55 protein-coding genes and 1 pseudogene (1 of these 56 running past the window's edge) are annotated in these 57,671 nt (G+C 33.2%); 31 read left to right on the top strand and 25 right to left on the bottom strand.

Going from position 1 to position 57,671, the window contains the following annotated elements; translation table 11 throughout:
• The 4 genes from QL232_RS23230 to QL232_RS23215 form a co-directional block, all read right to left on the bottom strand.
• Window positions 1-1,243: the 5' portion of a M1 family metallopeptidase gene (locus QL232_RS23230; protein WP_281615959.1), read on the bottom strand. The gene continues 407 nt to the left of window position 1, outside the view; only the first 1,243 of its 1,650 coding nucleotides appear in the window; its start codon is at window positions 1,241-1,243; its stop codon lies off the left edge, out of view.
• 227 nt (window positions 1,244-1,470) lie between these two features.
• The gene (locus QL232_RS23225; RefSeq protein WP_281615958.1) at window positions 1,471-2,523 is read right to left on the bottom strand and encodes a hypothetical protein; all 1,053 of its coding nucleotides are present in this window, start codon (window positions 2,521-2,523) and stop codon (window positions 1,471-1,473) included.
• A gap of 125 nt (window positions 2,524-2,648) precedes the next feature.
• On the bottom strand, window positions 2,649-3,032 hold the full coding sequence (locus QL232_RS23220; protein ID WP_281615957.1) for a hypothetical protein: 384 nt from the start codon (window positions 3,030-3,032) through the stop codon (window positions 2,649-2,651).
• A gap of 10 nt (window positions 3,033-3,042) precedes the next feature.
• Window positions 3,043-4,029, bottom strand: coding sequence for a hypothetical protein (locus tag QL232_RS23215; protein WP_168884732.1), 987 nt, complete (start codon window positions 4,027-4,029; stop codon window positions 3,043-3,045).
• 318 nt (window positions 4,030-4,347) lie between these two features.
• Here QL232_RS23215 and QL232_RS23210 point away from each other — a divergent pair, with 318 nt between their 5' ends.
• Window positions 4,348-5,541 (top strand): glutamate-5-semialdehyde dehydrogenase, encoded by a 1,194-nt coding sequence (locus QL232_RS23210; protein WP_281615956.1) that lies wholly within the window; start codon window positions 4,348-4,350, stop codon window positions 5,539-5,541.
• A 1-nt stretch (window position 5,542) separates the two neighbouring features.
• Window positions 5,543-6,319, top strand: coding sequence for a glutamate 5-kinase (proB, locus tag QL232_RS23205; RefSeq protein ID WP_281615955.1), 777 nt, complete (start codon window positions 5,543-5,545; stop codon window positions 6,317-6,319).
• A gap of 57 nt (window positions 6,320-6,376) precedes the next feature.
• On the opposite strand, the gene QL232_RS23200 is transcribed toward proB, so the two are convergent.
• The 3 genes from QL232_RS23200 to QL232_RS23190 form a co-directional block, all read right to left on the bottom strand.
• Window positions 6,377-8,212: a hypothetical protein gene (locus QL232_RS23200; RefSeq protein ID WP_281615954.1), complete on the bottom strand. Its 1,836-nt coding sequence runs from the start codon at window positions 8,210-8,212 to the stop codon at window positions 6,377-6,379.
• A 219-nt stretch (window positions 8,213-8,431) separates the two neighbouring features.
• Window positions 8,432-9,538: a lipid A-modifier LpxR family protein gene (locus tag QL232_RS23195; protein WP_281615953.1), complete on the bottom strand. Its 1,107-nt coding sequence runs from the start codon at window positions 9,536-9,538 to the stop codon at window positions 8,432-8,434.
• Between the two features lie 69 nt (window positions 9,539-9,607).
• Entirely contained in the window at window positions 9,608-10,597 is a 990-nt protein-coding gene (locus QL232_RS23190; RefSeq protein ID WP_281615952.1) for an AraC family transcriptional regulator, read from the bottom strand.
• Window positions 10,598-10,912: 315 nt separating this feature from the next.
• Here QL232_RS23190 and QL232_RS23185 point away from each other — a divergent pair, with 315 nt between their 5' ends.
• Window positions 10,913-11,836, top strand: coding sequence for a 2-dehydropantoate 2-reductase (locus QL232_RS23185; RefSeq protein WP_281615951.1), 924 nt, complete (start codon window positions 10,913-10,915; stop codon window positions 11,834-11,836).
• 43 nt (window positions 11,837-11,879) lie between these two features.
• Here QL232_RS23185 and QL232_RS23180 read toward each other — a convergent pair whose 3' ends face one another.
• The 4 genes from QL232_RS23180 to QL232_RS23165 all read right to left on the bottom strand — a co-directional run bounded on the left by QL232_RS23180 (window position 11,880) and on the right by QL232_RS23165 (window position 16,177).
• A complete protein-coding gene (locus QL232_RS23180) occupies window positions 11,880-12,857 on the bottom strand; it encodes an AraC family transcriptional regulator (protein WP_281615950.1) in 978 nt (325 codons plus the stop codon).
• 33 nt (window positions 12,858-12,890) lie between these two features.
• A complete protein-coding gene (locus QL232_RS23175; protein ID WP_281615949.1) occupies window positions 12,891-13,877 on the bottom strand; it encodes an AraC family transcriptional regulator in 987 nt (328 codons plus the stop codon).
• Window positions 13,878-13,928: 51 nt separating this feature from the next.
• Entirely contained in the window at window positions 13,929-14,906 is a 978-nt protein-coding gene (locus tag QL232_RS23170) for an AraC family transcriptional regulator (protein WP_281615948.1), read from the bottom strand.
• Between the two features lie 227 nt (window positions 14,907-15,133).
• Entirely contained in the window at window positions 15,134-16,177 is a 1,044-nt protein-coding gene (locus tag QL232_RS23165) for a LacI family DNA-binding transcriptional regulator (RefSeq protein ID WP_168884722.1), read from the bottom strand.
• 176 nt (window positions 16,178-16,353) lie between these two features.
• Between QL232_RS23165 and galK the strand changes: the two genes are divergently transcribed.
• From galK to QL232_RS23145, 4 genes are all read left to right on the top strand, one after another.
• Entirely contained in the window at window positions 16,354-17,514 is a 1,161-nt protein-coding gene (galK, locus tag QL232_RS23160) for a galactokinase (RefSeq protein ID WP_281615947.1), read from the top strand.
• Window positions 17,515-17,611: 97 nt separating this feature from the next.
• Window positions 17,612-18,682 carry a UDP-glucose--hexose-1-phosphate uridylyltransferase gene (locus QL232_RS23155; protein WP_168884720.1) on the top strand — a complete coding sequence of 357 codons (1,071 nt, stop codon included), beginning with the start codon at window positions 17,612-17,614 and terminating at the stop codon, window positions 18,680-18,682.
• Window positions 18,683-18,940: 258 nt separating this feature from the next.
• The gene (gene galE, locus QL232_RS23150; protein ID WP_281615946.1) at window positions 18,941-19,978 is read left to right on the top strand and encodes a UDP-glucose 4-epimerase GalE; all 1,038 of its coding nucleotides are present in this window, start codon (window positions 18,941-18,943) and stop codon (window positions 19,976-19,978) included.
• Window positions 19,979-20,063: 85 nt separating this feature from the next.
• Window positions 20,064-21,113, top strand: coding sequence for an aldose epimerase family protein (locus QL232_RS23145; RefSeq protein WP_281615945.1), 1,050 nt, complete (start codon window positions 20,064-20,066; stop codon window positions 21,111-21,113).
• 409 nt (window positions 21,114-21,522) lie between these two features.
• Here QL232_RS23145 and QL232_RS23140 read toward each other — a convergent pair whose 3' ends face one another.
• Window positions 21,523-21,975, bottom strand: a complete 453-nt coding sequence (locus QL232_RS23140; protein WP_281615944.1) for a hypothetical protein — start codon at window positions 21,973-21,975, stop codon at window positions 21,523-21,525.
• Between the two features lie 557 nt (window positions 21,976-22,532).
• Between QL232_RS23140 and QL232_RS23135 the strand changes: the two genes are divergently transcribed.
• Window positions 22,533-23,870 carry a hypothetical protein gene (locus tag QL232_RS23135; protein ID WP_281615943.1) on the top strand — a complete coding sequence of 446 codons (1,338 nt, stop codon included), beginning with the start codon at window positions 22,533-22,535 and terminating at the stop codon, window positions 23,868-23,870.
• 245 nt (window positions 23,871-24,115) lie between these two features.
• Here the strand turns inward: QL232_RS23135 and QL232_RS23130 are convergent, their stop codons facing one another.
• Entirely contained in the window at window positions 24,116-25,627 is a 1,512-nt protein-coding gene (locus QL232_RS23130; protein WP_281615942.1) for a membrane dipeptidase, read from the bottom strand.
• A gap of 235 nt (window positions 25,628-25,862) precedes the next feature.
• Here QL232_RS23130 and QL232_RS23125 point away from each other — a divergent pair, with 235 nt between their 5' ends.
• Both QL232_RS23125 and QL232_RS23120 read left to right on the top strand, forming a co-directional pair.
• Window positions 25,863-26,321 carry an NfeD family protein gene (locus QL232_RS23125; RefSeq protein ID WP_168884713.1) on the top strand — a complete coding sequence of 153 codons (459 nt, stop codon included), beginning with the start codon at window positions 25,863-25,865 and terminating at the stop codon, window positions 26,319-26,321.
• Between the two features lies 1 nt (window position 26,322).
• Window positions 26,323-27,261, top strand: a complete 939-nt coding sequence (locus tag QL232_RS23120; RefSeq protein ID WP_281615941.1) for a stomatin-like protein — start codon at window positions 26,323-26,325, stop codon at window positions 27,259-27,261.
• 66 nt (window positions 27,262-27,327) lie between these two features.
• On the opposite strand, the gene QL232_RS23115 is transcribed toward QL232_RS23120, so the two are convergent.
• Both QL232_RS23115 and QL232_RS23110 read right to left on the bottom strand, forming a co-directional pair.
• Window positions 27,328-28,536 (bottom strand): hypothetical protein, encoded by a 1,209-nt coding sequence (locus QL232_RS23115; RefSeq protein WP_281615940.1) that lies wholly within the window; start codon window positions 28,534-28,536, stop codon window positions 27,328-27,330.
• 213 nt (window positions 28,537-28,749) lie between these two features.
• Entirely contained in the window at window positions 28,750-29,313 is a 564-nt protein-coding gene (locus QL232_RS23110; RefSeq protein WP_168884710.1) for a dihydrofolate reductase family protein, read from the bottom strand.
• Between the two features lie 186 nt (window positions 29,314-29,499).
• On the opposite strand from QL232_RS23110, the gene QL232_RS23105 reads away from it, so the two are divergent.
• The 13 genes and pseudogenes from QL232_RS23105 (at window position 29,500) to QL232_RS23045 (ending at window position 42,958) form a co-directional block, all read left to right on the top strand.
• Window positions 29,500-29,943, top strand: a complete 444-nt coding sequence (locus QL232_RS23105; protein WP_281615939.1) for a hypothetical protein — start codon at window positions 29,500-29,502, stop codon at window positions 29,941-29,943.
• 161 nt (window positions 29,944-30,104) lie between these two features.
• Window positions 30,105-31,424: an amidohydrolase family protein gene (locus QL232_RS23100; RefSeq protein WP_281615938.1), complete on the top strand. Its 1,320-nt coding sequence runs from the start codon at window positions 30,105-30,107 to the stop codon at window positions 31,422-31,424.
• A gap of 33 nt (window positions 31,425-31,457) precedes the next feature.
• A complete protein-coding gene (locus tag QL232_RS23095) occupies window positions 31,458-32,744 on the top strand; it encodes a carbohydrate porin (RefSeq protein WP_281615937.1) in 1,287 nt (428 codons plus the stop codon).
• A gap of 91 nt (window positions 32,745-32,835) precedes the next feature.
• On the top strand, window positions 32,836-33,045 hold the full coding sequence (locus QL232_RS23090; protein ID WP_281615936.1) for a hypothetical protein: 210 nt from the start codon (window positions 32,836-32,838) through the stop codon (window positions 33,043-33,045).
• 207 nt (window positions 33,046-33,252) lie between these two features.
• Entirely contained in the window at window positions 33,253-33,807 is a 555-nt protein-coding gene (locus QL232_RS23085) for an AraC family transcriptional regulator (protein ID WP_281615935.1), read from the top strand.
• Window positions 33,808-34,152: 345 nt separating this feature from the next.
• On the top strand, window positions 34,153-35,217 hold the full coding sequence (locus QL232_RS23080; RefSeq protein ID WP_281615934.1) for a hypothetical protein: 1,065 nt from the start codon (window positions 34,153-34,155) through the stop codon (window positions 35,215-35,217).
• 180 nt (window positions 35,218-35,397) lie between these two features.
• Window positions 35,398-36,675, top strand: coding sequence for a BamA/TamA family outer membrane protein (locus QL232_RS23075; RefSeq protein WP_281615933.1), 1,278 nt, complete (start codon window positions 35,398-35,400; stop codon window positions 36,673-36,675).
• Window positions 36,676-36,835: 160 nt separating this feature from the next.
• Window positions 36,836-37,471 carry a TRIC cation channel family protein gene (locus QL232_RS23070; RefSeq protein ID WP_281615932.1) on the top strand — a complete coding sequence of 212 codons (636 nt, stop codon included), beginning with the start codon at window positions 36,836-36,838 and terminating at the stop codon, window positions 37,469-37,471.
• Between the two features lie 134 nt (window positions 37,472-37,605).
• Complete coding sequence (locus tag QL232_RS23065) at window positions 37,606-38,409, top strand: hypothetical protein (RefSeq protein WP_281615931.1); 804 nt, start codon at window positions 37,606-37,608, stop codon at window positions 38,407-38,409.
• A gap of 89 nt (window positions 38,410-38,498) precedes the next feature.
• Window positions 38,499-39,659 (top strand): C45 family autoproteolytic acyltransferase/hydolase, encoded by a 1,161-nt coding sequence (locus QL232_RS23060; protein ID WP_281615930.1) that lies wholly within the window; start codon window positions 38,499-38,501, stop codon window positions 39,657-39,659.
• Window positions 39,660-39,785: 126 nt separating this feature from the next.
• Complete coding sequence (locus QL232_RS23055) at window positions 39,786-40,136, top strand: hypothetical protein (protein ID WP_281615929.1); 351 nt, start codon at window positions 39,786-39,788, stop codon at window positions 40,134-40,136.
• Between the two features lie 24 nt (window positions 40,137-40,160).
• Window positions 40,161-40,946 (top strand): annotated as a pseudogene (locus tag QL232_RS23050) (carcinine hydrolase/isopenicillin-N N-acyltransferase family protein); the annotation flags it as partial.
• 53 nt (window positions 40,947-40,999) lie between these two features.
• Window positions 41,000-42,958, top strand: coding sequence for a hypothetical protein (locus QL232_RS23045; RefSeq protein ID WP_281615928.1), 1,959 nt, complete (start codon window positions 41,000-41,002; stop codon window positions 42,956-42,958).
• A 45-nt stretch (window positions 42,959-43,003) separates the two neighbouring features.
• Here QL232_RS23045 and QL232_RS23040 read toward each other — a convergent pair whose 3' ends face one another.
• The 4 genes from QL232_RS23040 to QL232_RS23025 all read right to left on the bottom strand — a co-directional run bounded on the left by QL232_RS23040 (window position 43,004) and on the right by QL232_RS23025 (window position 46,750).
• The gene (locus tag QL232_RS23040; protein ID WP_281615927.1) at window positions 43,004-43,381 is read right to left on the bottom strand and encodes a MarR family transcriptional regulator; all 378 of its coding nucleotides are present in this window, start codon (window positions 43,379-43,381) and stop codon (window positions 43,004-43,006) included.
• Between the two features lie 61 nt (window positions 43,382-43,442).
• On the bottom strand, window positions 43,443-43,877 hold the full coding sequence (locus tag QL232_RS23035; RefSeq protein ID WP_281615926.1) for a hypothetical protein: 435 nt from the start codon (window positions 43,875-43,877) through the stop codon (window positions 43,443-43,445).
• Window positions 43,878-44,013: 136 nt separating this feature from the next.
• Window positions 44,014-45,372, bottom strand: a complete 1,359-nt coding sequence (locus QL232_RS23030; RefSeq protein WP_281615925.1) for a HAMP domain-containing sensor histidine kinase — start codon at window positions 45,370-45,372, stop codon at window positions 44,014-44,016.
• Complete coding sequence (locus QL232_RS23025; protein ID WP_168884694.1) at window positions 45,362-46,750, bottom strand: sigma-54 dependent transcriptional regulator; 1,389 nt, start codon at window positions 46,748-46,750, stop codon at window positions 45,362-45,364. Before QL232_RS23025 ends, QL232_RS23030 begins: the two co-directional genes overlap by 11 nt.
• Window positions 46,751-47,051: 301 nt before the next feature.
• Here QL232_RS23025 and QL232_RS23020 point away from each other — a divergent pair, with 301 nt between their 5' ends.
• Window positions 47,052-47,357 (top strand): hypothetical protein, encoded by a 306-nt coding sequence (locus tag QL232_RS23020; RefSeq protein ID WP_168884693.1) that lies wholly within the window; start codon window positions 47,052-47,054, stop codon window positions 47,355-47,357.
• 74 nt (window positions 47,358-47,431) lie between these two features.
• On the opposite strand, the gene QL232_RS23015 is transcribed toward QL232_RS23020, so the two are convergent.
• The 3 genes from QL232_RS23015 to QL232_RS23005 all read right to left on the bottom strand — a co-directional run bounded on the left by QL232_RS23015 (window position 47,432) and on the right by QL232_RS23005 (window position 48,308).
• A complete protein-coding gene (locus tag QL232_RS23015; RefSeq protein WP_168884692.1) occupies window positions 47,432-47,653 on the bottom strand; it encodes a hypothetical protein in 222 nt (73 codons plus the stop codon).
• Between the two features lie 168 nt (window positions 47,654-47,821).
• On the bottom strand, window positions 47,822-48,025 hold the full coding sequence (locus tag QL232_RS23010) for a hypothetical protein (protein WP_168884691.1): 204 nt from the start codon (window positions 48,023-48,025) through the stop codon (window positions 47,822-47,824).
• A gap of 100 nt (window positions 48,026-48,125) precedes the next feature.
• Window positions 48,126-48,308 (bottom strand): hypothetical protein, encoded by a 183-nt coding sequence (locus QL232_RS23005; RefSeq protein WP_281615924.1) that lies wholly within the window; start codon window positions 48,306-48,308, stop codon window positions 48,126-48,128.
• A gap of 270 nt (window positions 48,309-48,578) precedes the next feature.
• Between QL232_RS23005 and QL232_RS23000 the strand changes: the two genes are divergently transcribed.
• The 4 genes from QL232_RS23000 (at window position 48,579) to QL232_RS22985 (ending at window position 51,513) form a co-directional block, all read left to right on the top strand.
• Window positions 48,579-49,109: a TlpA family protein disulfide reductase gene (locus QL232_RS23000; protein ID WP_281615923.1), complete on the top strand. Its 531-nt coding sequence runs from the start codon at window positions 48,579-48,581 to the stop codon at window positions 49,107-49,109.
• A 5-nt stretch (window positions 49,110-49,114) separates the two neighbouring features.
• A complete protein-coding gene (locus tag QL232_RS22995) occupies window positions 49,115-49,771 on the top strand; it encodes a thioredoxin family protein (RefSeq protein ID WP_281615922.1) in 657 nt (218 codons plus the stop codon).
• 102 nt (window positions 49,772-49,873) lie between these two features.
• Window positions 49,874-50,713 carry a GH25 family lysozyme gene (locus tag QL232_RS22990; RefSeq protein ID WP_281615921.1) on the top strand — a complete coding sequence of 280 codons (840 nt, stop codon included), beginning with the start codon at window positions 49,874-49,876 and terminating at the stop codon, window positions 50,711-50,713.
• 92 nt (window positions 50,714-50,805) lie between these two features.
• Window positions 50,806-51,513 carry a hypothetical protein gene (locus QL232_RS22985; protein WP_281615920.1) on the top strand — a complete coding sequence of 236 codons (708 nt, stop codon included), beginning with the start codon at window positions 50,806-50,808 and terminating at the stop codon, window positions 51,511-51,513.
• A gap of 43 nt (window positions 51,514-51,556) precedes the next feature.
• Here the strand turns inward: QL232_RS22985 and QL232_RS22980 are convergent, their stop codons facing one another.
• Window positions 51,557-52,063 carry a YMGG-like glycine zipper-containing protein gene (locus tag QL232_RS22980; protein ID WP_281615919.1) on the bottom strand — a complete coding sequence of 169 codons (507 nt, stop codon included), beginning with the start codon at window positions 52,061-52,063 and terminating at the stop codon, window positions 51,557-51,559.
• Between the two features lie 309 nt (window positions 52,064-52,372).
• Complete coding sequence (locus QL232_RS22975; protein WP_281615918.1) at window positions 52,373-52,831, bottom strand: DUF1569 domain-containing protein; 459 nt, start codon at window positions 52,829-52,831, stop codon at window positions 52,373-52,375.
• 412 nt (window positions 52,832-53,243) lie between these two features.
• Here QL232_RS22975 and QL232_RS22970 point away from each other — a divergent pair, with 412 nt between their 5' ends.
• Window positions 53,244-53,597 (top strand): hypothetical protein, encoded by a 354-nt coding sequence (locus QL232_RS22970; RefSeq protein WP_168884684.1) that lies wholly within the window; start codon window positions 53,244-53,246, stop codon window positions 53,595-53,597.
• An 86-nt stretch (window positions 53,598-53,683) separates the two neighbouring features.
• Here the strand turns inward: QL232_RS22970 and QL232_RS22965 are convergent, their stop codons facing one another.
• Entirely contained in the window at window positions 53,684-56,137 is a 2,454-nt protein-coding gene (locus tag QL232_RS22965; protein WP_281615917.1) for a zinc-dependent metalloprotease, read from the bottom strand.
• A gap of 224 nt (window positions 56,138-56,361) precedes the next feature.
• Between QL232_RS22965 and QL232_RS22960 the strand changes: the two genes are divergently transcribed.
• On the top strand, window positions 56,362-57,063 hold the full coding sequence (locus tag QL232_RS22960) for a DUF2490 domain-containing protein (protein WP_281615916.1): 702 nt from the start codon (window positions 56,362-56,364) through the stop codon (window positions 57,061-57,063).
• Between the two features lie 154 nt (window positions 57,064-57,217).
• Window positions 57,218-57,370, top strand: a complete 153-nt coding sequence (locus tag QL232_RS22955; RefSeq protein ID WP_281615915.1) for a hypothetical protein — start codon at window positions 57,218-57,220, stop codon at window positions 57,368-57,370.
• The last annotated feature ends 301 nt before the right edge of the window (window positions 57,371-57,671 follow it).

Raw genomic sequence — 57,671 nt, 5'->3', positions numbered from 1 at the left:
TATAATACATATCTCCAGATCCTTCAGCATTAACATCATAATCACCAATAACTGGTATGTCGTTACTAATATTCATTCTAGTGCCTCTAACATATTCAGTACCGGCATCTTTTCCGTAATGGTATTCTACAAATAAACTTTCAGAATAAGCAGTAAAACTTTCATGGATCCACATATCAGCGATATCCACATTTGTAATATTGTTGGCAAACCATTCATGCCCTGCCTCGTGAATAATGATAAAATCAAATTTTAAACCCCACCCTGTGTGGCTTAGGTCTCTACCTAAATAGCCATTCTGATACTTATTCCCGTATGTCACTGAACTTTGATGTTCCATTCCTAAATAAGGAACCTCCACTAGTTTAAAACCATCTTCATAAAATGGGTAGGGACCAAACCAATGTTCAAAAGCTTCCATCATTTCTTTCGTCTGGACGAATTGAGCTTTAGCTTTCTTTAAATTCTGTTTTAATACATAATAGTCTAATGATAACTCCCCTTTCTCTCCCTCGTATTTTTCACCAAAATGGGTATAGTTACCAATATTTACATTTACCCCATAATTATTAATTGGGTTCACCACTTCCCAATGGTATGTTTTTGTTTTCTTCTTTTTGTTCTTATCTACACCAATCAATCTTCCATTCGATACGTCCATTAAATCTTGTGGTACTTCTACAGAAATTCGAATACCATGATCAGGTTCATCGTACATATGATCTTTATTAGGCCACCAAACCGATGCTCCTAAACCTTGGCAAGAAGTAGCGATAAAATCTTTTCCTTCACTATCTTTTCCCCAAGTAAATCCGCCATCCCAAGGAGCTCTCACAGCCTCTCTCGGATGCCCTTCATAATACACAGTTACACTATCTAACGTCCCTTTCTTCTGTTCTTTTTCTAGCGTAATGAAAAAAGCATTGCCATTTCGCTTAAAGACCAATTCCTTTTCCGCTTGAACCACTTTGGTAATGTTCATTGGCTCTTGTAGATCTATTTGCATGATCTGATTTTGCTCCAATACCTTGTAGGCAACAGTATTTGAGCCCTTAATAAATTTCTTAGAAGGTATAACTTCTACGGCAAGTGTATAATGTTGTAGATCCCACCACACTCTTTCTTTTGTGATGGATCCTCTTAGTGTATCCTGTTCTGTATAATGCTTGTGATGATGTTGAGCAGAAACAGCTCCTAAACTCATCATTTGGATAATAAATAAGGTGATTATTTTTCTAATCATAAATGAAATAAAGCTTGCTGATAATTGTATTGATTCTATTTCGATGTAAATGTATTTCAGTAATTCTGAAAGAAACGATATCATCGATCCAAACAACCTAAATACATTTCGGTGAAGATAATAAATAAGAAATAGTATTAAATATTTTAGTAAAGGATTCAACAGAATTAATAAAAAAAGCCAGTAACTCAATTTAGAATTACTGGCTCTATCTATTTCTTTATGACTTACCAATCTGAATCATCAGAACCAAAGTCGAAATCGACTCCGCTGTCATCATCGTTGTAATCTACTCCAGAGAAATCAAACCAACTACTAGCATTTCTATTATCTGGATCATCTAATGTTGATTCTATACCAGACGATTGAAACTCTTCAAAATCACTTTCCACTTCGTCGTTAAAAATTTCATCGTTGGCGATAATCTCATCCCTAAAGCCTAAGTCCTCTCCTATTTCTGTTTCGAAATGCGTATCATACAATGTAATATCATTGTTATATGACATATTAGACCACAGCATGTTATAGAATAAGAAATCACCAAAACCGAAATAACCATAATGTACACCATATTCACCATAGGTCTTATGGTATTTTAATTCACTTTCTTCTTGAATTTTATCGTTAGGTAAGATGATTTTCGATTTGATATCTACTTTCACATCATCTACATGCATAAGTTTTATAATACTCAGTTTTAGGTTATTTAAAAACTGTTCAAAATTATGCTGTTGTGTAGACTTAAAAATATTGTATGATTCCTGGTCTTTGAAGATGGATTTCATTTCCTCTTCAATTTCACTTCTAGATTTATTCTCTTTCTTGAACTGTTTTAAGAGCCCAGTTACTTTAATTTCGATAGGGTATTCTCCAACATCATGTGTTCTATTGATATCTATTTCTAAGAGGTATTTGAAGTTATGGTCTTCATGTTCCATCACCATTACCAACTTATTAAATTGTGATGACATGGAATGATCGATTTCTAGATCATATTGATCAAATGCCTCTTTGAGGTCTCCTTCTTTACCTTCTACATCTAGGTAAAAATCTATACCATCATGAGATAGCCTCACAATGTTATCTATTCCATTATGGATTAATACATTGTTGATTTGCTGTAAAATGGATACAGCCGTGAATGTTTCTTTTTCAACCTGATCAGATACATTCCCTAATGTCATATAGTAGAATATTCTTTTGAATGCCTTGGTCGGTTTTACCCTTTCAATCTGAGTTAGTTGTGATGGATCGATAGTAATTATTCCTTCGAAATACATGATTCTATTGTGTTTTCTTAATTTATAACGTTGAGAAAAGAGTTATATTTTCACTCCCTTTGTTGTTAGATAGAATTATTATAGGATACGTATTACGAATAGAAATTGTTGTGCAAGGAGAATGTTTAGTCCACTTCAAAACTTCGACCATGCCAAGCAAAATAGATTTGTCCGTCTCTTTCATAAACTCTAACGAAGATACTTTTATCTTTCTTCACCCTCCAAACTATCTCAGGTTCACCTTCTACCAAATAAGCTTCTAGGTTCTCAAGACTTTCATTGTACTCTTTCAGATCATCATCTATAAAATCTAATTTCATAGTAGATTGCTCTTTAATATAAGTGAGCACACACTCAGGAGTGTGTATATTGACATCCCCTAATAAATCATAGACCATGTCATCACCATTCGAAAGACGGCCACCATCGTAGTAAAAATCAATCACTTTTTTCTGAGCAACTGTAGATAGTGAAATAAGAAGGAATAATAATAAGCTAGAATATTTCATGATGTTTGTTTTATAATCCAAATCGATAATTGAATCCCGTCAACATAAATTTACTGTATGCAGAAACTCCGTATTCGCCACGGACCATCCATCGAGGAGAAATTTGAAATTGTCCACCAAACTGAAAAGTATATTTTTGGATAAGGTCTTTCTTGATATAATATTGGATACTGATGTCGGCTAAGGCGTTTCCAGAACCAATATCAATACCTATTTGATCACCAACGGCATCCATTATTCTTTTTTGAGCATCTGTCAACCCCTCGTACCAACGATTTACATCTTCTTCGAGGTTTGGAGCAATCTCACGGACAGAAATATCTCCTTGATTACCGTTAGCATTTGTGAAGTTTCTATACATAAACCCAACATAAAAGGCCAAGAACCTTTCTTTCTTAAAGAAAAAACGTCGACCTATTCTTCCTGATCCTGTAATTACACCAACATTCCCTTTAAGTAATTCGGTCCTTGTTGCTGAATAATTTAAATCGCCTGAAATAAAGTAATTCCCAATACCATACATTAATGTACAACCACCACCAAAAGCTATGGCTGTAAACTCAACACTAGAGCTAAATTCTGGAAACTTCTCATTACCAAAATTGGGTTGTAACGATACTTCAGTTCCCCCTGCCACTTGTGAAAACAAACCATATACATCTAAAAAGGGTAAGGCAAAAAGGTCTACCCTTGCATTATAACCATGAGCAGTTGCTCTTGTCTTTTTAAAACCTAGTGTATTTTTATTGAAAATTGGGTTGTACCCATTGTGATTAAAACCGAGTTGAAAATCGGTAATATCCAAAAACATTTCGTTGTATACATAATGTAGAGAAATACCACCGGGTAAAGGAAAATTGATTCCTCTGTCTTTTACCTCCTGCCCCCAGATTGGGAAGCGATAAGGCCAAATACTATCATTTTCAGCTAATTTGGTCTGTTGTGCAAAAGCAGTTATTTCCAATAGTAATAAAGTAATGAGGAATAGTTTTTTCATGAAGAGTTAATATAAAGAATAATAGTACTATTAAAATAATAGCATATTCCCCTAAAACCAACTATATCTTAGATGCTTATCATATAATTATTAGTAATGTTCAAGTAGACTAATTTCAACATAATCATTTTACTTTCAGTAATTTAGACAATCTACAGCTAGACGCTTAAATAAATATGAAATTCATAAAAAAATTACATGCTTATTACTTTTTTAGTAAAATTCACTAGTAATATTTAAAAATGACGTCGTATATTGCATGATTAATATCCAAACCACAGGGCGATTGTGGATTTACTAACATAAACTTTAGGACAGATGATACTTTCCACAGAAAAAAAGAACAATGTATTAAAAGATTTAGCATCATTAATTCAAGATTATTCTGCAGATATAATTGCAGCAAATAAGAAAGATTTAGAATTAGCTAATGACCTAGACCCCACTCTAGTTGACCGTTTAAAGGTTGATGAGAAGAAAGTGAAAGGTATGGTTGCATCTGTAGCTGAAGTTTTAGAGTTAGAAGACCCCGAGGGCAAGATATTAAGTGCATACAATCATCCTAACGGCATGTTAGTAGAAAATAAGGTAGTTCCTTTTGGAAAGATCTTAATCATCTATGAATCTCGTCCGGATGTAACTATTGAAGCTGCAGTGAGTGCATTTAAATCTGGAAATAAAATTTTACTTAAAGGTGGAAAAGAAGCGCGCTTCTCTAACCTTGCATTAGTAGAATTATGGAAAAAAGCTTTAGAAATGAATAACGTTTCTACCGATTATGTAGAATACCTTGATATTGATAGAGCAACAACTCAAAAATTATTAGCAGAAAATACACATAACCTTGATCTAATTATTCCAAGAGGAGGAGAAGGGTTAATTAATTATATTAAACAAACCACTAATGTACCTTTAATGATTAGTGGTAGAGGTAATAACTTTATTTATATCCATGAAAATGCAGATTTTGATATGGCTGTAGATATTGTATTAAATGGTAAGAGCCGTCTAAGTGTTTGTAATGCATTAGATAAGGTTTTACTGAGCAAAGATTTACCAAATCTTGAAGAGAAAGTGCAACAACTTGCAGCTAAAGCTGTTGAGTTTGGTTTAGAAGTGGTTGGTGATGATAAAATTGCCAAGTTCTCGAATCAAATTACTGCAGTAGATAGCGAATCGTTGATGCCAGAAGAGTTTTTATCTGAAAGAATTTTGTTCAGTGTTGCTGAAAATCTTGAAGAGGCGATTTCAACAATCAATAAATACTCTGGTGGACACTCAGCGGTGATCGTGTCAACTGATAAGGAATCTGCTACAGCATTCCAATACAACGTTGATTGTGCCGCGGTATACCATAATGCATCTTCTAGATTTACTGACGGTGGACAATTTGGTTTTGGTGCGGAGATCGCTATCAGTACACAGAAATTACACTTTAGAGGTCCAGTAGGTTTAGCACAATTGGTAACGAATAAATGGTTTATCTCTGGAAACGGACAAACTAGAAACTAATATGAAACCAAGAATAGTGGTTAAAATAGGTACCTCTACACTAACAGCAGGTACCAATATGATATCAAGGGGCAAAATTGAGAACATTGGTCGACAAATTTTAGCCTTAAGGGATCAATATGATATCATTCTCGTTTCTTCGGGGGCAGTTGCTACTGCTAAACAATTTATCAATATCAGTGGACTAAAAAATAATATGGTCCACTCAAAGCAAGCATTATCTGCTATTGGGCAACCTAAATTACTTCAGATTTATGCTGAGGTTTTTGGTGACTTTGACTTAAAAGTGGCTCAGTGTCTTATGACTTATAAAGATTTTGATAACGAAGAATCAAGAAAAAATACGCGTAACACTGTAGACGAATTATTGAACCATGGGTTTATTCCTATCTTCAATGAAAATGATACTGTTGCAGTAGAAGAACTAATTCTTGGTGATAATGATAAATTATCTGCATTAGTTGCCTCACTTCTAGAAGCAAACCTATTGATTATTGCTTCTGATATTGAAGGATTATTTACTAAAAATCCAAACTTACATGAGGATGCTGAGTTAATTCCAGAGGTAACAGATCTAGATAGTATTAGTCAGTTTATCGAAGAAAGAGAAAACGGATTGGGAACAGGTGGTATGACTTCCAAGATAAGTGCGGCTAGTATCTGTTTCGACAAAGGTATTGAAGTGTACCTTGTCAATGGAGCAAGAACCAACTTTATTGAAAGAAGTATAAAAGGTGAGATCAATTTTACTAAGTTCACACCTTGTCCAGTCAAATAAGATATATCGTTTAAGAACAAAAAAGGATTGAATGCACAATACATTCAATCCTTTTTTTTAATGTTGACCTACATAAAACTCAAATGATTTGGTTGACTCATTTCCTAAGTTGTCAATGGCCACTACTTTGATCTTATAATGCTGATCTCTTTTTAAATGTTCTTTTTCAGATATATCTAAATTACTACCACTAGAATAAAGGGTTAGTGGACCACCATTTATAGAATATTTAATTTCCTCTGTACCCACATGCTTATCGGTTGCCCCTAAATAGACTTTTGTAAATGCTGGATAAACGTCAAATTCTCCATGCTTACCGATAGGCTCAATACTCATATTGTGATAAATCTCAGGCCCTTCATTATCTACAAAAAATGAGACTTCGTTACTTCCCTCTTCATTATTGACATGATCAATTGCATGGTATGAAAGCGTTTGAAAGCCATCTTCATTTACATTAAAGGCTCCACTATATGTTTTGTCACTTTCACCATTCAAAGCAAAAAACGTTTCTCTCACTTTTGAATGTGTATCCGATGAAGTTAATTTTATCTGCGTTTTCGAAGTAATAAACAGTGTATCTCTATGTTCAAATTCTTCACCAATATATTCTAATGAAGTAGATGGGGATATATTGTCCATAAATAGAATATCAGAACCTTCAATGGTTTTATTCCCGGTTTTATTATTTACATTATCTGAAGCATTATAACTAATATGGTGTTCTCCCAATTCATTCTTCAGAGTAAATTCATTAGAATATGGTGTGAAGTTATGCCCTCCATTAGTACTATAGAATACTTGTTTTACACCTGCTTTATTATCACTTGATGTAATAGAAAAAGTAGTTCTTGGTGAAACATAAATCGTATTTCCATCTATATATTGATCTCCATTAATGGCATGGTTGATCTCTGGTGCAATTTTATCAACATAAAAAGAGATAGTCTTTTCTACTTCTTCATTTTCCACCAAATCAATTCCTTTGTAATGAATAACATGTTCTCCATCCTTCAAATCTTTAACGGAAATAGGTTGATATTGAAAGACATCAAAGGCACTATTATCATACGCAAATTCTATATGATCCAACCCTGACATTGCATCTTCAGAATATAAACGTAATGTAGTGTTAGGTGAAATTATATTTTCATTGTAAACTAAGCCTTTCCATTCTGCCCCAGACTCTGGTGAGGTAAGGTCAATTTTAAATGTAGAAGTTCTTACCTCTTCAGGATTTCCTACATTATCTGCAGAATAATAATATACAATATGTTGCCCCTCCTGACTTAAAGGAACAGAATAGGTATATGGATGAAATGTCTCACCATCTAAAGAGTAATAGATATTATTAACGCCAGAATAAGTATCGTTGGCTACTAAATGCATCATCAAGTTCTTACCATAAAATGCCTCTACTCCATTATCATGTAACTTAGTTCCATCAAAAGATATCTTCGATATAGGAGCTTTACTGTCAGCGATTACTTCGTATTTTACTTCTCTTTTTGGAGATAGGTATTCCTTGGTCTCAGGGTCCACCATCCATTTCGATCGGATATAATTCGGGCCTTCTGTATCTAAAAACAAAGGATCTTCTTCATGTACTTCTTCTTCATTATTGAGTGAATACACTGCTGCACCTTCTTCTTTAGATGTTGTAAAATTTAAATATAAGGGTAATGATTTATTGACGTATGTACCTGAGTTATCTACATAAACACTTTTCTCATGATCTAACGGTGTGGGTATATGGGCATTACTAGCCATCAGATTTTCTATCGATGATGGTTCTTCTAATATTATTTCTGTATTTAGTGTCTGAGGGGATTGCCCATATAGAAATAGGGAACAAAGTCCCAATAAGGTAAGAGTAAATAGTATTTTTTTCATTTTCGGGTAAAATTAGGATTTACAAACATTAGCTAATTTTACTCTTAAAACTCTCAAAAGGTTACAAGAAATGATTAGTTGATTTTCAGCACATTACATGATTATTAGTCATTTTGAAGGGATCATCATTGAAAAATACAATCAATCGATGATTTTAGTCTTGAAAACTTTAAAACCTTACATGTAAAAAAGTGAATAGAAAAACGAATTTTAAAACCTTTATATATTAAAATGTAAATCTACGGTACCCCATTTAGGGTAATACGGTGGGAAATTATCTTCTGGCTGATAAGTGATTCTTTGCCAAGTATATTCTAATGACCCAAAATGATAATTAAAGACCACTCCTACCATTAATCTATGTTGCCACTTCGGGATTAAATCATAATCTATCGTATAAGGTGAATACTCAAAGGAGATCAGACTACCTTGCATTTCGCCGTCATATACATTTAAGATCCCTCCGGATATAAACTTCATATATACTTGATAAGGTCTAAAATTGCGTGATAACCATGATCGTACTGCTTTTTCTCTTAATGTAGGATCTTCGGACCACATCACATCTTCGAATTTCATCTTAGCAAAACCTTTCCCTTTGAGTCTATTCATATAAGAAGTATCTGATTTTTTGGAATAAGGGCGATCAGCATTAATAAAGTAATCATTAAACAGTCCTAATCTTAAATAGACGAAGCCTTCAAACGAAATATCCATGGTACCCATAGTCCCTCTAGCCCCCAAAAAAGCATCGGCAAATCTTATATTCGAGACAAAGCTTCTTAATATTGTGGCGGTGTAGTTAAGGTAAAGCCCATTGCCTATCTGATTTTTCCAACCATCAATACTACCATTCCCTATTGCCGAGTGAAAACCATTTTGGAATTTCTCTGCACCCGAAATTTGTCCAACCACCCCAACATCTAATTGTGTCATTAATGCTGTACCTGAAGATGGACTTAATGAATTATGGCGAATAGATAGATAGGTCTCTCCACAATAAGGAATATCTGAGGAATCTACTTCAGCCATAGAAACATTTCTAGGAGTATACATTTTGTGGACAATACCAATATCAAACAATTGGTGACTTTCAGATAACTTTGGTAAGAAACTGTTGGTGAAATTATTATCTAATCCATCAAACCCGACCCTGATGTTTGCTCCAAAACTATAAAATTGATCTGTACTCTTGAGTAAAAATAAATCTTCATCAACATTAATACTTAAATACACAGGACCTTTTGTTTTTTCTTTGTCTTGGGCATAAGTTAATGTGATTGTTGAGAGTAGAAGTACAACAAGAAAATAATAATTTTTGAGCATTCGAGCATAAGGGTTATTGATATAATTAAGTTAGTGATTTTTTGTCTAAAATTAAACAGTCGAAAATAGTCATTCGTTTCCCTTTAACTGATTTCTATATTCTTTGGGTGTAATATTAAAATGTTTCTTGAAAACCATCGAGAAATGACTGGCACTAGAAAAACCCAAATCCATTGCAATAGCCGTATTTGTCTTTTCTTTTTCTTTTAACATTCTCTTGGCTTCATCTAGTCGTAATTGGATATGATAATTATGAATAGTAGAATCAAATACTTTTTTAAATAAAAACCTTAATCGACTCTCACTCATTCCTATTTGCTTAGTGATCGATGCTATATTTAATTGTTCATGAAGTGAGTTGCGGATGATTTCTTGTGCTTTAAATATTGGTTCTATATTAAATGGATATTTCCTTTTTTCTGTTGTATCACTTCTTCCAGAAAGTTGCTGAAAAAATGTGACTACTAAGTATTGCGACAATGCCTCTAGTTGGTCAATAAAAAATATATTCTCTGGGTTTAACTTATTAATCTTATCATAAGTCTCCTTCATATTTAGATCAAATTCTTCAAATACATAAAAGTCTTCTTTCCCATTAAACAATTGTTGTAAGACGGTTGATCTGTCAATCAAAGATTGATAGTAACCTTCTGCAATTCTTATGATGACAATCTTATACTCTACATTAGCAGGGTAACTCCAAATTAGATTTTGTGTGAGATTTGTTGAAAAAGCACCAAGCTCGAGCAATGGGAGTTTCTTTTCTACTTTATATTTATTCTCTCCTACTTTTGTCACCACATTTATATCTGTATCAATGTGTCTTCCAAAATAAATTGCTTTTTTTTCCGGTATAGGATGGATCGTTTCAGTTAATACTTCTACCCTTTCTTTTAAAAGAAACTGAACACTTAGTACTTCGATGTCGCTATTCACTTCATATCCAATAACACAACCCACACCAATTGCATCAGGCATAATAATTTTGTTATCGACAATCTTTCCCTGAAAAATATTATTCCAATTTTCTAAGGATAATGTTAAGGTACTTTTGCTCATTTAATTTTTCTTTTCAAAGTATTTATATTCATCTAAAACATCAGAATATGGTTAGTTAAAGATTATCATTTTTTAGAATACAGGTTATAATTAATTAAAGATAAAATTATCATTTTTAAATAATCGAATCTTGAAGATCTATTATTCACGCTCATTAACAGTGATAATTCTCTATTCATAAATCACTTAAGTAAATTAATAATAAGTAACGACTCAAATTTTAAGACAACCAATAAAAAGTATAGTAAAAAAGTTAAGCTATTACAAGTCAAAAGATTACTTACGTTAGGAACAGTATCATTCAATACATTACTCATGAAAATTGGAATTCTCGGTATAGGCGGTATCGGCGGATTTATAGCATCAAAAATGCTTCAATCTAAAGATAAAGACGAAATAATTTTAATAACAAAAGAAAGACAAAAAAGGGCTATTATCAGTGAAGGGCTTACATTACTTGATGGTGACAAATCGGAAAAAGTACATGTAATTGATGTGGTTAGCACTAATGATAAAATTGAAAAATTAGACATTCTTTTCATAGCTATTAAGTCTTATGATTTAAAAGAAAGCCTCAAAAATATAAGGAGTAGTATCTCTGATAAAACACTAATTATCCCACTATTGAATGGCATTAGTATTAAAAATATAATTTGTGATACTTTAAACTTATCAGAGAAACAAGTAATTGATGGATGTATTTACATTATCTCCAATAAAATCAATGATTCTACCATTAGGCATGTCGGTGGTCCTGGGAGAATTATTATTGGGGGGGAAAATCAAACGGCGTTAAATACACTTCAAACGGTATTAGAAAAGTATGATTTAGATATCGAGTATCATAAAGATATCAAGGAAATATTATGGAAAAAGTTCCTTTTTGTTTCTCCAATATCTGCAATATCAACAGCAAATGGAGTTACTTTTGGAGCTTTACAAGACGATGCTTACCTGATGATTCAATGTCAGAGTTTAATGGAAGAGGTTGTTCTAATAGCAAAAAAGCTTGGCATAAATTTGAGCCATGAAGATATAAAGAATACTATCGAAATGTTGAAAAAATTCCCTTATGAAGCAAAGTCCTCCTTCCAATTGGATATAGAGAAAAACCAAAAAAATGAGAAGAACATATTAATTGATGACGTTATCTCCCTTGGAGAAAAACTTGACCTCGATGTGATCAATTACATATCCATTAATCAACAGATTATGGATCGTTACCTTTGTGTTCAGTAAATATGATCGTAAGCTTTGATGTCCCCGTCAAAGCTTACATTTTTTATCGGGCAGTAGATTTAATAAATTCTTTAGGGCTCATCTTAAACCTCTTTTTAAAGGCTGTAGAGAAATGACTGGCACTTGAAAAACCATAGTCCATTGCAATCATTAAACTTGTCTTTTTACCTGCTAACAATTCTTCTTTGGTCTTTTGCAGACGAACATCTTGATGAAACGTTGAGATAGTAGTTCCAAAAACCTGCTTAAATAAAAATCTTAACCTACTTTCACTTAATCCCACTTCTCTTGAAAGTTCATCTAATGAAATAGCTCTATTCAATGTATTTTTCAACATATTATAGGCTTGAAAAACAGGTTCTACATTAAATGAGTATTTATTTCCTTCAGTTAGCACTTCTCTTTCTGAAACATTGGTAAAAAATCTATGAATTAAGGCAATGCTTAGGTTTTCTATTTTTTCGTTGTAGAATATCTCATCTTCTTTTAGTTCGTACAACCTGCTAAATACTAGTTTCATTAAAGGGTCAAACTCTTCAAATACCCAAAATATTTGGTCTAAACTCATCAACTTCATTAGTCCTTCTGATTGTTGGACATATTTATTGTACAAGTCAATGGATACCCTAACGACAAGAAGTTTTACTTTACTATTCTTTTTATACTCCCATTCTATATTTTCATCTGAATTGGTGCAAAACGACCCGATGGAGTTGTAAACGAATTCATTTTGTATCACTTCCCCTTTTTCTTCCTTTTCTTCAAGGATATACTCAGCTGTATTCTCTCCAAAAGATATAGTAACAAAATTGCTTTCCTCAACTTGTTTTGGGCGATTAAATTTCAATTTATCGTATACAACAACATCGAATTTAACTACTTCTAAATCATCACTACAAGTCACTCCATTGATTGTTCCTTTACATGCAGAACTATCAAGATGAACGGTATTCTCTACTCGTTTTCCATTTAACAGAGTAGTCCATTTATTTAATATTTCATTAACTTTTCTAATTGCCATATCTTCATTAAGTATACAGTCTACAAAACTAAATTACGCACTTTTACCTTCTTGTTGTTGGATAAAATCTCTTGGAGAATAACCAAACTTCTTTTTAAAGGCTGTAGAAAAATGACTCGAACTTGAAAAACCATAATCCATAGCAATCATTGATACTGATTTTTCATTATTCAGAAGATCTTCTTTTGCTTTTAATAAGCGAATATCTTGATGATAAACGTTCAGAGTTGTTCCAAAAATCTCTTTAAATAACACCCTAAGTCTACTTTCACTAAGTCCTACACTTTTTGTTAACTCATCAATGCTTACAATCCGGTTTAGATTTTCATTGAGCAGTTGTTTGGCCTTAAATACTGGCTCGTAATTATAACTGTACTTATTGTTATCCTTTACCTCTTTTCGATTTGTGATGTTCGTAAAGAAGTTATACAATAAAGCTTCAATTAAATTCTTAATTCTGTTGGGGTAAAATAATTGATGACGATCTAAAGAAAATATACGATCAAAAATTATTTTCATCATTGGATTGAGATCTTCAAGCAAATAAAAGCTCTTAGAGAGATCCATCATTTTTTTAAGATTCTCGGTTTCATTGGTAAAAGATTCAAAATACGATTTACTCATTCTTAAGTGGAGTAATGTATTCTCATTTTTCTTAGACAAATGCCAATTTAAATCTTCATTATAGTTGGTACAGTAAATTGCAAACAAACCTTTTTCAAGTTTATGCTCTCTATCCACTAAACTTTCTGGAATTCTATTTTCCACAAAAACCGCGACGGGAGTACCCACTGTAATTTGGATATACTTTTGGTTTTCAGGCATTTTTTTGCTGATAAGAACAATATCTTTGTTCAGCTCTAAGTCTAACTTTATAACATCTAAATCTTCATCGCAATTTATAGCCTCGAGTGTACCTGTAGCATTGGCCTCATTAAATTCTTCATAAAAGTTATTCTTACTGTTTGATAGGGATAACTCCCATTTTCTTAATTGGTCATATAGTCTTGCATATTTCATAAAAGAATGGGTTAATAAAAAAGGTTTTGGGGATAGTTAATATTCTAATGATCAATTTTTTGAATTATTCTGAAACTCTTTAGGACTGATTTTAAATTTCCTTTTAAAAGCAGTTGAGAAATGACTAGCACTGGAGAATCCTAAGTCCATCGCAATCATCAACATGGTTTTCTTGCCTTCTAACAGAAATTCCTTTGATCTTAATAAACGAACATCTTGATGGTAATTATGAATTGTTGTACCAAATATCTGCTTAAAAAGGTATCTCAGTCGACTTTCACTTAATCCAACTTCTCTCGTTAATTCATCGATAGTTACTGGTCGATCTAAAGTACTTTTTAAAATGGTTTGTGCTTTAAATACTGGCTCAACATTAAAAGGATATTTATTGGTTTCTGTGATATTTTCTCGTTTTGCGACATTTGAAAAGAAGATATTAAGAAGCATTAGACCAAGACTCTTAATCTTATCCTTATAAAATAATTCTTCAGATTTAATGTCGAAAATTCTCTGAAAAACCAACTGCATTGCTGGATCCAGTTCTTCATATACAAAGAAGCTACCCTCTAAGTTCATTAAATTAGACAGCACTTCATCTTGCTGTATGTAATAATTAAAGAAGTCTTCGGTAACTCGTACATTGACTAATCGTATAGGTAGATCTGCACCATAACCATAACTGAGGTTTTCATTCGAATTAGTGCAGAATACGCCCAGGTTTTCATATGCATACTCATATTCCACTTCTTTACCATCTTCAATTCTCTTTTCGACAACAGTATCGGTAGATGGACTACCAAATAAAACACTAATGAAAGGTGATTTGATATCCTGCTTTGGGCGTTCCAGTTCTAATTTTTTTTTGAAATGAAGATCAAACTTCATCACATCCATATCAGCCCCACACTGAATACCTTCAATATTACCATCACAAATTTCTCCATTAAATCTTAATTTTTCTCCATTGCGTTTGGTTTTGAAAAGCATTCCCCACTTATCTAATGTAGCATGAATGATACCTATATCCATTAATTTCTGTCTTTGGTTTTCTGAGTTATCTGTTATGTACTTCAATCATTTATTGCAATACATATAATATTGAAAATCAAGTTAAGTAAGTGTTGTAGATTACTTAAATCAATTTACCATTATTGAAAATACATAATTTATTTCAATCAAGTAGTTTGGAGGTGGGAATACTTATATATTTTCTTGAATAGAATATGATTTTTATCCAAATATAGATCACATCTAAATCAAGTACTTTCTCTTTCAATTAATTCGATAGGTAAGGTTTTTAAGATAGACATTGGGATAAATAGTTTCCCTTCATCTTTTGCTTTTTTCATGGCTGTTACTCTATCAATAAGTAGATTTGCAGCAACAAAACCCATTTCCTTTGCAGGTTGGTTAATTGTAGTAAGAGAAGGGTAAAAAAGTTCACCCATGGCATCTCCAGATATTCCCATCACAGCAATTTGTGTCGGTATTTTCACTCCTCTTTTATGTAATAAACTAATTACTTTAAAGGCAATTGGGTCGTTAAAAGCAATAATGGCATCAGGCTTATCTTTTAAAACCATTAGTTTATCGAGCGCTGTACCAACACTACGTCTTAAATCAGTTGCTGGAACTATATACTCCGCACTTGTTGGCCTGCCGTTTCTTTCCATCGCTCTTACATATCCTTCTTGTCTCTTTTGAGAGATGTACATATCTACAGGCCCTGTTATAAAAGCAACTCTCTTGTATCCTTTATTGATAAGGTGTTGGGTCGCTTGAAAACCGGCATCAAAATCATCGACAATCACTCTTGGTATAGGTAGTTCGGAGTTCGGTAATATTCTATCGAAAACAACTAACGGAATTTCTTCTTCCATTGCTCGACGGAGGTGATCATCATTTGTTGTATTCATAGATAATGAAATGAGAATACCATCTACCTGTCTGTCTATTAGTAAATCGATACAATCACTTTCATTTTGTGCGTTTTCATCAGAATGAAGAATGATTAAGTCGTACCCAAGAGGTTTCAGAAATTCTTCTATTCCTAAAATCGCCGTTCCAAAGAAAGGAACCGTTAATTCTGGTATAATAACACCGATAAGAAATGATTTCTTACTCGCCAACCCTGCCGCTAGCACACTCTTTTTATAACCAATTTTTTCTGCTAACTCTAATACCTTTCTTTTGGTAACAGGGTTAATATCTTCTGCTCCTCTTATTGCTCTTGATACTGTAGACACCGAAATATCTAGTTTTCTAGCAATATCCTTAATGGTTGGCTTTCTCTTCTTCATAATCACAAAATGAATAAAAACTTCGTGAATATACAAGATAAAAAATTACCGAGAACGTTACCGGTAACGTTATTTTAAAAATATCGGAAGTGTATCTTTGGCATTTAAAAAAAATCCCTTCAGATTTGAATCATCGAAATGAAAAAAAGGAATTAAACTTAAAAACTTTTTATACCATGCAAACAACAGCAATTGTAGCAAAATTCGAAGAGCTTTTTAACAAAGAGCCATTAATTTCAAGAGCTCCAGGTCGTGTAAACATCATTGGAGAGCACACTGATTACAATGACGGTTTTGTATTACCGGCATCTGTAGATAAGGAAATGGTTTTCGCTATTGCTTTAAACGATACGAATACTGTAAATGCTTTCGCACTTGATTTAAATGAGCAAGACTCTTTCGAATTAGACAATATTGTTCCTACTGAAGGTTGGATCAACTACATCAAAGGTGTTGTTGCTGAAACACAAAAGAAAGGTTTAGAGCCTAAAGGTTTTGATGTTGTATTTGCAGGTGATGTACCTCTAGGAGCTGGTATGTCTTCATCGGCAGCATTAGAATGTGGTCTTGCTACTGGTTTGAATAAATTATTCAACGGTGAGTTATCTAAACTTGACATCGTATTAGCTTCTCAGATGTCTGAGCATAACTATGCAGGTGTGAAGTGTGGTATCATGGACCAGTTTGCTTCTACTTATGGTCAAACAAACAAAGTAATCAAATTAGATTGCCGTACTAAAGAATATGAGTATCACACGCTTGATATTACAGGTCACAAACTTGTATTATGTAACACGAATGTAACTCACTCTTTAGCATCTTCAGAATACAATACTCGTAGAGAGCAATGTGAAGCTGGTGTTGAGGTAATCAAAGAAAAATATCCTGAAATCATCAACTTACGTGATGTATCAGTAGAGCAAATCAAAGAGTTCGAAGGTACAATGGATCCTGTTATTTACAACAGATGTTCTTATGTAGTTGAAGAAAACGATCGTTTAGAAAAAGCATGTGCATACATGGACAAAGGTGACTTAGTAAACCTTGGTAAAATGATCTACGGTTCTCATGAGGGTCTTTCTAAGAAATATGAAGTTTCTTGTCCTGAATTAGACTTCTTAGTAGAACAAACTTTAGAAGATGACAACGTATTAGGCGCTCGTATGATGGGTGGCGGTTTCGGTGGTTGTACTATCAACCTAGTAAAAGAAGAGGCTGTTGATACATTCATTGAGCGTATGACAAAAGCATACAAAGAAGGAATGGGTAAAGATATGCTAGCTTATGTAGTAGTAATCGGACCTGGTGCTAGAACTGAAGAAGCAGTTGAAGCTTAATCCCTTCTACTTAAACTAAATTAGACAAATAGTTAGTTCGGTGAGGCTACAACCTCGCTGAACTAACCTACTAAAAGACTTAAAAGACCTTACAAAAATGGAATTCAATTTCGAAGATCATCCACATAGAAGATACAACCCTTTAACAGGTGAATGGATTCAGGTTTCTCCGCATAGAGCGAAAAGACCTTGGCAAGGACAAGTTGAGAAGATTGAGGAAGAGCAGCGTCCTGAACATGATCCTGATTGTTATTTATGTGCGGGTAACACCAGAATTGGTGGCGAAGTGAACCCTAATTATACTGATACTTATTCATTCCAAAATGACTTTGCTGCTTTATTAGAAGATATTCCTTCTGGTGAAGTAAATGAGCACAATGGATTGTTTAGAGCTAAAAGTGAAAGAGGTCTTTGCAAAGTAATCTGTTTTTCTCCACGTCACGATTTAACTATTCCTGAAATGGAAGTAGGTGGAATTCGTAAAGTGGTAGACTTATGGTGTAAAGAATATGCTGAACTTGGAACGAAATCATATATCAACCACGTTCAGATTTTTGAAAATAAAGGTTCAGTAATGGGCTGTTCTAACCCTCACCCTCATGGTCAGATTTGGGCACAAGAATCAGTTCCATTAGAGCCAGCTAAAAAAGCTGAAAACCAAAAAACATATTTTGATACATATGGTAAAACATTATTGTCAGATTATGTAACTGAAGAAATTAAGCAAGGTACTCGTGTCGTATATGAAAACGAACACTTTGTAGCCCTTGTACCTTATTGGGCAGTATGGCCATTCGAAACAATGATTGTTCCTAAGAGAGCTGTAGCTAGAATTACAGATCTTACAGAAGAGGAAAAAGATGCTTTCGCAGATGCTTATAAAGCACTGACAGTAAAGTATGACAACATCTTTGAAGTTTCATTCCCATACTCAGCAGGTATCCACCAAGCTCCAACTGATGGAGAAGACCACCCAGAGTGGCACATGCATATGTGCTTCTACCCTCCTTTACTACGTTCAGCAACAGTAAAGAAGTTTATGGTAGGTTACGAGATGCTTGCTAACGCTCAAAGAGACATTACTGCAGAAACTGCTGCTGCTAGAATTAGAGAGCAATCTCTAGAACACTACAAGCAGCGTTCTCTGGTTGAAGATAACAATCGTTAGTTAGTAGTTTAATTGAAGCAAATCATAGTTTATTTCTATGATTTGCTTTCTGTTCAAAAAGACATTTTTAGTGTATAAGTAAGCATCCTTGGTGTTTTGGATGTTTGCAGTGTGGCGATCTTATGAAGGGAAAAAGGAAAACATCACTTTATCATTTTTTAATGGTTTAACAATGCATTAAACTGTATTGTATAGTGATGTTTTCGTTTCCCAACATTAATTTTAGATTTCAAACGAAAACAACAACTAATAAAGACCATGAAAAAGAAGATTTTAGTAACTGGAGGATTAGGCTATATTGGCTCTCATACTTCAGTTGAATTAATTAATAAAGGATTTGAAGTTGTCATTGTAGATAACTTATCCAACTCTGAAAAAGGTGCATTAGACGGAATTGAGAAAATTACAGGTGTAAGACCTTCTTTCTACGAATTCGATTTATTGGATAGCGTTCAACTGAACGACCTTTTTGCAAAAGAAAACCTTGATGGTATTATTCACTTTGCTGCCTCAAAAGCAGTTGGTGAATCTGTAGATAAGCCTCGTTTATATTATAGAAATAACCTTCAAACGTTATTAAACCTATTAGACATGATGGTAGAGCATGGTGTAGATAACATCGTATTCTCTTCTTCATGTACTGTATATGGTCAGCCAGATGTATTGCCTGTGACAGAGCAAACACCTGTTCAACCTGCTTTATCTCCTTATGGAAATACAAAACAAATCTGTGAAGAAATTCTTCGCGATACAGTAAAAGCTGATGCCAATGTTAAAGCGGTTGCTTTACGTTACTTCAACCCAGTAGGTGCTCATGCTTCTGCTGAAATTGGAGAGTTACCATTAGGTGTACCTCAAAACTTAATGCCTTTCATTACTCAAACAGGTGTAGGTAAAAGAGAGCAATTGAGTGTATTTGGTAGCGATTATGATACTAAAGATGGTACTTGTATCAGAGACTACATCCATGTAGTCGACTTAGCACAAGCTCACATCGTAGCCTTGAACCGTATGATTGAAAATACTCAAAAGTCTGAGTACGAATTCTTCAACGTGGGTACAGGTACAGGATCTACTGTATTAGAAGTGATTCAATCTTTTGAAAAAACTTCTGGTCAAAAATTAAACTATAAAATTGTAGACCGTCGTGAGGGTGATATTGAAAAAATCTACGCTGACACTACATTTAGTAATAAAGAACTTGGCTGGAGCTCTGAGAAGACTCTAGACGACATGACTTCTTCAGCTTGGAAGTGGCAATTGCACTTAAAAGAAAAAGAAGCAGCAACTGTATAACTCAAAAAGGGAGGCTTTGACCTCCCTGTATATATTCTTCTATGAGACAACATTGGCTTGTCTCTTTTTTGTATGAAATGACATTATGGAAACTGTAGCATTAAAAAAAGAAAACTGGGGTACACACGAAGGCCAAGAAGTCTTCTTGTACACACTGACTAACGCTCTAGGATCAGAGTTACAAATTACTAACTATGGTGGTATCATGGTTAGCTTTAAAACTGCTGATAGAGAAGGAAACTTTGCCGATGTTCTTCTTGGTAAAGACTCTTTAGCTGATTACTTAAAAGACAATGGCTGTTACTTAAGTGTAATTGCAGGTCGTTATGCCAACCGTATTTGTAAAGGACAATTATCGGTAGAAGGTAAAGATTACCAATTGGCTATCAATAATGGTGAAAACTTCCTACATGGTGGTGCTAAAGGTTTTGATCAAAAAGTTTGGGATGTTACCGAGGAAGCTGATCAATCGATTACTATTTCTAGAGTAAGCCCTGATGGTGAAGAGAATTTCCCTGGTGCTGTAACGGTTTCAGTTAAATTTACTCTAACTAACGAAAATGAAATCGTATTAGAGTATAAAGCTACTACTGATAAGACGACAGTAATTAACTTTACATCTCACCCTTACTTTAACCTAAAAGGTGAAGGTAATATTGAAGATCATGAGTTAACATTAAACTGTAAGTACTTTACTCCTATTGATGAGACTTGTATTCCTACAGGTGAAATCATTTCTGTAAAAGGAACTCCGTTTGATTTTACTTCACCAAAACTAATTGGTAAAGAGATCGATGCCGATTATGAGCAAAATAGAATTGGTGTAGGTTATGATCATAACTTAGTTATTGATAAGCCACTAGGAGAGTATGGACTAATTGGTGAAGCATATGAGCCTGCTTCTGGTAGATTCTTACAAGCTTACACCACTGAGCCAGGTGTACAATTATATACTGGCAACTGGCTAGAAGGTGATATGGGTAAGAACCAAACACCTCATATCAAACGTCAGGGTTTCTGTATGGAAGCACAACATTACCCTGATTCTCCAAATAACCCTCACTTCCCTTCAACTGAATTGAAGCCGGGTGAGACTTATACTCAGAAAACGGTCTACAAATTTTCCGCAAAGTAGTTTGTAGTTTGTTATATAGCTAAAGAAGAAGAGGCCGTCTCATAACTCGTTTATGAGTCAGCCTCTTTTTTCATATCTCAACTTTTTTCACTTCTGAAGCCTAAAGTAAGATTTCAAGTAATACTCTTTGTAATTGAAGTGAAAATGTAAAGAATATCAGTTGATTTAATTCTTTTTTGAGGTTCCTAGTATATTTCAAGATATTCATAGACAAGAAGACCAACCCAAGTTTTACTTCGATTTTATCTAGACCTTTCATGAAGAACACCTTGAACCCTTTATTTCCTTTTAACTGACCGAACATTTGTTCTACTTCAGTACATCGTTGTTTTCTCTGTTATTTTACCTTTAAAAGAAATGTGCTGTCCCATCGGACAGACTAAATAATTTTATCATTCAATTATCATGATTACTTGATGATGACTCCATCCCAATCAACGTAACCATTTTCATCACTGAAAATTACGGTTCCATTGTAAGAGAAACTTGAAACGTAACTATATGTCATTTCATCAACTATTTCTACAGAGATTTCATCAATCACTTCATCAGAAAGTTTTAGATAACAGCTCCCATATTTTTTTGAGTCGTCGAGATTTTTTTCACCTTGAGCCAGGATTGAAATTTTATACACCTCTTTACCGTTTTCTTCCCACTTATAGATTTCCATTTTTCCATCAATGTCCGAAGACCATTCCCTTGTAACTTCTTTTGTAAGTTGAATATCTTCATACAACCCAATATCCCCATGTTTAAAACTTAATGGATTGTCAGGGTTCAACAGATCAACACCTTCTTTAGATTGAATTGAAAAAGAAATGATGACGTCCGGACCCGGAATACTTTCATGTTGTACTTCCATTTCGGTGTCTTTATGACAAGCTGTACAAAAAAGAATTGCTAAAAGTAAAAAGTTTAGTTTGAGCAAATGTTTAAAATTGAAGTTCATCTTCTATTTAATATTTATAAACCTACTTCCATTTATAGTCTGGCTTAGTATATTCTGACTATGAGCTATTAATTATTTAAAAGTTATGAATAGATAAACAGCTGTTTTGCTTTCAAAGGAATTAATAGTTATTTGAATTATAATGCAATTATATATTGCATAATTTTAATTTTAAAGAATTTATTATTGTTGTTTGAATTATTAATAATTAATTAATGTATAGCTGTTTTTTAAAAATCACTCAACTAAATCCCATGTTTACCCCACCCTCTTCTGGAAAACCATCGATTTACTTTTATGAATAAGATAGGCAAATTTTGAATTTAAACAACCCGACGGTTCCTTCGTACAAGTGCGTCTTTTTGGAGACGATTACTACTTAAGGGCAGAGAGTTTGGATGGGTACACCCTCTTTTTTATTCTATACACTCTTCTTATCTTTACTTATTACTTGAGCAAACATTACTAAGATGACTATTGTACGACTAATTCTAATTCCACTTCTTCTATTTATCACAATACCCTCCTTCTCACAGGCTGTATTTACAAAAGGTAAATTGATTACTAAAGACTCAACAATTGAGGGATATATAAAAATAAAAACGGTAAAAAAGCCTACAAGTACGCATGCAACAAATAGAGAAATTAAAAAAACAGGGAGGTATAAAACAGTAAGCTATACTATTGGTGGGGCCAATCCGAATACATATTCTTACTTGATTCCTTTGGGTGTAATTGAACAAAACATTCTATATAAGAAAAGAATTACAGACCCATCAAAAAAGTATCCAATAAAAGTAGTAAAAGCAATAGACTATGATAGCTTAGGTTATTTTCAAACTATCCATCTCAATGAATTACACAGTGGAATGACATTTACTGATTTTTATGAGGTTCCTTCTCGAGATGATTACTACAAAGTATACAAGGGAAAGAAGAATGTCTTTGTACATGAAGAAGATAAATTTGATCCCAACCAATTTAAATACATGGCAAGAAGGATTGTCAAAGGAAATATAACTGCCTACAAAACAAGATATGATTACGAAGAATACCTTATTCTTGAAAAAGATGGAGAAGAGAAATCTGCAAAATTTGAAGTGGATCAGTTAAAAAAGTTACTTCTCCATTATTGCACTGGTGACTCCTTGTTAAGAGGGCAAATTCATTTTGTAAAAGAATATCATGATAGCACAATCATACAATTACTTACTGAATACAATCTAAAATTTCCTAAGGCAGAAGAGAAGAAGCCACAATACATCAAAGGGACATTAATAGGTGAAAACTACACCAAGAAAGGGTTTATTACCTCTCCAAAACATATTTTTTTTGATGATACCGCCACTTACGGTTTAAGTAAAGCAGGCTTTGAACATCAGTTATTCTTTACAGATAGTATTCACCTTCCTAGTGCCAGTATTTACGCATACGATAAAATCTCTTTTCAGGCAGATAATGGTAATTATTATGGATGGGTAAGAGTACCTATTCAAGGGAAAAATATTGATCATATTCAAAAGGAGAAAAAAGAAAAGATAGCTATTTTCCTACCTAGGATAATCGATGGAGAGGTTGAAGTTTTTATGACTGAGGTTAATGGTAAACATCGATTTGTCATTAAAAGAGGTAGCAGAGATGAGTTTTTAACTACATATAAATCCACCTATAAACGGATTCTAAAGATGTTTTTGTATGATGATCAAGAAATACTCACAGAAATTCATAAGAAAAAAGGCACCTACAAAATGGAAGAAATTTTATCATTGATTCAACGATTCAATGCTAGAAAAGAATCCATTAATTAGTAATACAAAAACAGCCTCAGAACAAATTTCCGAGGCTGTCAAATTCTTTACATCTTTAAACTATCATCATCTCAACAAAGCATTATCGATATGGGCAAAAAATCATCGATATAAAAAAATCGTTTTTGGGTTATCTTAAATCACTATTAATTGAACTACACTATAGTATACTATGGTGACGTAGATCAACTTTTTATAAACCGATTATTCTATTTCATATTCCGGTTTTCTTCACTTTTAATACTTTAGTTGAGATAATTAATATTTAGAAAATCTCGAACATTAGTATAAAAAACTCCCCGCATTAAAGAGGCTATTGTTTCTCCTTTCGGAATAAAAATCTCTTCATCGGTGTGGATTCTAAGTTGCTCGAAATGCTGAACAAGATAATTCTCAAAATATTCAAAGTAAGCGACAGTCGGACAAACTACAATTGGGCGAATAATACCATCATAATCCGAACCGATACATACACATTTCCATGCATTTTCATGGCCCATCTTATGAATGATATATAAAAGATTATCCAGAAATATAGCTGAATGAATCGCCTCTTTTCTTTCTATCGGCTTCAATGATTTCCAATATTCATACCCAAAGTTGTTTATCAATATCGCTTTTATTTCTTCAACATATTGATCGTTCCTTACTCCCAAAATCCTCTGGTCCAAAGAAATACCAATCATGCCTTTAGATTCCATGATTATTTGTAATTCTTCATCACAAAGATTGATTTCCCAAGGATTAAACCTTCTGTACTTAGATTTTTTTATTTCATTAAATGCATTGCCTACAGTTAATGCGTGCTCCTTATTTTCCATTCCACTTACACCAACATGAGAAGCGATGATAGGTGCATAAATTGTAGATGGGGTATCGGAATGGTCTAAAGGGTTGGGCCCCTTCTCTTTAAGCATCTTATAGTATTCATATCTGGCTTCAATATGTAGATGCTTAACATCAATCAATATGCGTTTATGCCTTGAGTGATCTATACATTGATTGATAATTCTTTTACCATAAATGCTTATTGGCTTCGATGGTTTTTCCAATAAGTCCATTAATGGTATTCTGATATAATTAAAAATTCCAGGCATAGGCAATGCCCAACTTTGTTTGAAAAAAGAATTATTAGTAAGATGACAAAGGGTTAATGAGAATATGGGTAGATTTCTCTCGAATTGTATATGATGGAGATTTTTTAATACTTCTTCTGCCAATTCTTCTTCAGTACATCCCATGGGTAAATCACTTAAAGCATGTATGCCTTCTATACTCAGAAAAAGTTTTGTGATTTGTTCATCTTCTACTTCTTCTTTTGTCACAGGTATTAGTGCTTTCCTCGATCCATTTACCAAACATGTTGGATATTCTTTTCGATAATTGTTTCCTTTCTTTAAAGACAGGATCGTTTCGATTTCTCTATTTAATAATGAAAATGCATATACACCTTCTTGTACCCAATTTCTAAGTGTTTTCATCTGAAAACCACAAATCAATTTACTCATCAACCTATTAATAAACGTCCCTGAAGCAAACCGTTCTACTGGGTGCAATGCAATCACAGCAATTTTTACGTTTGTATCGATCAATAAAGATAGACTAGATTGGTCATAGCGGTCTCCTGAAGCTCTTTTTTGGCTATGTTTTGTAGGGTTATAATCTAAGGTGTCCCAGATGCTCTGTCTCCCTTTTTGGCCCTTATTTACTAGATGTTTTAGAGATAGATGAAGATGAAAGTCTGCAAATTTTTCCATTCAATAAACTTCAGAAGGTAAATAATCATGTTTTCTGAGTTTGTTTATTGGATTAGACTTTTTGATCTTATTTAAGCTTAAAATGAAAACTACATTCTTAGCACTTTGTTTTTATTACATTAGAAATATCCCTATTTTCGATGTTTACATTTTTTCAACAATACAAACCCAATAATTAAACAACTCGTATATATACAATATAATAATTCTAAACCTGACTATATCAAAAACTAAAATGGAACTTGAAACTCTACTAAGTAATCCTACATTAATATGGTTTTTAATTGGGCTACTACTGTTACTCATCGAATTCATCGGACCAAATCTAGTCTTTATTTTCTTTGGAATAGGTGCATGGATTACATCATTGGCTTCTGTGATTTATACACCATCAACAGATTTTCAAATAATCCTTTTTATCCTTTCGTCAATAGTGCTTCTTATCACATTAAGAGGACAATTGAAAACACGATTTTTTAAATCAAAAGTAAAGGAAGAGCACTTCTTAATGGAAGAATTTATTGGTCACCAAGCCAAAGTTATTGAAGATATTAAAGACAAAAAACCTGGGCAAGTTGAATTCAAAGGTACTGTTTGGACTGCAGAGTCTGACCAGCATATCAGAAAAGGTCAAATCGTCGAAATTAAAGGAAAAGCAAGCATAATACTCAAAGTTGAATTAATTCAAAACTAAAATGGAAATAAGCACAATTATCTATTCCGGAATTGGAGTTTTTATACTCTTAGTCTTACTAAGGTATATCAAAGTAGTTCCACAAAGATCTGCATATATCATCGAAAGGTTGGGAAAATACCGAGGTACTATTCAAGCAGGTTTTCACATCCTCATCCCATTTTTTGATAGAGTTGCCTACAAACATTCTCTTAAAGAACAAGCTATTGATGTTGATTCGCAAAGCTGTATTACTCGAGATAATATCACCGTAGAGGTAGATGGGATCTTATACATTCAGATTTTCGATCCTAAAAAGGCTTCTTATGGTATTGAAGATTATAAATTTGCCGCTATACAACTTGCTCAGACAACCATGAGAAGTGTAATTGGTAAAATGGAACTTGATAAAACCTTTGAAGAAAGAGATAACATTAATACCACTATTGTTACAGCCGTTGATAAAGCCAGTGACCCTTGGGGAGTAAAAGTGAGTAGGTATGAGGTAAAAAACATAACACCTCCACAGAGCATAAAAGATGCGATGGAAAAGCAGATGCGAGCTGAAAGAGAAAAAAGAGCAATGATTGCTGAATCTGAAGGCGAAAAGCAAGCAAAAATCAATGTGGCTGACGGTGACAAACAAGAATTGATCAAAAGATCTGAGGGTGAAAAACAAAAAAGAATCAATGAAGCAAAAGGTAAAGCTTCTGAGATTGAAGAAGTAGCTAATGCAACCGCAAACGGTATTAGAGCAATTTCTGATGCGATCAGTTCTCAAAACGGTCTTGATGCGGTTAATTTAAGAATTGCCGAACAATACCTTAATGAATTCGGTAAACTCGCAAAAGAAAATAATTCAATGATTATTCCTTCTGACTTGGCTAATATTTCGGGCATGATTGCTACTGCAAGCTCAGTATTTAAAAACTCCCAGAATAAGAGTGAAGACAAAAAATAAATTTTAAAACAAAACAAAGGGCAATCCAATAGATGAGTTGCCCTTTGTTTTATACAGCTACTACCTTTAAAAAGGAATGTGCGAAGATATAGTATTGTATTCCGTCACGCCATAAGTAAATGATAGATTGTCCAAATACGATGGTATTTCTGGGTGTTCCATACCATCGCTATCTACGAAAGTATCATTATAGAAACTCACCTGACCCAAATACGTTTCATCTCCATCATATACATTAAATTCAACATCACTGTTCTGCACATATTGATCAGCAATAGTTCTTCGTAAAATTAAATATAATTCATCGTCACCATCCTCTACTCTATTATAGAATAGGTGCTCTTTTCCAAAAATGTATAATTCGGCAGTATCAAGAGCAAAATTAGTGTCGACATAATAGTCATCTTGGTGAAATCTACTCTTCAAAAGTTTCTTCTTCTCCCCATAATAGATATCATAATCTCCCTTTTCAGTAGATGTTGTATCTGAACTAACATTGACAACAAAATGATCCTCAAAGTACTCAAACCTTTTGATGTAACTTTTTCTTCTAAAATCCTGAGATACATATTTAATCTCACTAAACCTTTCTTGATTATCATAAGTATAGTCATATCTGTAACCATACTCTCCTGGGATTTCAACTACAGAGACATTGTTTTGCCCATTATATGAAACATAACCATCATACGGAATGGGATAATTTTGCTCAAATCTGTCAATACCTAATGCCACTGACTGACCGCTTTCATTGTAAAATATCAATGAAAATTTTCCTCCATGTGTTTCATATAAAATACGGTTGTATGGATCATCACTATATCTTGAAGTTTGAGTGATGTCCGTAGATGAATTAATGAAAGTAATCTTGTGGGATAAATCACTAAACTCATAAGTTAATGCTAAACTATACCCTGTTTCATTAAAAGTCACATTTGTAGATAAAACAGAATCATACTCATCCGTTAAATGTTCAAATGAGATAATGTCTTCGCCGAACTTTCCGAGATGAGGCATCGAAGCAGAAGTCGTCAACAGTTTATTACTATCCATTTCAGAAGTAAGCACATAATTTCCTCCAAAGCATCCTCGCATTATTTTATTGAAGGACAGTGAAAAAGTTTGTGTGTTAAAAAGAGGCTTCTGAGGTTCCTCCTCTTCTTCTTCAATTTCTTCTTCGATCTCAATTTGTGGTATTACCTTCTCTTCTTCACATGCAAATAGTAGTGCAGATAAGGCAAAGACCAATAATAGTTTGTTTAAAAGTAATTTCATTAGAATAAAAAAAGAGTTCGCTAAATAATAGTTTACCAAATAAATATAATATGTTTCTGATAGTTAGAAAAGTAACAACAAATACATGGGTAAAATAGAATCATAATCAGAATAAATTCGATAATTACTTATTCTGTATTACTAATTAAAAAACCTTAGATCTCATTTAAATTAGAAATCTAAGGTTAGATATTTATTTATCTTGTCAGTTTATTAATCGTAAACTACATCATACTTTACTTGTATAAAATCGTTGGCAAATGCTTTTGCTTCCGCATTTCGTAACTGAATATGTTGATTGGTCTTTCCAAACAAAGGGATCCCCTCACCTAATAAAATAGGTGCTCTAGAAATCGTCATTTCATTAATTAAGCCTAAATTTAGAAAAGATTGGATTGTTGACCCTCCATCAATATATGCATGCTTATAACCTTCTGATGCTAATAAGTTGATGAGATCGAGTATATCACCTGAATACATCTCCACCTTACCTTTAAGATTTTCGGGAGCCTCTTTCAAGGTATTGCTCAGTGCAAAAATTCTTGTACTGCCATATGGCCATTGTTCCTCAGTAAGATTAAAACTGGAGATGACTTCCATACATTTTCTGCCCATGATCATACAATCGACTGATGAAATATATTTCTGGAAACCCATATCTGCATCCTCTTTTAAATCTGCATCTGGATTACCAGCAGTATGTAACCAATCTACGCCACCTTCTAGTGTTGCAATAAAACCATCAGCACTTGTGGCTATATATACAGAACATTTCATTTTCCTTGAACTTTTAAATGGATTAATAGTTATGTAATTGACAATTTAATGAATTAAATAAAAGTTCTCTTACAAATCTAGTAGGTATAAATATTCAGTTTTGACGAAAGAATATTACTATTTATGAATTAAGAAACTACCCAAAAATTATTAATGTATCTTCGAAGTAATCAATTCAACAACACTATGGCAACTAGAAGTGAAATCATTAACTATGTAATCACTGAATTTAGAAAGTCTATTAATGAATTTTATAAAGACAGTGAAGAATCAATTAAGAATACAATTGATACCAATGACACCAAGCTCTACGAGAATAATACAGAGGATGATATAACCAATATCACAATTGCAAGTGATAGTATTGATATCCTCACAAACAATATAAAAACCCTCGAAAAGGCCTTGGATATGGAAAATACCAACGTAGAGGTAAGAGGAGGATCTGTAGGAGATACAGGCCAAATGTTCTTAATTTTTGGTACTAACTTTCCTCCTATTAAATATGAAGGAAAACAAGTGGTCGGTGTCGCTTCTGATGCCCCTATTTATAAATCACTCCTTGGTAAAAAAGATGGAGATGAAGTAAAAATTGGAACCACAGTAAGCAATCTAAAATTATTAAAATAATATCCAGAGGTTATAGTCTTCAAATACTATAACCTTTTTTGTGTGCTATACTTTTTCAACTTTAACGATAATCTATAACACCTTGATCATTTTCTCTATATGATTTGAGAGGTCAACCATGACATTTGTAGTGTAATCAATTAGAAATCAAACTATAAATCATGAAAAACCTTTTAATATTCATGTGCTTAGTATTCAGCACTCAACTTTTCGCACAAAAAAATATCATCATCAGAAATGTGAATGTTTTTGATGGTAAAAATGAACAATTAAAAATAGGTGTAGATGTATTGATTCAAGAGAATATTATACAAAAAATTGCAAAAGATATCGCAATTGATTCTTGTGAAGTGATAGATGGTCAAGGGAAAACTTTAATTCCTGGTCTGACAGATTCACATACCCATATCATGTGGAATGACAATATTGAATATTTAGTTTATGGTGCGCCTGAGGGATATTCAGGAGTGTTAGCTGCAGTAAATGCGAGAGAAATGTTGATGAGAGGATTTACTACTATTCGAGATGTTGGAGGTCCATCTTTTGGATTAAAACAACTCATTGATGATGGTGTTACTCCAGGACCTAGAATCTTACCATCAGGAGCATTTTTATCTCAAACATCTGGTCATGGTGATTATGATCCCAAAGAATGGTATTTATCGCCTCATTTTACAGGACAAATAGACAAAGCCTACTTGAGAGGATGGACGATTATTGCTGATGGAGTTGCAGAAACTCAAAAAGCTACTAGGGATATTCTTAGAGGTGGAGCGGCTCAAATTAAAGCTTTTGGAAGTGGATCGATCACTGGTGCTCATGATCCTATTGATGTTACTGAATATACTATTGAAGAATTAGAGACGATCGTAAAAGAAACGGATAAATGGGGTACCTATGCAACAATTCATGCCTACTCTAATGAAGGGGTACAGAATGCTATAAATGCTGGTTTCCAATGTGTAGAACATGGGTTATTTGCCACAGAAGAAACTTTCCAAATGATGAAAGGTCATGATGTGTTCTTATCAACACAATTCCTTGCTTTTGGGCTGACTCCAAAGCAAGCAGGTCTAGAAGATGAAGCTGCAAAGAAATATTTAATAGCACAGGCAAGTGCAGAAGAAGGATATAAAAGAGCGAAGAAAATTGGTGTGAAAATGAGCTGGGGTACTGATGCGTTAGGTTCTTTGGATATCCAACGTATGCAAAGTCTAGAGTTTAAAGCTAGAGCAAAGTATTTCACCGGTTACGAAATTTTGCTCCAAGCCACATCTTACAACGCTGAATTATTTGAAAGAAGTGGTGAAAGACACCCCTATAAAGAAGCTAAACTTGGAGTTGTTGAGCAAGGAGCCTATGCTGATTTACTTATCGTTGATGGTAATCCGTTAGAAGACATTACATTATTATCTGAACCGGAAAATAACCTTCTATTCATTATGAAGGATGGTAAGATCTTTAAAAACATTTTGCCTTAAAATAGCATCATAAACTATCAAATACTACTAACGATGAACAAGAGAAATAAAAGCCCTCACCTTTCGGCTTTCAAAAGAATCAATCAAAAATATCATCCCATTCTATATCTTTTAATGTTATTCTACAGTGTGCAAACTTATGGGCAAAAGGAAAGTAAGATCATTAGCCCTGCCTCAGTAGAAAATCAATTAGAAAGTGATGCTGAAGATAAAGGAAAAACAAGTTTATGGAATGCCCTAGACAGTATTGACGATGCTAAAAATAAATTTTATGATAAAAGCGGATTCATAGTAAATATGGATTATAACTCTCAAGTAATGGGAGCAACTTCCGCAGTCAACAATAATATTGGAGCAAGCGGTGTATTTAGGGTCTATGGCAAATGGAATATGATTCGGAATAAAAAAGGGACCTCTGAAGGTGGTTTGGTTTTTAAGTTTGAAAACCGCCATCGGTATACAGAAAATGCATTGAGAGAATATGGCCCTATTGATATTGGATTTGCTGGTTTTATGCAATCAGTTTACAATGACCAAAGATGGAGAATGACCAATTTATATTGGAGACAAAGTTTCAACAATAATAAAGTTGTCTTTTATGCAGGCTTTGTTGATGTAACAGATTGGGCAGATGTACATGCTGCAGCAAGTCCTTGGACTAGTTTTAATAATATTCTATTTGCTACAGGTTCGGGTACTATGGGCGGTATGTTTCCAGACGGTTCTATGGGGGCCATGCTAAATGTATGGTTGAATGATAATGTCTATCTAGTGGGTAGTATGATTGACATAAATGGTCAAGCCACCCAATTTTGGAAAAGCTTTGATACATTCTTCAATAAATTTGAAACCCTCAAGACCTTTGAAATTGGATATACACCAGGAATGAAGTCAGCTTTTCTTAAGAATGTCCATGCCACCATTTGGCAAGTGGATGCAAGCGAGGTGATAGGAACAAAAAGTGGATATGGGATTATAGGATCTGCCAGTTGGCTAATTGGAAATAAGTTCATGCCTTTTGTAAGAGGAGGATGGGCAAAAGATGGTGGCAGTTTTTATGAAGCCTCTGTAAGTGCCGGGTTTACCTACAATATTATGGGACCAAACACTTTAGGTGTTGGTTTAAACTGGAATAGGCCCAGTGAGAGTACATTTGGACAGAAATTGAGAGACCAATATGTTTCTGAAATCTTCTATAAATTTAAATTAACCCACCATACAGAAATTACACCTAGTGTACAATTGGTAGCCAACCCTGCCTTGAATATGCATACTGATTTTACATCTGTATTTGGTTTAAGGTTCAGAGCTTTCCTCTAAAGAAAAGAAGGAGATGAAGTTATTGTTCATCTCCTTTTTATTTTTCCAATGCAAATCATTTATATTAGATGTATTACAGAAAAATTAGAATATGGATTATCAATACATCATTGAAGGAAATGAGCTCTCTCCTACAGGATCTTATGAAAAAGTAGCCAAAGACCTTGGAGGTCAATGGGATGGAGAAAACCTAAAAGTTGAAAATAGTTGGTGTGATATAGATGCACACTCTTTTAATTTTCTAGATGATATGTATGTTTCTATTTCTACTTTGCATTTTAAAAAGCCTGTCTTATTTTGAAGTAATAGAACACAGGAAGATCAACCTTATTTTGCTCTGAAAATTGGTTTTACAAGAACTTTCCATGGTGATGAGGACACTCATGATTTTAATAACTTAGGGGTATTTTTCTACAACTCTAATCAACAATTTGAGGTAGAATACCCTTTAAATACAAAATGCCAATGGGTGTCTATTATATTCTCCCTGAGTTTATATGAAAAATTTATGGCAGCAAATATTAGTGAGATTACGAAACTTGTCTATGATAAGAACCCTTGGTTTAAATACTTTTCTTTAGACATAGAAATAGAAAACCTCGTTAGAGCAATTGTCTTCAATCTTGATAAAAAAAGACGCATTCCCATCTATTTTTTTACTAAACCTTTAGAGATCATAGGCCTTATCCGAGAAAAAATGGAAAAAGAAGTCAATGGCTTTAAACGTAACATTCATGAAGATGATTTAAAAATCATGATGCAATTAAAAGAACAGTACCTGTCAGACTTTACCAAACAACCCAATTTATCGGAACTTAGCTTTAAGTATGGAATGAGTATCTCCAAACTGAATAGAGTCTTTAAATCAATATTTGACAAGCCAATACTACAGTTTTATAATCAACAGAAAATTGAAGAAGCCTATCGACAGATCAACAGAACCAACAAGAGTATTACAGAAATTTCTATGGATCTTAACTTTACAAATGTCGGCTACATGAGCAAAATGTTTAAACAGTACTATGGCTTTGCTCCTTCTGTATTAAAGGAAAAGAAAATCTAAGAACCCATTTATATCAAATAAGCAAACTCATCTTTTAACACCTATCGCTAATTTATTTTAGAGATGAGGCCATTTTTTATACCCATTCGTTTACTAAAATAGTATTACCTAGATCACCTTGATCATAGAAACTACCCTAAATAATATTTCTTACCTCTACCTCCCTTTTTTAAAGAATTTCTAATTACCCATCATCATCAAAAGTATCATTTTGACGAAAATGTGTAAATCCTTAAACAAAATATATAATTGATTCCTTCTGGAAAGCCGGACATTTGTAATGTGCTTAAATGAAAGATAATCCTTTCAATTCAATCTAATAATCTTCTCATACTTGCGAATACAATGGAAAAGAAAACATTACAGTCCTTTTTAGTGATCATAGGTTTATTTATTATCTCTATCCAAACTTATGGGCAAGGATCCGTTTCAAATCTAACAATAGATGATGTTTATGAAAGTTATAGAGATAGTCTGAAACAAACCGAATACCCATGGCATTTTCCAATAATGGGAGCAAAAATCAGGAAAAAAGGGTTTGACTTACCTTTCCCCAACGGGTTTATGCTTAACTATGCTTACTCAAAACAAGACTTGATGGTAAGCAACCTAAATGTCGGATTTTCCCCTACCAATCTTGTCAATGTAGATGGATTGGCTCGCTTTAATAATATCACACCCAACGTAAATGCCGTCTCCGCAAGATACGATTTCTGGTTATTACCATTCTTAAACCTTTATGCAATTGGTGGGTATATCAAGTCAGACACACAAGTTTCTTTGGGATTACCATTTAATATGGATTTTACTGCAAGAAGTGAAGGGCCTTCGGTCGGCTGGGGTACAGTAGTAGCAGGAGGTGTTGGTCCTCTTGTGGTTTCAGCAGATTTCACTCAGGTGTATACTTACACAGGTAGTACTGATAGAGCATCAAAGACCAATGTTATCAATGCAAGGATTGGACATATGTTTAGGTTCCGTAAAAATCCAGAAAGAAACATTGTAGCTATGGTTGGTGTACAATATATGGGACTGAATAAATCTAGTGGAGGTTCGGTAGATATTGAAAAATTAATTGGGATTACCCCAGAAGGCAAACAAAGAGCTAGTCAACAATTAGATGGCTGGTACAACCAATTATCAGGAACAGAAAAACAAATTTTTGAAGGAATCTATACTGGTGCTAGTAACTTCTTAAATAGTACTGACCCACATAATTTGTATTATACATTTGATAAAGCTCTTTATTATCCATGGAGTATGTCTTTAGGTATTAATTATCAACATAACAAAAGGTATCAGTTTACTGCATTATACTCCTTCCTTGGTAGTAGAAATCAAATCGTATTTGGCTTAAATTATAGATTCGGATTCAAAGGAAAAAACTTTATGAAAGGAGTAACTTTCTAATGGTTATGTCCATTAAATATTCATGCTACAATGAAGTTCATGTCTTTAAATATGACAAAAAAATGGAATAAAATTTAATTATTGTTTCAATTCAAACTTAATAAGAGTTTATTTTAGTTTTATATTAAACATAGTATTTGTTTTGAAATGTAGTCTAAACATTATCATTATCAAATTAAAATGAAACTAAAATTAATCAACTTCCTAATTTTATCATTACTATCTGGTTTCAGCATAAATGTTTGTGCTTTAACACTTGAATCAGACACAGTAAAAGTAAGCCTAACAAAAAAAGAACAAAAGAAAAAAGACAAAGATGCTCCACCTGTAAAAGGTAAGCTTTATTCTGCCCCACTGCCTATTGTTGCATCAAACCCAACTTTTGGTGTTTTGTATGGTTTTGCAGGTTCATTCAATATGTTTATGGGTGATCCATCTACGACGAGAATGTCAACGTCATTGGGTACATTAACTTATTCCACCAAAAATCAGTTAATGTTTACCTTTAAAAGCAATGTTTATTTGCCCGATGATAAAATCGTTTTACTTGGTGATTGGAGAATGTTCGATACCTCTCAACCTACTTTTGGTTTAGGTACAGGCCCTGCCGATCAAAAATCCCTAGCTGGAAGCTATGGAGAAGGATTTGCTCCAGGCTATGATCCTCAGCTAATGGAGTTTAAATATTTCCGTTTTCATGAAACTGCATTATTCAAAATAAAAACCAATTTTTATGCAGGTGTAGGCTATCACATGGATTATCATTTTGATATTAATGACGAGTATTACAATGAGCATGGATACTCAAGTCATAAAGCATATTCTGATTATTATGGGTTTAATGATGAAGAATATATTTTATCTGGGCTATCATTAAACTTTATGTATGATAGTAGAGACAATGCAGCTAATCCATATACTGGTAGATATGCACTTTTAACCTATAGAATGAACCCTGAATGGATGGGAAGTTCAAAAAACTCCTCAACCTTATGGTTAGAATACAGAGATTATTTTGCACTAGGACAAAAGAAGACAGGTTTACAGCCCAATCATATGCTAGCATTTTGGGGATATGGCAATTTTGTTACTTCTGGTATCACACCTTATATGAATTTACCTGCATTGGGTTGGGATCAATTTGGTAGATCAGGAAGAGCTTATACACAAGGTCGTTTCAGAGGAGAAAACATTGTTTATACAGAACTTGAATATAGAGCTCATCTATTAGGAACAAGAAAGAACCCTAATTTCTTGGGGGCAGTGGCATTTGCAAATGCGACAACAGCTAGTAGTGAGCATGCTGATATTGATCTTTTCCAAAACTATAACTTCGGTTATGGTGTAGGTCTAAGAGTGATGTTAAATAAGAAATCAAGAACCAACTTAACATTGGACTATGCATGGGGAGATTACGATGCAAAAGGGCTGTTTTTAAGTCTTAATGAAACCTTCTAATCTTGAAGATTAAAAGAAATGCACAAAAAGGTAGCTTCTATAATAAGAGGCTACCTTTTTTTATGACGATTTTATGTAACCACATGATCAATACTTACAAGTCTATTTTATCGCTATCCTTGATATTTGTAGTATAATCAAATCACTTAAAAAATCATTTATGATGCCGACAATAGATTTCTCTTTTATCATTGCGATGTTAGGTACTGTGGCTTTTTCAGTAACAGCTGTACTTTCTGTCTTACCCAAGAAAATAGATATTTTCGGAGCTATTGTTTTAGGTATAATCACCGCGATTGGTGGTGGTACTATGAGAGATATTATACTTGGTGTTCCTGTATTTTGGGGAAGCGAACTCAGCTATTTATGGGTGGCCATTTTCTCAAGCCTCATTGCATTTTATGGCAACAGTATCATGTCGAAGAAATACATCTACAAGTTAATGCTCTATTTGGATGGGGCAGGTATTTCATTATTTGTTATACAAGGTGCAGAAAAGGCGATTCAACACGATTTCGCTTGGCCAATAGGTCCTATCCTATTAGGAGTTTTAACCGCTATTGGCGGTGGAATTACAAGAGATATTATTGCAGGAAATACTACTTTATTAATGAAAAAAGAACTGTATGCAGTACCAGTAACAATTGGTGCAATTCTATACGTATGCTTAGTGAGCTTATTTCCTCAATACAACGTAATTATTGGCATCTCTTCCATAATTATCACCTTTTTAATCAGATCAATTGCTATTAAAAAGAGACTTAGTGTACCAAAATGGATGCTAACAAACGGATAACCTCTTCGCCCTTTACTTTAACGATTTTATGTAACAACATAAGTAGAATATATAAATGATTGGGACAGAAACCCAAGATATTTGTTGCGTTATCAAATCAATAATATATAAATCAATCAAAACAGTTTAAGAAAATGAAATTTAAACAGACGTTATACATTATGCTACTTTGGGCATTTTGTAACCAGCTCGTTATTGCCCAAGATGGGCATAAACATGATGATCTAGCCAAACAATTAGCCAATCCTATTGCTAATTTAATTAGTATGCCTTTCCAAAATAATATGGATTTCGGTATTGGTGAGTTCAACGGAACAAGAAACACTTTAAATATCCAACCGGTCTTACCTTTTAAAATCTCTGAAGATATTAATCTAATAACTCGTATGGTTCTTCCCGTTATCCATCAAGAAAACATTTCTGGAATGAACGGCCTAGAAACAGGTACAGGTGATATGGTATTAAGTGGGTTCTTTAGTCCATCAAAAACAAAAAATGGGCTTACCTGGGGTATAGGTCCAGCCTTATTAATCCCTTCTGCCTCACATGAATTATTAGGAACACAGAAGTTTGGTGTTGGTCCTACATTCGTTGCATTAAAACAGCAAAATGCACTTACCTATGGTTTCTTAGTAAATCAGATTTGGAGTGTGGCTGGTAATGATCAAAGAAACGATGTCAATCAATTTTTCTTTCAACCCTTTTTAACTTATAACTGGAAAAGTGGTGCAGGCGTTTCTTCAGTCTTCGAAATGACACATGATTGGAATAACAATGCCACAGTATTATGGTTTACACCAAGTATTAGCGGTGTAACAAGCTTAGGTGGACAAAAAGTACAATTATCAGTAGGTCCAAGATTCAATCTTGTTGCTCCTGAAAGTGCAAAAGCTAATTACGGTTTTAGGGCATCAGCTACTTTTATTTTCGCGAAATAAAGATAATCCGATGTAAACCTTCAAATGATTCAAGTCCTTCAAAATTGATTTGTCATCTTAAATTCAATCTACTTCATAAATGAGATATTATGGAAAATCCTGAATTAAACTTCGTAAAAGAATACAATGCTGGTAAATTATTTGAGACCAATGGTGCCTTAATTCCAGTACTTTCTGGTTCAACTATAGAAATGGGAGAACAATATGGTGCGTTAATGACAGAAGAGATGCAAAATACCTTCAACTTGTTGGTTCAACCAGAAATAGAAGCTAAAACAATAGATAATACCACTATTGATCAATGGATAGATAGAGCATATACCACTGGTTCGTTAAGAACAAAACAGTTTTATGAAGGCATAGCATTAGGTTCAAGTTGGCCCTTACGAAAAGTAATTCTTCTTGATCAGATCTATGAATATAGACTTTACAAATCAAAACTAGAATCATTTGCAGGTTGTACTTCTATTGTCTCTTTTGGTAAAGAATCTATTGATGGAAAAATGTACGTTGGCCGTAATCTTAATTGGAACCCTATTTTGAATGCATTACCATTAGTTTTGACCATCAGAAAACCAATCGATGGTTCTTATAAATTGGGTTCAATAGGTTGGTCAGGTATATATAATAGTCTCACTGCCTTAAATGAAAAAGGAGTTTATATGGATATTCATGATGGGTCTAGTATGGGTGGTACTATTGTAGCTACAGAAAGACCTCCTATTTTAAATACTGTCGTAGATATACTTAGTGAGGTAAATTCTTCTGATGAAGTGAAAACTAAATTTAATGGGCTGTTATCTAGTATTTCCATCATTCTAACAGTTGCTGATACTAATACTGTTCTATCAATTGAATGTTCTTCATTAGCAGGAAATAGAGTAAAACACACTGCAGATGATTCCCTTGTTATTGCCAATACATTTACTAATGATGATTGGGGAATTGGGCGAAGAGAAACAGTAAGTCATTCCCTACAGCGATTTACAAATATAGCAAATCATCTGAAAGAAAATAGAGGCAAAATAGACGTTGGCCTTATGAAGGAATTAATGGATTTAAAGCTTTTCAATGAAGACCATAGTCTTATGAAAAATGGAGGTTGTACAAAACCTCAGCTTATTGATGGTGATATAACTAATTATCAAATAGTATGTGACGTTAGTAATCTTCTACTATGGGTGAAAATGCCTGAACCAGAATTCTATACAAAATGGACTCCTATTTCTTTGAAAGAACTCTTTGCATAATATGCATCACTTTTGACGAGATTGTATAAATCCTTAACTCTTTCATACAACAGTTTTGCCTCTATTACATAGATCTTTGTAATGTCATCAGTTGATAAAATCATTAAATCAGAAGATAATAATATAATGGAAATCAAAGGTCTGCACTTAATTCAAGAATATAGTTTAGGTAAATTATATGAAGCAAATGGTTTTTTAATTCCCGTCATTACTGGCTCTAACATTGAAATGGGTGAGCAGTATGGAGCTTTAATGGTTAAGGAAATGCAGAAAACATACGACACTTTGGTTCAACCTCTAATTAACGCTGATGTGCTTAATGATTTAAGTATCAAGTTATGGGTCAATAGAGCCTATTATGGAGGTTCGTTAAGAACAAGACAATTTTATGATGGAGTGGTATTAGGTAGTGGCTGGACTTTAAGTAAGGTGGTCATTCTAGACCAGGTTATGGAATTTGGAATCTACACCGCTTAATTAAAATCTTTTGCTGGATGTACCTCGATAGCTTCTTTTGGTAAACACTCCAAAGATGGGAATATGTATATCGGTCGTAACCTTGATTGGAGTCCAGAATTTAATCAATTCCCTACAGTATTTACAGTAAGAAAACTTACTGATGGATCATTTAAAATTGGAACAACTGGATGGCCAGGAATGTATTGCACCTTTACTGCTGTCAATGACCATGGAGTTTATCTAGATATTCATGATGGTACGAGTATGGGAGGCTCCATTGTTACTTTGGAAAGACCTTCAATATTAAATACTGTGATTGACTTACTTAGTGAAACAAATTCGCTACCCGCTTTATCGTCAAGGTTCAACGGTTTACAAACTAGTATATCAATCATATTTACATTGGTTGATAAAGCTAATGCTATTTCTGCTGAGTGTTCTTCTTTAGCAGGAAATCGCATTCGTAAAGCAAAAAAAGACTCACTTGTTGTTGCCAATACCTTTATTAATGATGATTGGGGATTAGGAAAAAGAGAAACTGAAAGTAATTCTTTAAAGAGATTTTCAAATATGAAAGAACGTCTTCATGAACAGAAAGGACACGTTGATGCCTCAATCATAAAAGACCTAATGGATCTAAAATTATTCAATAAAGACAACTCTTTTAAGGATAACGGAGGTTCTACTAAGCCCACGCTCCAAGACACTGATATCACCAACTATCAAACAGTATTTGATATTGATGGACAAAAAGTCTGGTTAAAAATTCCAGTACCTGGATATTATGCTGATTGGACGGAGTTAGATCTTAAAGAACTCTTTGCCTAACCTTTATCAATACCTATTAATAAGTAATCTCAATATCTGAATATAAATCTCAAATGAATACAACTACACCCCTATTTCATTCCGCTTCGTTATTCGTTTTATCATTAATTCTTTTGATAAGTTGTGAACAGCCAATAGACCCTGTAATTAATCATGTAAATGAGACAGAATCGGTACTTCATAAATACAAATGGTATTTAAATAATTTTCAGATTGAAACTAAAATTGATGCCGTACCCCCTCCAATTTTATGGGGAGAAAACCAGTTTGAGTTACCTCAAGGTGATTATGATATTGATGATATGCCATTCGATGCTATCTCAAATACTGTACATGAGTTTACCGTAGAAAAAGACATTGTAGCCGCTAGGGAAGTAAATGATTTTCAAATTGAAAATATAGGTAGTTACTTCATCATTAATGATCAGAAGATTAGAATAACAAATGATAATATCAAACTAAACTATCGCTATCAATACCTTCCTGAATTGAAACATTTTGAGTTAACTGTCAATGAAGAGGATGTATCAAAACTAATCAATGATGCCAATGAAAAATTGGTTAAGTATGCAGCTAACGGAACACCTGATAAAATTGGCGGTCTTGTAACAAGATTATTGTACCATAACGAAACAATCCAAGGAATCATCAATGATGCAATACGTAATTGGTTATCAGGAAAAATCGAATTTATTGATACGATAACACCTGAAGAAAGTGCTCAATATGTATCTGAAGAACTTTTTAATTACCTAGAAAGTCTACAGTTAAGAAATAAATTGGCAATCATCATTCAAGAAGAACTCAATAATATATTAGATTTTGATGCAGAAGAAGTATCACAAAAAATTGGTGAAGAGGTCGCTTCTCTCGTTTCTGAAAAATTAAGTACAGAACAAATATATGAGTATATCTTACCTTATATGGATGAAGCAACTAATCATCCTGAAGAAAGCGCTGAGAATATCTCTAAGGCATTAATAAAGTTAGTAGGCAGTGTTTTATCTGAGGAAAATGTTAGTGCGATAGTAAATAAAGCATGGGAATCATTTACTGAAATGAAGCCAGAAGAAGTCACTGAAATTGCTTCGGTTTTTACTTCCACTATTGAAGAAAACTGGATAAATGAAGCAAATATCTATAATGTATTGTATCCTTTTGTTCAAAAAATTGAAGATACTTCTATTCTAAAAATGGGAGAGTTAGCCGATGAAGCAACTAATGCGATTAAGAGTATTGTTGATATTGTAAACGATACTTTCGATGATATCCAATTGGATCCCGATTACGATACTATATCTTCCACTTTAAAAACAGCATTTACTGCTGCAAAACCTATTATTAGTTTAAATGGCGGAGCAGAAAAAACAACCACTCAAATCAGTAGTTTAGAAAAAAACGAATTCTTATCAACTCAATTTATTCAAAACACAATTGAATCGATCATTATTAAATTACAACAAATTCCTTCAGAAGAAGCTGCTAAGAAAATAACAGGATTGTTATCCCAAATTGGTCAATATCTTTCACCTGAGGTGGAAAAGTATATCACAACAAAATTAACAATAGCATTTACTGATAAAGATCCAGAATATCTATCTTTTAAAATTGCTAAATCTGTAAATACAGTAATCACTAATCTAATAGATGAAGAGACTTTGACTAGTATAGTCTTCCCTGTGATAGAAAAGATACGAAATCTTGATACTGAACAAATCGGAAGTTTTGTTGCTAATAAGATTATGGATTTAGATATTATACAAGACAATATCAATCAGGAAAATGTGAGTAAAATTGTTACTGATATTTTAGTAGAAGCACAAGATCTTGGATCTGAAAATATAGCACAAGGTATCATTAATGGAGTAGTAAATTCAGGAATTTTTGAAAATACGATTACTGAAGAAAGAGTTTCTTTGGTGATTTCACTAATTCTCTATAATGCTGCCTACCAAGATGTCAAGGTGGCCAACAACTTTAGTTCTGCTACAATAGTCTTAGAGCATAAATAAGAAAGAAGAGGTACCATAACCTATTTAGTTATAGTACCTCTTTTTTTATTCTTCACTGATCGCCTGAAGCATTTTATCCAAAATTATTTTCATTTGGTGTATGTCTTCTTTACTGATCGATAAACTTTCTAATTTTTCAAGCAGTTGGACAGGCACTTGTTCCGCTTCTTCCTTCAAAAGTTTTCCTTCTTGAGTTAGCGAGATAGTAACAATTCTTTCGTCTTTTTTAGACCTTGTTCTAACAATCAACCCATTACCTTGCATTCTTTTTAGTAGGGGAGTCAGCGTGTTTGTCTCAAGGAAAAGCTTTTCACTAATTTCTTTTATTGGAACTTCATCATTTTCCCATAGCACCAATAATACTAAGTATTGAGGATATGTTACTCCCAACTTATCTAATAATGGGCGATATAACTGTGTCACAAACCTAGAGGTTGCGTAAAGTGGAAAACACAGTTGCTGATTTAGTTTTAATTGATCCATCTTAGTTTGAATTCTTTCTCTCTTTCAAGTATTGTAGGCCTCCTGATGACCATAATGCCCATAATACTAAAACCGGTTGGAATAATAAACGAACAAAACGTTTAGTATCGGTATTTAAACCAAACGAGTCAATATGATTAATATATTGATTGATGTTTCCAGGAAAGATTAATACATAGAAAATAGCTAATGTGATACCTATTTGTACTTTCACATTTCTACCCCATACCATTAATGCACCGAATAATATCTCTACAACACCTGATGCTAAAACTACAAAGTCAACAAATGCCTCATCTGTAGTTAACCAAGTGGGTACCTGAGCTTGGAAGGCTATTCTCCTAAATGTTAGGTGACCTATACCGGCATATAGCATGGCTAAACCTAATAATACTCTAAAAATATTCTGTACAGTAGATGTTTTAACTTGTTTCATAATTAATATCGTTGTTGATTATATCGTTCGCGATGTAATTATAGATGAATAATCATTCACATGCAAATTTTATGAAAAAAAATACCTCCATATCTAGTATGAAGGTATCATTTAGTATCAAATTGTCATGTTATTATTAGAATCTTAATGTAAATTCACTACCGGCATCAATACTTGTCTTTAATGTAAGACGACCATGATTTCTTCTCATTATTTGTCTCGCAAGACTCAACCCAATACCAGTATGTCCTTTTTTCGTTGTAAAGAAAGGAACAAATATTCTTTGCTGAGCATCAGTATCTATACCAGATCCATTATCAATAATTCTAATAATAGGCTTATTTTTAATATCATCTTGGGTACATCTAATAATGACCTCTGCTCCTTCTGTTCCTTCTAGTTCTTCGACAGCATTCTTTAAAATATTCTCAATCACTACTTTAATTTGATGAGGGTCTGCCGTTACCAACAGGCCGTCTTGTTGGACTTGGAACTTCAGAGAGATTCCTTTTTGCTCACAGACTAAAACTTGCTGGTCATATATTTCTTTACATAATTCAGATACATTGATATGCTGCAACTGACTATCTCTCAGGTGAGCCATTACCCTAAAATCTTCTACTAAAGCGGACATAGAATTTGTTCTCTGAGTAATCGTTTGCATTGGCTCTATAAGATCTGTAATTTCTTCAAGTGTAGGTGCATCTCCTTTTTCCTCATAGTTGCTTTTTAGGTATTCTAATTCCGATTTTACCGTATCACTAAGTGAAGAAACTGGTGCCATAGCATTCATGATCTCATGAGTTAGTACTGTAATCAGTGATTCCCATGCCTGAATTTCTACTTTCTCTACTTCTTCCTGTACTCTCATTATACTAAAGACTTTGATGACCTCACCTTTTACATAAAGGATGATTTTTTGGACAATCACTCGCTCCGTAGCATAAACACCAGGAATTGTACAGTAATAAGTTTCTTTCTCCTCTTCACTCTTAAAAATATCATACAACTCCTCAGAGATGACTTTAAAGTCTTCTAAATGAGATGACTTAATACCTGAGAACAGACGTTTAGTAACCATATTAGAAAAAATTACTTTTCCTTTAGTGTTAAAAGCCAATACACCTGTATCTACATGCTGTGCAATACTCTTATAAAACATTAAATCGGATTCCCTCTCTGTCCTGATTTCTCTAAAACGGTCCAAAGTCTTTTGAAGAGAAATATTCAATTCATCTTGAATCTCTCCACTACCATTTACTGTAAAGGTCTGAGTAAGGTCATCATAATTAATAGAATCCAAAAACTTCTTCATATCAAAAGCGATAGAATTCAGCTTTTGTATCAAGAGCCATACTTGATACCAAATCAGGCCAAATACAAATACGGAAGTGGCAAACAATTCTTTCTGTATAAAGAAGCCAAGAATTATTGCACTCAAGACAATCAGGAATACTCTTAAGGAGACCTGAAGTCTGAATTGTTTATAGACCATGTTTTTCTAATCTTCTATACAAGGATGCTCTCGTCAGTCCCAATGATTTTGCTGCCTTAGAGATATTACCAGAATATTTACTTACAGCTTTTTGGATCATCATTTTTTCTACCGTATCCAAATCAAATTCAGATAGGTCGAATTCTTCTTCCTCTTTATTTTTTTCCACTAAGAATGTGAAATCTGTTGGCTGAAGGGTATCCGTATCTGCCATAATTACAGCTCTTTCCAAAGCATGTTGCAGCTCCCTTACGTTACCAGGCCAATAGTATTTCTGAAGCTTTTTCATTGTAGCTGCTGCTACCTTCATAGTTCCTTTTCTATATTTATTTGCATAAATTTTTAAGAAATGTGATACTAATAAAGGAATATCTTCTGAACGATCTCTCAATGGAGGAAGATGAATCTCTACGGTATTTATTCTATACAATAAATCTTGTCTAAATTCCTTACTTTCAACCATTTCATAGACAGGCATGTTGGTTGCACAAACCAATCTGATATCTACCGGAATCGATTTATTATCACCTACCCTAATTACCTCTCTTTTTTGTAATACCGTTAATAGTTTAGATTGTAGAGTCATTGGAAGGTTACCAATTTCATCTAAAAATAGTGTTCCTTTATTGGCAATCTCAAACCTACCGGCTCTATCTTCTCTTGCGTCTGTAAATGCTCCTTTTTTGTGTCCAAATAATTCAGACTGGAAAAGCGTTTCAGAGATCGAGCCCATATCAACACCAATAAACACATTTTCATGTCTTAAGGATTGTTCGTGAACGGCTCTAGCAATAACTTCTTTACCAGTACCGTTTTCTCCAAGGATTAAGATATTGGCATCAGTCTTTGCTACTTTTGAAATCAAAGCAAAAACTTTTTTCATTGCAGGACTATCTCCAATAACAATACCCTCAGTACCTCCCGCTTGGTTTAATGCATTTGATAATTCAGATTTCTCCTCTTTAAGCGTCTTTACTTCATCGTAAGATTTCTTTAATCTTACAGCTGATGTAAGGGTTGCAATCAATTTTTCATTGTTCCAAGGTTTTAATACAAAATCTGTAGCACCTTGCTTAACAGCATTGACAGCAGTTTCTACATCACCATAAGCAGTAATCATCACGACAACAGCATTGGGATCAATTTCTATTATCTGTTCCAACCAATGGAAACCTTCTTTACCCGATGTTGTATCTTTTGTAAAATTCATATCCAATAAAATGACATCATAACTATCATTTTTTAGAAGAAAAGGAATTTTCCCTGGATTGCTTTCCACCTGAACTAAATCAGCATGTTTCTTTAACAACATCTTGGCTGCTAATAAGATATCTTCGTTATCGTCAATAACTAAGATTTTACCGAGAGGTTTACTCATTGTTGGACGGTTAGTTTAAATTTAAATGTACGCTTTTGAACAGAACAATAAAGGAATAAAAAAAGAACATTAAAAATTTTTTTTAGTTTTTTCTATTTATAACATCAATAAATTGACAAAAAAAGAGGGATATTAATTGATTCGTTACAATAAAACAGAATAAATATATAGAAATTTACAATTAGAAACACTTATAAAAATCTCGTTAGGAATCATTAAAAAATACTAAGCAACAAAAGTTATATTTTTGGAGTATAAATAAGTGTAGGTAATACAATAGAACATATAAACATCAACAACCATGGCTAAAAAATTAATTGGAACTTTACTTCTCGCTACTGTAGTTTCTATGGCATCTTTTGCTGATAACCCTATCAAGAAAAAGAATCAAGTTAGAAAGGGTTACAAGACAACTACAATTGCTAAAACTGAAAAAAGTATTAAGACAAATGATGATCTTGTGGTTACCAAAAGGTCTCGTAAAGGTGCTTACCACATACAAAACACAAATGGTGTAACTAACCTTGCCGATGCACAAGGTGTAAACGCAGGGAAAACTGTAGATCAAACTACGGTGAAGTATCCTTACATGAAATGGTCTAAATAATATATTTTATCAATAAAAAAATCCCGTTTCTATTTCTTAATTGAAATAAAAACGGGATTTTTTTTGTTTGACTTTTAATCAAAAATTTTAAATACCGGTGATATTAACCCAAACACTCCAAAAACTAATGCTCCAAAGACAGTTGCAATGGTTGACACAATAGTTATCCATGAGAAGTGGTGTAATATCGAAATCGTTCCTAGTAGTAATCCAAAAACCATAGTTATTATTGCTAATACAATAAATACATATGAGTTGGGAAAGATTAAACTCGAAAATGCTCGTATGGCTCTCATTCTTTGATAGTTCTCTTAGTTGATGTTTTTAAATTACAGTCTTAAATCTATTGTACGAAGTTTATCTTGTTAAGTATTAAACATTTTAGAAATATTTAAAACCTAACAAGTATAGTGAATTTCATTTTAAATTAACAATATGTTAATGGATTTATTAGAAACAATTTATTAACGGTTGCTTAGGTACGTTCTTAATGGTTTTTCCTGAGCAATGATTCCTGTGTTTCTAGAAAAAGATTTTGGGATATCAATAGTCCTTTTGAAACATACTTTATTTGTCTTATTTCCTTTACAGGCAAGACCTCCGAAAGCAAATATTCCAACGAAAGATATGAATAGTAATGCAGTAAGTGTAATGATGAATCTAAACATAAAAAAAGTCCTTAGGTGATGTTATTGAAATTAATAAACACAACTAAGGATCAATAGCAATTCTATTAATATCACAATAGATACCTCTAAAAATTACAAATTATTGCTGAAAATGCATCTTTATATGATTTTGATTTAACACACCATTAATTTTCAGCTCTTTTTCGATAGTAGCTTTATGGTCTAATTCTTTTTCAAATACTAATGCTAATGACATAGTAAAAAGTGTTAGAACACTCATTACTATTAATTTCTTCTGTGAAGTTGGGCTATATTTGGACATGATATAATCAGTTTTGGTTGATATCACTATCTATACATTTAAAGGAGCTAAAAGGTTAGTTTCCTTCTCATTCATTAAGTAAGTTCTAGTCTGACAGCAAAACTATTAATCAAGAATTTGTAATAAAGCACTAATTGCTAACGTCGGTAACTACTGCATCTGAGCATATCACTATAATTTAAGACTACATTTATATCAATAAAATCAGGAACCTTTTTCATGTATGGTATTTATTAAAAAGTTATATTTGTTTCAACAATACTTATGAGCATGAAACAAACTTTTATCAAAATTCTTTCTATCATAACTGTGGTACTCACCTTAGGTTGTGAAAAACAACAACCTATGACTTTACAACCATCAAAAGTGATATCTATTGAACAGCAGGACATCCCCTATTTCAATCATTTTGATCAGATGTCCAATCTTTTATCACACAGAGATGATACCCTAAGGGTAATTAATTATTGGGCGACATGGTGTAAGCCCTGTGTTCAAGAACTACCCTTCTTTTTAGCATTAGACAAAGAATTCAAAGATAAAGGACAAAAAGCAAAAGTAATCTTGGTAAGTCTTGATATGACACAGAAGCCACTAGAGAACTTTATCAAAAGAAAAAACATAACTACTCAAGTCTTCTGGCTCGACGATCCGGATGCAAATTATTGGGTAGGGAAAGTAAATGCACAATGGGATGGAGCAATTCCTGTAACTCAAGCAATCAATAAAAATAAATCCCTCTTTCATAGTGCCGACTTTAGCTCACTAGAGGAAATAAAACAGTTTATCCAATCAAATTAACCAACATGAAAAAATTAATTCTTCCATTAATTATTCTTGGAGCTCTTATATCTTGTACTCCTTCAGAAAAGAAACAAAACAGTGAAAAGCAAGCAGCGACTGAAACTGTAAAAAGACAAGGTGTACAAATTGAGCAAACAGCTATCGATTTTGAACTAAAAGGCATTGATGATCAAATGCATCAATTAAGTGCATTAGCTGGCGATAAAGGTGCTATTGTAATTTTTACTTGTAACCATTGTCCTTATGCTATGGCTTATGAAGACCGTATTATTGCCCTTGATAAAAAATATAAAGATGCTGGCTACCCAGTAATTGCTATTAATCCAAATGATCCTACTGTTCAACCAGAAGATTCATTTGATAAAATGAAGGTGAGAGCAGAAGAAAAAGGTTTTACGTTCCCTTATCTATTTGATGAAGGACAAAAAGTATATCCTGCCTATGGAGCTACTAAGACTCCTCATGTATTCTTATTGAATAAAGAAAATGGTTCTTTGGTAGTTAAATATATTGGTGCAATAGATGATAATTACAAAGACGCTGCCGCAGTAAAAAGACATTATGTTGAAGAAGCTATCGAATCATTAAATAATAATAAGGTGATCGTAGATACTGAAACAAAGGCTGTTGGCTGTTCTATCAAAGTTTCGAAAGGATAATTCATTATCTATTTATCAAAAAAGGTTGTTTGATACATGTCAGGCAACCTTTTTTCGTTTAAATTTGTATTGAAATCAGAAACTACAGACAAATAAGATTCTATGTCCAAGAAAGTAAATATCTTTCCTTTTTCATCTTTCCTTTTGATATTTTTTATGGGATTGGGATACCTTATCAAAGAGAACCCTGATGTAAAAGCTTCATTAGGACCTTACATAGAAAAGAGTATCAATTTGGTCCTTAATGTGAGAGATTATATTGAGGTGCCTTTTTATAAACACATTGATGGATACGGGGTAAAACTCCCTAATAAATACAGTGTGCATGGCATTGATGTTTCTCACCATCAAAAATTGATCGATTGGAAGAGAGTTTCTGAGATGTATGCTCAAGACACCCAAGTTAAATTTGTTTATGCAAAGGCTACTGAAGGAGAAGATCACAAGGATAGACATTTCTATCACAATAGAAAAAATGCAAAGAAAGAACTTATCTCATTCGGAGCATATCACTTTTTTAGGCCCAAGAAATCAGGAACAAAACAAGCTGAATTTTTTATCGAAACGATTGGAGAACTTCATGCCTCAGAAATGGTACCTGTAGTTGATATAGAAATATTAGATGGAATCTCACCTGAAGTAATGAGAGAACGGTTAGCAGATTTTTTACAGAAAGTTGAGGAAGAATGGAATATCAAACCCATGATATATACTGGCGACTCTTTCTATAAAGACTACCTCAAAGGGCATTTTAGAAAATATAGAGTCTGGATTGCAAACTATGGACAAGAAACTCAAGCCTCAACTAAAAGATGGACGATGTGGCAACATACACAATCTGCTACAATTGATGGCATTCCAGAGTCTGTTGATATGAATGTTTTCTATGGTGATTGGGAGGCTTTTAAAAAAGCAATGCTTGTAGGATATCAATCTCATTAAGATTTGTTGGAGTCATCATTAGAATAAATCATCTATTTTTGTGATATACAAAGTTGATATCAACTACATTAAATAAGCAACTTCACGATTTCATGAAAATACTTAAATATATAAATTTAGCATTACTACTCATTTTCTCATTTGCCTGTAAAGACGATTCTTTAATAGAAGATTTACCGGAGGTGACTGGTAACGTTTATACCGAATTATCAGCCATCAATAATGATGCAGTCAGTCGATCTGATTGGAGAGAATATATGATTTCTGAAGCATTTTTAGGTGTCAACACAATCACCTATCAAACAGAACAAAATGAAATTACAGATGCCAATTATACTGGACCTTTCGAGTACGAATTACTAACTAAGAAAAGTACTCCTACCCTAGATTATGCTACTGTAATTCCAAATACCTACCACTACATATCAGTACAATTAATCAATCAACTTGAAAACAATAAATCGATTATTGTAAATGGACATTATACACCAAACAGTCCAACCAAAATTGATTTCGAATTTTCCACTGATGATACCATAACTTTTTCAGCAAGACATGAAGATGGCTTGGAAGTAAATAATGAAAAGCTTATAAGTACAGGGTTTGTCTTCGATTTACGTCTTTGGTTTAATAATGTAGACTTTGCTTCTGCAGAACAAGATACAATTGATGTAGAACTTGGAAATGGAGAAATAGTAAAAAAGCCAATTATATATATTAATGAAAATAGAAATACAGCACTCTATGAAAGTGTGATGAATGAAATAGAATTTTCAACTTTCATTAGACCGCTGAATTAATAAAAAAAAGGGTGATTTAGTTCAAACTAAATCACCCTTTTTTTTATTCAACTGTATATCCTTTACCTTCCATACATGCTGAAAATGCTTTCTTAAAGTTATCCTCCAATGCTTTATTTTGTGCAGCAGCCTGCTGATTATTCTGTTGTTGCTGAGCAGCAGCAGCTTTTCTATTAGACATACGCCCGCGTAGACCACCAGCAATTGCTCCTATAGCAGCGCCTTCACCAGTATCACCTGCTATTGCACCGATTGCGGCACCAGCTGCGGCTCCTCCAGCAGCTCCTTTTACCATAGATTTTCCAGATTTTGTACTTACTTGAGTCGCTTCAACTTTTGTAGGATTCATAGGATCATAACCACTTTGTTGAACAGCCCATTTATAACAAGACATTTCATCAGAATCCATAGTTGCCTGATCTTGTCCTTTAGAAGGGAAAACATAAAGTCCAACATTCTTCGCTATTGAAGTTGTAGGGGTAGTGTTTTGTGCATTTACTGTTATAGCAGTGGTGATAAATACAATTAGAGAGATGATGAATTGTTTCATAAGAATAATTAATGATAATCGTCTATTTTATTATATCCCATATGAACGTATCTATCTCCTGCCATTTTTATAGAAACTTCTTAATTGATATCAAAAAGTGAACTTTTTACAATGAGCTATAGGGTTTTCAATAACAAAAAACACATATGATAGTAAATAGTTAACCTTACTATCTCATATGAAAACGATATTACCTTTATTATGCGTTATACTTCTCACTTTCTTGTTTACACAAGAACTCAAAGAAGGTATACAACTGATTCTTCAACTCATCCCAATTCATCTGTCTTTAAATAGCTTAGAAGTCTTTTACTTTAATATATCCTCAATAATCTTTATATGATGATTAGTATGAATATACATTAACTTCTTTGTTGCTTTCACATTAAGGTGTCCAAATGCAAAATGTTTAATAAAGGCATTCTCTGGTAAGTTATCTACCTGTAGTACTAATTTTTTTGTCTTTTCTAATTCTGCTTCAACATTAGCCATAATTACCTCATTAGTATTGTCTGAATACTTAGGCGCTTTTGCCTTTCCTCTCGGGATCTTATTTAAAAACTTTACAACTCTCCATCCTAGGTTAAATGATGGAGAATACAATTCAGGATTAGATTGAATTAACCCTTCAATCATCAAATTTATTGCTTTCAAACTATGCTCTACATGCCAATCTACACCCCTAGCAGAAATTGATGTATTGACTTGTTCGAAATGCTCAGAATGAAGTAAATTTTCTAGTTTTTGGATCTCTGTTTCTAGTAGCATAAAAAATTAATTTTCTCTCAATTGTATTTCATCAACTTATCTAACAACAATCATACAAATTATCACATTTCAAATCACATATTGTACTTTAATAATATTGAAGAAATATTCACAAAATATAATTTTAACAACAACGGATAGAAAAAGCATAGTCACTTACCCTTTCAAAAACACAACATTTGATGCTATAATACAGTATTTTACATATTTAAAGTTGACACTGATGATATTCCATCACCGTGAATTTTTAAACCATAATATAATTATTTAAAGAACTCATTTCAAATTATACTGAATATTTATACAGTTTATATATTCATATTTCTAGGTTTCGTATTTTTAAAGTGTTATTAGAGGTCGTTAATATTGTACTGCTATTATGAATTATTTTATCACAACAAACAAAAACTTAATGAAGATCAAGCTCCAGGGCAAGATCGATAATGAACAATTAGAACTCGCATTAATTGAATTTGCTAAAAGTATTACTGAAGAAAAACAAATTTGTGTGGTTGATGGAAAAGAACTAGAAAATCAATTAGATTTATCAGCAAAATATTCCATCATAACTGCATTAGATTCATTTGGTTTTCAAAGAGGCAATGTATTTTATGTTGCTGCAAATTCCCCGAGAGATCAATTAGACATTATTGAAAACATTGCTTTCAATAGAGGATGGAGACTTTATTGTTTTACCACTCTAGAAGAGACGCTTGCAGCGGCTGAAGAAATGTATCTAAAGCTGAACGGTTCAAAAGTTATATAAGTCAATTTACTTTTTATTAAAATAAAAATCCTGATTCTTCATTCTTATGAAGAATCAGGATTTCCTTTGTATAGATAGAATATGATTTATTTATTATCAAATACTTTCTCAATTCTTGCTATAATATCATTGATATGTGCGGCTTCCATAGAAGTAGATTTGTATTTATACCTCACAGATTTAGCATCTTTAAGAATCTTACTTAACTCTAATCGAACCACAGCTTGAACATCAAAACTTGAATTCTTATCATCCTTAAGTTTTAGTGCAAGTACTTTTATATGTTCTCTTTGAAGATCTCTTCGATAAGTGTCAATTTTTCTCACCGATCTTAATTCTGTCCAAATAGATTTTCTGAGGTCTTCGTTCATTTCTAGAATAGAATAAGCAGCTTCTCCATTCAACGCTTCATTATCAATCATTCTATTTAAACGATCATTATCAAACAGATTATTCAAGGTTCTTGATTGAAGTTTTTGTATTTCTTCAACATTACCAGAGTACTGGATTTTCGACAATACTTCTTTATTAATTAACCAAGTAGGTGTAGTAAAGAGTTGTTCATTTAAAAATGTGATGGCTCTTTTCTGTTTGTCCTTCAGTACAGGAACATATACCTCACCTTCTTGTTCTGTTGTTTTATGATTAATAATTACTCCACCAACATTGTTCGATACATGACCCATATATCTATTATATTGAGAGATTACATTAAAGTACAATTCTTCAAGATCGTTATAGAACTGGCCTTCTCTCTTAGTCCAAGTAATAAGTTGAGGAACTATTCTTTCTAAATTTTTAATTCCTAACTCACTTGCTTCCATCGCATCATCACTCAAATCTTCAGTCTGAGCCGATGGATCTATAACTTTTGGCCACTGCTGTGCTCCAAATCTATACCATGGGTTAGTTGCTCTTTCTTTGATCCATTGATTTAAAATAGGCTTTTCCTCTAATGCAGAATTTGCTTCTGTTAATCGGTAACCATATTGTATTGACCACTTATCGTATGGGCCAATGATGGGATATAGACCTACACCTTTGTCTTCTGGTTGAGCAACATAATTCATCCTTGCGTAATCCATTATCGAAGGAGCAACACCATTCTCTTGTACAAATCCAGGTGTTCTTAATTGCTTTACTGTATAATTACTACTAGAACCCATATTATGAGGAAGGCCTAATGTATGTCCTACTTCATGCGTTGCTACAAACTCTATAAGTTTACCCATCAATTCATCATCAAACTTTGCTTTCTGAGCATCTGCATTTACTGCTCCTGTTTGGATTAGGCACCAATTTCTTAAAAGTTTCATAACATTGTGGTACCAAAGAATATCTGACTCTAAAATCTCACCTGTTCTTGGATCGTGTACATGAGGTCCTTGTGCGTTTTGGATAGGAGTAGTAATATACCTTATTACTGAGTATCGTACATCTTCAGGGCTCCAATCTGGATCTTCTTCCTTTGTAGGTGCATCTTTTGCAATAATAGCATTTTTAAAACCGGCTAATTCAAAAGATTCCTGCCAAGCTTCAACACCATTTTTAATATATTTTCTCCACTTTAAAGGAGTCGCTGGATCTATATAATAAACAATAGGTTTTATAGGTTCTACCAATTCACCTCTTTTATAAGCATCCCAATCTTTTGGCTCTAACTTCCAACGTGTAATAAATCTCTGTGTAGCTGCTTTATGTTCATCTAAACTATAATTCGTCTGCATTACAGAAAAATATCCAACTCTTGGATCATAATAACGTGGTTGCCATTGAACTTCCGGCAGTTCAATAAACGATTGGTTCATTTCAATAGAAAGAGTTTTTGTCAATTGATTATCAGGAAGTTTATCTCCTTTGTAAGTCAAGACATGTCTCACTTCTACATTTTTAGGAAATGATTTCATTGAAGTAACGATACTCCTTTTTGAATCTAAACCTTTAATACCAAAGTGTTTCCTTTCTGAATCTCTTAATGCACCTAACATAGGTACATCAGTTGTAAATAAAGAAGTAACATCAATAACAAATGCAGATGAATCAGTACTGATGGCTTCTAGTTTAAAGGTTTGGATGATGGGTTCAAAATTGTTATTCTTAACCGATTTATAAATAGGATCTTCTAAGCTAGCTACACTATTATAAGATACCGATCTTAACAAAACCTTCTCATCTTGTTTTTGCCAACGGATCACTTGTTGAGGTCTTGATTTCATTCCGGCTCCTCCGAAATTTAGACCTTGCACATGACCTGAAATTCTACTCACTACAAGGATCTCTTTCTCAAGAAGTTCATTCTTTATTTCAAAGTAATATTTATCCCCTACTTTGTGTGTAGTAAATAGGCCATCATCAGAAATGGCTTTATCTGTAATCACCTCATCGTAGGTTTTTAAATCACCTTTTTTCTTTTTGGTTGAAGTTGTTTCTGTTTCTTCTACTTTTTTACCTTTACTCTTTTTCTTCTTCTGAGCGAAAGTGTTCAAATGAATAGAACCCAAAAAAATGGTTAATAATAAAAATAGGAATTTACGTCTCATTGCGTTTAAATAATTGTTGATCACGCAAAGATAAAATAAAGAACGAGAACAGTTAGTAATTGTTAATTAATTCTGAAAAATTCTTAATTTTAAAATTTATTTTGTTTATAGTTAAACTTTAATTTTTATTAACCTATTCATTAATACCAATCATCTTACTTCTAATTATTTATAACCTATATTTGTTACAGCTTGTACAAATATACTTATCGTGACTCATCAGTATGAATATTAAAATTCACTATCAAACACTCATTGGGTATTTAGTTTTCTTATTGACATTAATCTCAGCATCAGACTTGTTTGGGCAAGACTTCTTATGGCTACATTATTTCAATAAATATAAATTATCCTACAAATTTTCTATTGATTCTGATTTTGGGTGGAGGCAATATGGCAATCCAGAAGAATATCGGGGTCAATTTAGAACAGGTTTACATTATGATTTAAGTAATGTAAGCTATGTTAGGGGAGGTATTATGTATGTAAATGGTACTGTAGCAGCAGAGGAAATTAGATACTACCAAGACTTTGTTTATAAATTTAGAATTGGTGATATTACTGTACAACAAAGAGTACGATTTGAAGAACAAACCTTTACAGATCCAGAAAGAGACTTTAGATTTAGGTTAAGGTATAACCCAGCAGTAAAGTTTCCATCCCCCATAGGTCAATTCACATTATCGGCTGAACCTTTCTTTACTTTGACAGACCCCAACTCAAGAGTCAGTTCTAACAGACTATTAGTTGGACTAACAAATAAGGTATATAAGAATATCAGTTTATCCATTCAGTATATCAATGAGAGGAGCTACACTAAGGCAGAAACCAATTTCATTGATGAGGCACAGATGATCAGAATCAAAATCGATCATGTGATACATCCTCTGAAAACTGGACCTTTATTTGGACGAAATAAAATGTAATATAACACACTAATAAACAACTATATACTGACATTTTCGTAGCAGAAAAAATCTTCAAAATTTAAACAAAATAACTGTAAATAGGATCAACTCAACACTACAGGGAGTCGTATTTATATGTGAAAATTATTTAAAACTCCTAAAAATAAAACACATGGAAGATTTTGCTACTCTTGATTTTGAAGACCAATTATTCGATAACGAGTCTGACTTATATGACACATTAGAAGATTTAAATATCGATGAATGGGATGAAGATATCGATAACTTAGAAAAGTTTGAATTAGATATTGATGATGAAATTTAATTTTCATCTGTATTATAAATTATAGTAAAGCACCTTGTTATTAGTTCAACAAGGTGCTTTTTTATTCCTTATTTAATGGTTGTTTATTTTCCATAACCTGCTTTTGACACATTAATATCGTGGTATTACCTTAAACTCACTTTAGAGTTGTCAAAATATCAAAATAGTTTATAACACAAAAAAAGGTTAGCTAACATCTTGTGTTAACTAACCTTCTATATCTAATGAATGTGGCGCCGACTTACTCTCCCGGGGGTTAACCCAGTACCATCAGCACTGTAGGGCTTAACTGCTCTGTTCG

Source organism: Flammeovirga sp. SubArs3, from assembly GCF_947387565.1.
GTDB lineage: Bacteria > Bacteroidota > Bacteroidia > Cytophagales > Flammeovirgaceae > Flammeovirga > Flammeovirga agarivorans.
Note: the sequence above shows the minus strand (reverse complement) of the source record. Positions and strands in the feature narration are given on the sequence as shown.

Bases quoted from the DNA above. Each gene is read 5' to 3' on its own strand.
- QL232_RS23045 (WP_281615928.1), top strand. From the start codon at position 41,000: ATGAATACAACTACACCCCTATTTCATTCCGCTTCGTTATTCGTTTTA.
- QL232_RS23200 (WP_281615954.1), bottom strand. From the start codon at position 8,212: ATGAAAAAAATACTATTTACTCTTACCTTATTGGGACTTTGTTCCCTA.
- QL232_RS23220 (WP_281615957.1), bottom strand. From the start codon at position 3,032: ATGAAATATTCTAGCTTATTATTATTCCTTCTTATTTCACTATCTACA.
- QL232_RS23170 (WP_281615948.1), bottom strand. From the start codon at position 14,906: ATGGATATAGGTATCATTCATGCTACATTAGATAAGTGGGGAATGCTT.
- QL232_RS23020 (WP_168884693.1), top strand. From the start codon at position 47,052: ATGGCTAAAAAATTAATTGGAACTTTACTTCTCGCTACTGTAGTTTCT.
- QL232_RS22960 (WP_281615916.1), top strand. From the start codon at position 56,362: ATGAATATTAAAATTCACTATCAAACACTCATTGGGTATTTAGTTTTC.
- QL232_RS23085 (WP_281615935.1), top strand. From the start codon at position 33,253: ATGGCAGCAAATATTAGTGAGATTACGAAACTTGTCTATGATAAGAAC.
- QL232_RS23055 (WP_281615929.1), top strand. From the start codon at position 39,786: ATGGAAATCAAAGGTCTGCACTTAATTCAAGAATATAGTTTAGGTAAA.
- QL232_RS23025 (WP_168884694.1), bottom strand. From the start codon at position 46,750: ATGAGTAAACCTCTCGGTAAAATCTTAGTTATTGACGATAACGAAGAT.
- QL232_RS23215 (WP_168884732.1), bottom strand. From the start codon at position 4,029: ATGAAAAAACTATTCCTCATTACTTTATTACTATTGGAAATAACTGCT.
- QL232_RS22995 (WP_281615922.1), top strand. From the start codon at position 49,115: ATGAAAAAATTAATTCTTCCATTAATTATTCTTGGAGCTCTTATATCT.
- QL232_RS22990 (WP_281615921.1), top strand. From the start codon at position 49,874: ATGTCCAAGAAAGTAAATATCTTTCCTTTTTCATCTTTCCTTTTGATA.
- QL232_RS23155 (WP_168884720.1), top strand. From the start codon at position 17,612: ATGGAATTCAATTTCGAAGATCATCCACATAGAAGATACAACCCTTTA.
- QL232_RS23115 (WP_281615940.1), bottom strand. From the start codon at position 28,536: ATGAAATTACTTTTAAACAAACTATTATTGGTCTTTGCCTTATCTGCA.
- galE (WP_281615946.1), top strand. From the start codon at position 18,941: ATGAAAAAGAAGATTTTAGTAACTGGAGGATTAGGCTATATTGGCTCT.
- QL232_RS23105 (WP_281615939.1), top strand. From the start codon at position 29,500: ATGGCAACTAGAAGTGAAATCATTAACTATGTAATCACTGAATTTAGA.
- QL232_RS23190 (WP_281615952.1), bottom strand. From the start codon at position 10,597: ATGAGCAAAAGTACCTTAACATTATCCTTAGAAAATTGGAATAATATT.
- QL232_RS23090 (WP_281615936.1), top strand. From the start codon at position 32,836: ATGGATTATCAATACATCATTGAAGGAAATGAGCTCTCTCCTACAGGA.
- QL232_RS23120 (WP_281615941.1), top strand. From the start codon at position 26,323: ATGGAAATAAGCACAATTATCTATTCCGGAATTGGAGTTTTTATACTC.
- QL232_RS23070 (WP_281615932.1), top strand. From the start codon at position 36,836: ATGATGCCGACAATAGATTTCTCTTTTATCATTGCGATGTTAGGTACT.
- QL232_RS22975 (WP_281615918.1), bottom strand. From the start codon at position 52,831: ATGCTACTAGAAACAGAGATCCAAAAACTAGAAAATTTACTTCATTCT.
- QL232_RS23000 (WP_281615923.1), top strand. From the start codon at position 48,579: ATGAAACAAACTTTTATCAAAATTCTTTCTATCATAACTGTGGTACTC.
- QL232_RS23110 (WP_168884710.1), bottom strand. From the start codon at position 29,313: ATGAAATGTTCTGTATATATAGCCACAAGTGCTGATGGTTTTATTGCA.
- QL232_RS22970 (WP_168884684.1), top strand. From the start codon at position 53,244: ATGAAGATCAAGCTCCAGGGCAAGATCGATAATGAACAATTAGAACTC.
- galK (WP_281615947.1), top strand. From the start codon at position 16,354: ATGCAAACAACAGCAATTGTAGCAAAATTCGAAGAGCTTTTTAACAAA.
- QL232_RS23075 (WP_281615933.1), top strand. From the start codon at position 35,398: ATGAAACTAAAATTAATCAACTTCCTAATTTTATCATTACTATCTGGT.
- QL232_RS23015 (WP_168884692.1), bottom strand. From the start codon at position 47,653: ATGAGAGCCATACGAGCATTTTCGAGTTTAATCTTTCCCAACTCATAT.
- QL232_RS23030 (WP_281615925.1), bottom strand. From the start codon at position 45,372: ATGGTCTATAAACAATTCAGACTTCAGGTCTCCTTAAGAGTATTCCTG.
- QL232_RS23225 (WP_281615958.1), bottom strand. From the start codon at position 2,523: ATGTATTTCGAAGGAATAATTACTATCGATCCATCACAACTAACTCAG.
- QL232_RS23165 (WP_168884722.1), bottom strand. From the start codon at position 16,177: ATGAAGAAGAGAAAGCCAACCATTAAGGATATTGCTAGAAAACTAGAT.
- QL232_RS23095 (WP_281615937.1), top strand. From the start codon at position 31,458: ATGAACAAGAGAAATAAAAGCCCTCACCTTTCGGCTTTCAAAAGAATC.
- QL232_RS23010 (WP_168884691.1), bottom strand. From the start codon at position 48,025: ATGTTTAGATTCATCATTACACTTACTGCATTACTATTCATATCTTTC.
- QL232_RS23125 (WP_168884713.1), top strand. From the start codon at position 25,863: ATGGAACTTGAAACTCTACTAAGTAATCCTACATTAATATGGTTTTTA.
- QL232_RS23135 (WP_281615943.1), top strand. From the start codon at position 22,533: ATGACTATTGTACGACTAATTCTAATTCCACTTCTTCTATTTATCACA.
- QL232_RS23100 (WP_281615938.1), top strand. From the start codon at position 30,105: ATGAAAAACCTTTTAATATTCATGTGCTTAGTATTCAGCACTCAACTT.
- QL232_RS22985 (WP_281615920.1), top strand. From the start codon at position 50,806: ATGAAAATACTTAAATATATAAATTTAGCATTACTACTCATTTTCTCA.
- QL232_RS23035 (WP_281615926.1), bottom strand. From the start codon at position 43,877: ATGAAACAAGTTAAAACATCTACTGTACAGAATATTTTTAGAGTATTA.
- QL232_RS23005 (WP_281615924.1), bottom strand. From the start codon at position 48,308: ATGTCCAAATATAGCCCAACTTCACAGAAGAAATTAATAGTAATGAGT.
- QL232_RS23175 (WP_281615949.1), bottom strand. From the start codon at position 13,877: ATGAAATATGCAAGACTATATGACCAATTAAGAAAATGGGAGTTATCC.
- QL232_RS23195 (WP_281615953.1), bottom strand. From the start codon at position 9,538: ATGCTCAAAAATTATTATTTTCTTGTTGTACTTCTACTCTCAACAATC.
- QL232_RS23080 (WP_281615934.1), top strand. From the start codon at position 34,153: ATGGAAAAGAAAACATTACAGTCCTTTTTAGTGATCATAGGTTTATTT.
- QL232_RS23065 (WP_281615931.1), top strand. From the start codon at position 37,606: ATGAAATTTAAACAGACGTTATACATTATGCTACTTTGGGCATTTTGT.
- QL232_RS23145 (WP_281615945.1), top strand. From the start codon at position 20,064: ATGGAAACTGTAGCATTAAAAAAAGAAAACTGGGGTACACACGAAGGC.
- QL232_RS22980 (WP_281615919.1), bottom strand. From the start codon at position 52,063: ATGAAACAATTCATCATCTCTCTAATTGTATTTATCACCACTGCTATA.
- QL232_RS22955 (WP_281615915.1), top strand. From the start codon at position 57,218: ATGGAAGATTTTGCTACTCTTGATTTTGAAGACCAATTATTCGATAAC.
- QL232_RS23210 (WP_281615956.1), top strand. From the start codon at position 4,348: ATGATACTTTCCACAGAAAAAAAGAACAATGTATTAAAAGATTTAGCA.
- QL232_RS23060 (WP_281615930.1), top strand. From the start codon at position 38,499: ATGGAAAATCCTGAATTAAACTTCGTAAAAGAATACAATGCTGGTAAA.
- QL232_RS23185 (WP_281615951.1), top strand. From the start codon at position 10,913: ATGAAAATTGGAATTCTCGGTATAGGCGGTATCGGCGGATTTATAGCA.
- QL232_RS23130 (WP_281615942.1), bottom strand. From the start codon at position 25,627: ATGGAAAAATTTGCAGACTTTCATCTTCATCTATCTCTAAAACATCTA.
- proB (WP_281615955.1), top strand. From the start codon at position 5,543: ATGAAACCAAGAATAGTGGTTAAAATAGGTACCTCTACACTAACAGCA.
- QL232_RS23140 (WP_281615944.1), bottom strand. From the start codon at position 21,975: ATGGAAGTACAACATGAAAGTATTCCGGGTCCGGACGTCATCATTTCT.
- QL232_RS22965 (WP_281615917.1), bottom strand. From the start codon at position 56,137: ATGAGACGTAAATTCCTATTTTTATTATTAACCATTTTTTTGGGTTCT.
- QL232_RS23180 (WP_281615950.1), bottom strand. From the start codon at position 12,857: ATGGCAATTAGAAAAGTTAATGAAATATTAAATAAATGGACTACTCTG.